General features: G+C 64.6%; 52 protein-coding genes and 1 tRNA gene (2 of these 53 cut by a window edge). 24 read left to right on the top strand and 29 right to left on the bottom strand.

Translation table 11 applies throughout. From position 1 onward, the window contains the following. The 6 genes from JY451_05560 to JY451_05535 all read right to left on the bottom strand — a co-directional run. Positions 1-332 carry the start of a DUF58 domain-containing protein gene (locus tag JY451_05560; GenBank protein ID QZH76582.1) on the bottom strand. 1,009 nt of this gene lie to the left of the window's left edge, so only the first 332 of its 1,341 coding nucleotides appear in the window; its start codon is at positions 330-332; its stop codon lies off the left edge, out of view. 36 nt (positions 333-368) lie between these two features. Next, complete coding sequence (locus JY451_05555) at positions 369-1,325, bottom strand: MoxR family ATPase (protein QZH76581.1); 957 nt, start codon at positions 1,323-1,325, stop codon at positions 369-371. A gap of 2 nt (positions 1,326-1,327) precedes the next feature. Further along, entirely contained in the window at positions 1,328-2,596 is a 1,269-nt protein-coding gene (locus JY451_05550) for a DUF4350 domain-containing protein (protein QZH76033.1), read from the bottom strand. A gap of 10 nt (positions 2,597-2,606) precedes the next feature. Beyond that, positions 2,607-3,257: a hypothetical protein gene (locus JY451_05545; protein ID QZH76580.1), complete on the bottom strand. Its 651-nt coding sequence runs from the start codon at positions 3,255-3,257 to the stop codon at positions 2,607-2,609. A gap of 98 nt (positions 3,258-3,355) precedes the next feature. After that, complete coding sequence (locus tag JY451_05540) at positions 3,356-3,745, bottom strand: GNAT family N-acetyltransferase (protein ID QZH76579.1); 390 nt, start codon at positions 3,743-3,745, stop codon at positions 3,356-3,358. 88 nt (positions 3,746-3,833) lie between these two features. Then, positions 3,834-4,730 (bottom strand): prephenate dehydratase, encoded by an 897-nt coding sequence (locus JY451_05535; GenBank protein QZH76032.1) that lies wholly within the window; start codon positions 4,728-4,730, stop codon positions 3,834-3,836. Positions 4,731-4,882: 152 nt separating this feature from the next. Between JY451_05535 and JY451_05530 the strand changes: the two genes are divergently transcribed. Next, the gene (locus tag JY451_05530; GenBank protein QZH76031.1) at positions 4,883-5,557 is read left to right on the top strand and encodes a cytochrome c family protein; all 675 of its coding nucleotides are present in this window, start codon (positions 4,883-4,885) and stop codon (positions 5,555-5,557) included. Positions 5,558-5,617: 60 nt separating this feature from the next. Here JY451_05530 and JY451_05525 read toward each other — a convergent pair whose 3' ends face one another. Then, complete coding sequence (locus JY451_05525) at positions 5,618-6,289, bottom strand: RlmE family RNA methyltransferase (protein QZH76030.1); 672 nt, start codon at positions 6,287-6,289, stop codon at positions 5,618-5,620. Then, the gene (locus JY451_05520) at positions 6,286-7,476 is read right to left on the bottom strand and encodes a Ppx/GppA family phosphatase (GenBank protein QZH76029.1); all 1,191 of its coding nucleotides are present in this window, start codon (positions 7,474-7,476) and stop codon (positions 6,286-6,288) included. Before JY451_05520 ends, JY451_05525 begins: the two co-directional genes overlap by 4 nt. A 140-nt stretch (positions 7,477-7,616) precedes the next feature. Here JY451_05520 and JY451_05515 point away from each other — a divergent pair, with 140 nt between their 5' ends. Together JY451_05515 and JY451_05510 are read left to right on the top strand one after the other, a co-directional pair. Continuing rightward, complete coding sequence (locus tag JY451_05515; GenBank protein ID QZH76028.1) at positions 7,617-8,198, top strand: TIGR04282 family arsenosugar biosynthesis glycosyltransferase; 582 nt, start codon at positions 7,617-7,619, stop codon at positions 8,196-8,198. 23 nt (positions 8,199-8,221) lie between these two features. Continuing rightward, positions 8,222-8,920 (top strand): glycosyltransferase, encoded by a 699-nt coding sequence (locus JY451_05510; protein ID QZH76578.1) that lies wholly within the window; start codon positions 8,222-8,224, stop codon positions 8,918-8,920. Here JY451_05510 and JY451_05505 read toward each other — a convergent pair. Together JY451_05505 and JY451_05500 are read right to left on the bottom strand one after the other, a co-directional pair. Further along, positions 8,850-9,908, bottom strand: a complete 1,059-nt coding sequence (locus tag JY451_05505; GenBank protein ID QZH76027.1) for an SDR family oxidoreductase — start codon at positions 9,906-9,908, stop codon at positions 8,850-8,852. The genes JY451_05510 and JY451_05505 overlap by 71 nt on opposite strands. After that, complete coding sequence (locus JY451_05500) at positions 9,902-10,951, bottom strand: methyltransferase domain-containing protein (protein ID QZH76026.1); 1,050 nt, start codon at positions 10,949-10,951, stop codon at positions 9,902-9,904. Before JY451_05500 ends, JY451_05505 begins: the two co-directional genes overlap by 7 nt. Positions 10,952-11,038: 87 nt before the next feature. Here JY451_05500 and JY451_05495 point away from each other — a divergent pair, with 87 nt between their 5' ends. Genes JY451_05495 through JY451_05485 form a run of 3 tightly spaced genes read left to right on the top strand, consistent with a single transcriptional unit; the run spans position 11,039 to position 13,913 of the window. Next, a complete protein-coding gene (locus JY451_05495) occupies positions 11,039-12,454 on the top strand; it encodes an FAD-dependent oxidoreductase (GenBank protein QZH76025.1) in 1,416 nt (471 codons plus the stop codon). After that, positions 12,454-13,440 (top strand): radical SAM protein, encoded by a 987-nt coding sequence (locus JY451_05490; protein QZH76024.1) that lies wholly within the window; start codon positions 12,454-12,456, stop codon positions 13,438-13,440. Before JY451_05495 ends, JY451_05490 begins: the two co-directional genes overlap by 1 nt. A 47-nt stretch (positions 13,441-13,487) precedes the next feature. Next, positions 13,488-13,913, top strand: coding sequence for a DUF2147 domain-containing protein (locus tag JY451_05485; protein ID QZH76023.1), 426 nt, complete (start codon positions 13,488-13,490; stop codon positions 13,911-13,913). Here the strand turns inward: JY451_05485 and glgX are convergent. The 5 genes from glgX to glgB are packed head-to-tail and all read right to left on the bottom strand — an operon-like array spanning position 13,910 to position 22,247. Next, entirely contained in the window at positions 13,910-15,712 is a 1,803-nt protein-coding gene (gene glgX / locus JY451_05480; protein ID QZH76022.1) for a glycogen debranching protein GlgX, read from the bottom strand. The genes JY451_05485 and glgX overlap by 4 nt on opposite strands. Beyond that, positions 15,709-17,340 carry an alpha-D-glucose phosphate-specific phosphoglucomutase gene (locus JY451_05475; GenBank protein ID QZH76021.1) on the bottom strand — a complete coding sequence of 544 codons (1,632 nt, stop codon included), beginning with the start codon at positions 17,338-17,340 and terminating at the stop codon, positions 15,709-15,711. The genes glgX and JY451_05475 overlap by 4 nt, the downstream gene beginning before the upstream one ends. Beyond that, positions 17,337-18,785, bottom strand: coding sequence for a glycogen synthase GlgA (gene glgA / locus JY451_05470; protein QZH76020.1), 1,449 nt, complete (start codon positions 18,783-18,785; stop codon positions 17,337-17,339). Before glgA ends, JY451_05475 begins: the two co-directional genes overlap by 4 nt. A 5-nt stretch (positions 18,786-18,790) precedes the next feature. Further along, the gene (glgC, locus tag JY451_05465; protein QZH76019.1) at positions 18,791-20,053 is read right to left on the bottom strand and encodes a glucose-1-phosphate adenylyltransferase; all 1,263 of its coding nucleotides are present in this window, start codon (positions 20,051-20,053) and stop codon (positions 18,791-18,793) included. Between the two features lie 28 nt (positions 20,054-20,081). Continuing rightward, positions 20,082-22,247 carry a 1,4-alpha-glucan branching protein GlgB gene (gene glgB, locus JY451_05460; GenBank protein QZH76018.1) on the bottom strand — a complete coding sequence of 722 codons (2,166 nt, stop codon included), beginning with the start codon at positions 22,245-22,247 and terminating at the stop codon, positions 20,082-20,084. Positions 22,248-22,588: 341 nt separating this feature from the next. Here glgB and JY451_05455 point away from each other — a divergent pair, with 341 nt between their 5' ends. Further along, positions 22,589-23,107, top strand: coding sequence for a hypothetical protein (locus tag JY451_05455; protein QZH76017.1), 519 nt, complete (start codon positions 22,589-22,591; stop codon positions 23,105-23,107). A gap of 40 nt (positions 23,108-23,147) precedes the next feature. Here JY451_05455 and JY451_05450 read toward each other — a convergent pair whose 3' ends face one another. After that, complete coding sequence (locus tag JY451_05450) at positions 23,148-25,571, bottom strand: glycogen/starch/alpha-glucan phosphorylase (GenBank protein ID QZH76016.1); 2,424 nt, start codon at positions 25,569-25,571, stop codon at positions 23,148-23,150. Positions 25,572-25,820: 249 nt separating this feature from the next. Here JY451_05450 and malQ point away from each other — a divergent pair, with 249 nt between their 5' ends. Further along, positions 25,821-27,788, top strand: a complete 1,968-nt coding sequence (gene malQ / locus JY451_05445) for a 4-alpha-glucanotransferase (GenBank protein QZH76577.1) — start codon at positions 25,821-25,823, stop codon at positions 27,786-27,788. Between the two features lie 43 nt (positions 27,789-27,831). Then, positions 27,832-27,905: transfer RNA gene (locus JY451_05440), tRNA-Gln, on the top strand. An 82-nt stretch (positions 27,906-27,987) separates the two neighbouring features. Here JY451_05440 and JY451_05435 read toward each other — a convergent pair. The 3 genes from JY451_05435 to JY451_05425 are packed head-to-tail and all read right to left on the bottom strand — an operon-like array spanning position 27,988 to position 29,882. Continuing rightward, positions 27,988-28,554, bottom strand: coding sequence for an OstA family protein (locus JY451_05435; GenBank protein QZH76576.1), 567 nt, complete (start codon positions 28,552-28,554; stop codon positions 27,988-27,990). 31 nt (positions 28,555-28,585) lie between these two features. After that, a complete protein-coding gene (locus JY451_05430; GenBank protein QZH76015.1) occupies positions 28,586-29,239 on the bottom strand; it encodes an LPS export ABC transporter periplasmic protein LptC in 654 nt (217 codons plus the stop codon). A 25-nt stretch (positions 29,240-29,264) separates the two neighbouring features. Then, complete coding sequence (locus tag JY451_05425) at positions 29,265-29,882, bottom strand: ribonuclease D (protein QZH76014.1); 618 nt, start codon at positions 29,880-29,882, stop codon at positions 29,265-29,267. Positions 29,883-29,962: 80 nt separating this feature from the next. Here JY451_05425 and JY451_05420 point away from each other — a divergent pair, with 80 nt between their 5' ends. Together JY451_05420 and JY451_05415 are read left to right on the top strand one after the other, a co-directional pair. Continuing rightward, the gene (locus JY451_05420) at positions 29,963-30,646 is read left to right on the top strand and encodes a uracil-DNA glycosylase (GenBank protein ID QZH76013.1); all 684 of its coding nucleotides are present in this window, start codon (positions 29,963-29,965) and stop codon (positions 30,644-30,646) included. A 266-nt stretch (positions 30,647-30,912) separates the two neighbouring features. Then, entirely contained in the window at positions 30,913-31,404 is a 492-nt protein-coding gene (locus tag JY451_05415) for a hypothetical protein (protein QZH76012.1), read from the top strand. Between the two features lie 21 nt (positions 31,405-31,425). On the opposite strand, the gene JY451_05410 is transcribed toward JY451_05415, so the two are convergent. From JY451_05410 to JY451_05390, 5 genes are all read right to left on the bottom strand, one after another. Then, positions 31,426-31,659 (bottom strand): hypothetical protein, encoded by a 234-nt coding sequence (locus tag JY451_05410; protein QZH76011.1) that lies wholly within the window; start codon positions 31,657-31,659, stop codon positions 31,426-31,428. 61 nt (positions 31,660-31,720) lie between these two features. Next, positions 31,721-33,157 carry a glutamate synthase subunit beta gene (locus JY451_05405; GenBank protein ID QZH76010.1) on the bottom strand — a complete coding sequence of 479 codons (1,437 nt, stop codon included), beginning with the start codon at positions 33,155-33,157 and terminating at the stop codon, positions 31,721-31,723. A gap of 11 nt (positions 33,158-33,168) precedes the next feature. Continuing rightward, positions 33,169-37,749: a glutamate synthase large subunit gene (gene gltB, locus JY451_05400; protein ID QZH76575.1), complete on the bottom strand. Its 4,581-nt coding sequence runs from the start codon at positions 37,747-37,749 to the stop codon at positions 33,169-33,171. Positions 37,750-38,011: 262 nt separating this feature from the next. Then, positions 38,012-39,763: a hypothetical protein gene (locus JY451_05395; protein ID QZH76009.1), complete on the bottom strand. Its 1,752-nt coding sequence runs from the start codon at positions 39,761-39,763 to the stop codon at positions 38,012-38,014. A 42-nt stretch (positions 39,764-39,805) separates the two neighbouring features. Then, positions 39,806-41,047 carry a glycosyltransferase, exosortase A system-associated gene (locus JY451_05390; protein QZH76008.1) on the bottom strand — a complete coding sequence of 414 codons (1,242 nt, stop codon included), beginning with the start codon at positions 41,045-41,047 and terminating at the stop codon, positions 39,806-39,808. Between the two features lie 88 nt (positions 41,048-41,135). Between JY451_05390 and JY451_05385 the strand changes: the two genes are divergently transcribed. Next, complete coding sequence (locus tag JY451_05385; GenBank protein QZH76770.1) at positions 41,136-41,312, top strand: hypothetical protein; 177 nt, start codon at positions 41,136-41,138, stop codon at positions 41,310-41,312. Further along, on the top strand, positions 41,305-42,675 hold the full coding sequence (locus JY451_05380) for a putative O-glycosylation ligase, exosortase A system-associated (GenBank protein QZH76007.1): 1,371 nt from the start codon (positions 41,305-41,307) through the stop codon (positions 42,673-42,675). The genes JY451_05385 and JY451_05380 overlap by 8 nt, the downstream gene beginning before the upstream one ends. 81 nt (positions 42,676-42,756) lie before the next feature. Here the strand turns inward: JY451_05380 and JY451_05375 are convergent, their stop codons facing one another. After that, positions 42,757-43,977 carry a polyhydroxyalkanoate depolymerase gene (locus JY451_05375; protein ID QZH76006.1) on the bottom strand — a complete coding sequence of 407 codons (1,221 nt, stop codon included), beginning with the start codon at positions 43,975-43,977 and terminating at the stop codon, positions 42,757-42,759. A 210-nt stretch (positions 43,978-44,187) separates the two neighbouring features. Between JY451_05375 and JY451_05370 the strand changes: the two genes are divergently transcribed. The 5 genes from JY451_05370 to JY451_05350 all read left to right on the top strand — a co-directional run bounded on the left by JY451_05370 (position 44,188) and on the right by JY451_05350 (position 49,941). Beyond that, a complete protein-coding gene (locus JY451_05370; protein QZH76005.1) occupies positions 44,188-45,993 on the top strand; it encodes an ATP-binding cassette domain-containing protein in 1,806 nt (601 codons plus the stop codon). Positions 45,994-46,127: 134 nt separating this feature from the next. Further along, positions 46,128-48,260, top strand: coding sequence for a M13 family metallopeptidase (locus tag JY451_05365; protein ID QZH76004.1), 2,133 nt, complete (start codon positions 46,128-46,130; stop codon positions 48,258-48,260). 122 nt (positions 48,261-48,382) lie between these two features. Continuing rightward, positions 48,383-49,228 (top strand): undecaprenyl-diphosphate phosphatase, encoded by an 846-nt coding sequence (locus tag JY451_05360; protein QZH76003.1) that lies wholly within the window; start codon positions 48,383-48,385, stop codon positions 49,226-49,228. Between the two features lie 96 nt (positions 49,229-49,324). Next, a complete protein-coding gene (locus tag JY451_05355; protein QZH76002.1) occupies positions 49,325-49,597 on the top strand; it encodes a hypothetical protein in 273 nt (90 codons plus the stop codon). 74 nt (positions 49,598-49,671) lie between these two features. Continuing rightward, positions 49,672-49,941, top strand: a complete 270-nt coding sequence (locus JY451_05350; protein ID QZH76001.1) for a hypothetical protein — start codon at positions 49,672-49,674, stop codon at positions 49,939-49,941. 78 nt (positions 49,942-50,019) lie between these two features. Here JY451_05350 and JY451_05345 read toward each other — a convergent pair whose 3' ends face one another. From JY451_05345 to JY451_05335, 3 genes are all read right to left on the bottom strand, one after another. Further along, complete coding sequence (locus JY451_05345; protein ID QZH76574.1) at positions 50,020-50,940, bottom strand: phenylalanine 4-monooxygenase; 921 nt, start codon at positions 50,938-50,940, stop codon at positions 50,020-50,022. 78 nt (positions 50,941-51,018) lie between these two features. Next, the gene (locus JY451_05340) at positions 51,019-51,201 is read right to left on the bottom strand and encodes a hypothetical protein (GenBank protein QZH76000.1); all 183 of its coding nucleotides are present in this window, start codon (positions 51,199-51,201) and stop codon (positions 51,019-51,021) included. Positions 51,202-51,212: 11 nt separating this feature from the next. Next, positions 51,213-51,521 carry a hypothetical protein gene (locus JY451_05335; GenBank protein QZH75999.1) on the bottom strand — a complete coding sequence of 103 codons (309 nt, stop codon included), beginning with the start codon at positions 51,519-51,521 and terminating at the stop codon, positions 51,213-51,215. A gap of 120 nt (positions 51,522-51,641) precedes the next feature. Here JY451_05335 and recQ point away from each other — a divergent pair, with 120 nt between their 5' ends. The 6 genes from recQ (at position 51,642) to psd (ending at position 56,850) form a co-directional block, all read left to right on the top strand. Further along, positions 51,642-53,450: a DNA helicase RecQ gene (recQ, locus tag JY451_05330; GenBank protein ID QZH75998.1), complete on the top strand. Its 1,809-nt coding sequence runs from the start codon at positions 51,642-51,644 to the stop codon at positions 53,448-53,450. 75 nt (positions 53,451-53,525) lie between these two features. Then, positions 53,526-54,434: an SPFH domain-containing protein gene (locus tag JY451_05325; GenBank protein QZH75997.1), complete on the top strand. Its 909-nt coding sequence runs from the start codon at positions 53,526-53,528 to the stop codon at positions 54,432-54,434. A gap of 6 nt (positions 54,435-54,440) precedes the next feature. Then, positions 54,441-54,662 (top strand): toxin-antitoxin system HicB family antitoxin, encoded by a 222-nt coding sequence (locus JY451_05320; protein ID QZH75996.1) that lies wholly within the window; start codon positions 54,441-54,443, stop codon positions 54,660-54,662. Between the two features lie 38 nt (positions 54,663-54,700). Beyond that, on the top strand, positions 54,701-55,684 hold the full coding sequence (locus tag JY451_05315) for a right-handed parallel beta-helix repeat-containing protein (protein ID QZH75995.1): 984 nt from the start codon (positions 54,701-54,703) through the stop codon (positions 55,682-55,684). Between the two features lie 45 nt (positions 55,685-55,729). Then, the gene (locus JY451_05310; protein ID QZH75994.1) at positions 55,730-55,993 is read left to right on the top strand and encodes a DksA/TraR family C4-type zinc finger protein; all 264 of its coding nucleotides are present in this window, start codon (positions 55,730-55,732) and stop codon (positions 55,991-55,993) included. 14 nt (positions 55,994-56,007) lie between these two features. After that, positions 56,008-56,850 carry a phosphatidylserine decarboxylase gene (psd, locus tag JY451_05305; protein ID QZH75993.1) on the top strand — a complete coding sequence of 281 codons (843 nt, stop codon included), beginning with the start codon at positions 56,008-56,010 and terminating at the stop codon, positions 56,848-56,850. 152 nt (positions 56,851-57,002) lie between these two features. Here the strand turns inward: psd and ribA are convergent, their stop codons facing one another. After that, positions 57,003-57,105, bottom strand: the final stretch of a protein-coding gene (gene ribA, locus JY451_05300; protein QZH75992.1) for a GTP cyclohydrolase II. The gene runs 935 nt beyond the window's last position; the window shows 103 of its 1,038 coding nt (coding positions 936-1,038); the start codon falls outside the window, past its right edge — the gene reads right to left on this strand; its stop codon occupies positions 57,003-57,005.

The raw sequence follows: 57,105 nt of genomic DNA, 5'->3' as shown, positions 1-57,105 counted from the left end.
GTCACGCCCCGGTCCCCCAGCCGTGGTTCGAACCCGATCGACACCTCGGGCGGCGCGGCATCGCTGTCCCGCTCGATCACGACATCGACCCGGAGCTTGGCGGGCTGGCCGACTTCGACATCGGCAGGCACGTAATAGGCGAAACTCACCTTCTTTCCCGCCAGCCAGCCGTCCAGCACCGCCACCGCCAGTAAGGCCAGCGCCGCAGCAGGGGCGACGATCCACGCACCCGGCGCGGTTGCCGCCACCACCACCGCCAGCGGGGCGAGCAGGGTCAGCAGCACCAGCGTGCGCCCGGTGGGCACAATTGGGATGGGAGGCAGCTTTGCCAGCAAGGCGCGCAAGCGGTTCACGCGGTCAGCACCATGTCATCGGGGCGCCTCGGTCTCGTCGATCATCGCGCTGACGAGGTCCTCGACCAGCTTGCCTTCGATCTCGGCGGCGGGGGATAGCAGCAGGCGGTGGCGCAGTGTGGCAGTGGCGAGTGCCTTGACGTCGTCCGGAATCACATAGCCGCGCCCGTGCAGCGCGGCGCGAGCGCGCGCGGCATTGGCGAGCAGCACGGCAGCGCGAGGGGAAGCGCCGCTGGCGATATCGGCGCTGGTCCGCGTGGCGCGCACCAGCCGCACGCAATATTCGATCACTTCCTGTGACAGCGTCACGCTTTTCACCGCCGCCTGCGCCGCACCGAGCATTTCGTGCGAGGCGACCTGCGCAATCCCGAAATCGGCGGGCTTCTGCGGCCCGCTGCGGTCGCCGAAGCGCTGCACGATGCGCGCCTCTTCCTCGGAGCTGGGGTATGGCACCAGTAGCTTGAACGCGAAGCGATCAAGCTGTGCTTCGGGCAGGGGATAGACACCCTGGTTCTCGATCGGGTTCTGCGTGGCAACCACCATGAAGGTATCGCCCAGCGTGTGCGTTTCCCCGTCGAGCGTCACCCGGCGTTCCTGCATCGCTTCGAGCAGCGCCGCCTGGGTCTTGGGCGGAGTGCGGTTAATCTCGTCCGCCAGCAGCAGTTCGCAGAAGATCGGTCCGCGCGTCAGGGTGAACTGGCTGGTCTGGAAGTTGAACAGGTTGGAACCGAGAATGTCGCCCGGCAGCAGGTCCGGCGTGAACTGGATCCGCCCGAAATCGAGGCCCGTGGCATGGGCGAAGCAGTTGGCGAGGAACGTCTTGGCGGTGCCCGGCGGGCCTTCGAGCAGCACGTGGCCCTGCGCCATCAGCGCGATCAGCAGGTGCTCGATGGTCTGGTCCATGCCGACAATCGCCTTGCTGACTTCCAGCCGGATCGTGCCCGCCAGTTGCGCGGTCTGTTCCAGGGTCATGCTCATGACTTCAGCGTCCTTTCGATGGATTTGAGGGCGCCAGCGGCGCGGATAATGTCGCGCGGGCGCGTGGCGCTGCGCAGGATTGTGGCGCGCTCGGTAAAGCCTGCGCCTTCGTAGCCGCGCCTTATAAGAGCCGCGTCGATGGCTGCGGCACGCGCTTCGGGCTGTACGTCGCGCACGCCCAGTGCATCGCCGATGCGCTTGCCCATCAGCGCCGCATAGGGATCGGCAAGCAGGTTGAACCGCTTGACCCGCGCCACCAGCGCCGCGCCATTTCGGGCCAGTTGCCGCTTCCCGCGCGCCATCGCCTCTGCCTCGGCCACCGGCGGGCCGAAGCGGCGGAAGGCGCGCCAGCCGATCACCAGCGCGGCGAGCAGCAGGCACAGGGTTGCGGCGAGGAACGGCGGAGTAAAGGCGAGAGTGAGGAGGTTCTCGCTAGTGCCAAGCCCGGCAAGCGTCAGATCGAAGATCACCGGCATTGCCTCATCGCCTTCCATCATCGTCTCGACCAGCGAAAGCGCGAGGCGGGCGCGATCTTCGTCCGCCATGCCGTAATTGTTCATCAGATCGGGCTCAAACACTACCAGCGTCGGCCAGGGTTCGTAATCGTAATCGCTGCCCGCCCAGGCGGCATTGACCTCGGCGGCGAGCACGTCGCCTTCGCTGTCGAGCACCAGCGGATACATTTCCAGATCGGGCTGATCGGCCAGCGCCTGCACCCGCGCGGGATCGGGCAAAGGCCCGCTAATGCCGAGCCCGTTCCATCCCTTGGTCGCACCGATTGCCAGCCCGCCACCCTCGGCAAATTCCAGTCCGTTGAACCAGAACGGCGAATTGACATCCGTCAGGTAGACCCAACCGTCCTCGGCCTCCGACTCTTCCTGCAACTGGGGCGGCACCGGCATGGCTACCCATTTCGGCAGTACCACCAATGTCGGTCCGTAGCCGTTGGTGCGCCGATCCTCGATGATCGTGGTCAGTTCTTCCGGATCGCCGAACAGTGGCGGGGTGAGCACGAGCAGGCCGTAATCGTCATGGCTGCCCCGGCTGCGCGACAGTTCGACCGAGTAACCGCTGTCCTCCACCAGCCGGGCGAGCGCGGCAAAGCCGTTGAGGCTGGTCGATCCGGCATGTTCACCGCCATTGCGTTCCTCGTCACCGGTCCAGCCCTGGCCGATGGCATAGAGCATCAGCAGGAACGCCAGCGCGCCTACCGCCAGCACTGCCAGCACCATGCCGGGTCGGAACGGATTGCCTGCTTTGCTCATAACGCGCGGCTCATGCTGCCAGCGCCCGGTTGCCCAGCGATTTCTGCGCCAGGGCAAATTCCGCATAGGCATCGCGCGCCGCCTGCCAGTCCTCGCGCGACAGGTGGGTAAGCGCGAACAGGCTGCGCTCCACTCGAACGGCGATCACCGCAAACGCGGAACGCGCGGCTTCGGGAAGGCGTGGTTCGGCGGACAACTCGCGCGCAGTGCTGGACGGTTCGACCAGATCGGGGCGCGCTTGGGCGATCTGCCCGACCGAGCGCTTGAGGAGCAAGTGGGTCGCCTCGTCATATTCGCCCGCAGCGGCCAGCCGATCCGCTTCCTCCAGCAAGGCGAGTGCCTCCTGCTGATCGGGCACCCAGTCATCGGGATGCGCCACCTTGCTGTGCTTGCGGGTAAGGAAATCAGGCCCGAAAATGCGCAGCAGCGCATAGCCGAGCAGCGCCACGCCGAGCGCGATCAGCACCCATTGCAGCACCGGCCAGGCTGCCACCAGCGCATTGCCCACCGGGGCGAACAGGTCGGAAAGCCATTCCATGAAGTTCTGCAACCAGTCGGGCGGGGGCGGCTGGTCGGGCTGGGCGACTTCGCCATACTGGATCGCCTCGTCGGCACGGATGTCCCGCCACGCCTGCGCGAAAGTTTCGCCCTGCGCCGGCAGCGCATTATTCCCCTTGCCCGTGGTCACAGGCATTAGGTGGCATGGCGCAAGTTACGAAGCAATGACTTGCGGGGAGAGAACAGCGCGATTTTACGCGCTCAGGCGAGATCGCGCCCCAGGCAGAGACTGAAATCGTCGCTGACATAGTCGCCAAACGGCGGGCATTCACAAAATCCGTGGCCCGCATAAAGCCGCTGCGCCGGTTCGAACACCGGATGCCGACCGGTTTCGAGGCCAATCCATCGGTATCCCCGCGCCCGCGCCTCGGCCAGCAAGTAGCCCACCATTGCTTTGCCCGCCCCCTTGCCACGCCATGCATCGGCCGCGCGCATCGATTTGATCTCGCCACGCTTGGCATCGATTTCCCGCAAGGCGCCTATGGCCGCCAGTTCGCCATCGACGCGGACGGTGAAGAAGGTGACGTGCGCATCGGCCAGCCGCGCGGCGGGCAGGGCGTGGACCTTGCAGGCGGGCGAGCAGCGGTGCATTTCCTCCAGGTGCCGGTCTAGCAGGGTGAGGACGTCCACGCTGGTCGGCGCCTCCGCCGCAATGACGAACTCCGGCTCACCCACGCTCCTATCCCCTGGGCCGCGCCAGCGGATATGTGCCGAACATCGACACGCCCTTGCAGTGGAACGCCAGTTCTTCCAGCGCCCGGTCCACCGCCGGATCGCCGGGCGCGCCGATGATATCGGCATAGAACATGGTCGCGGCAAAGCTGGCTCCCCGCTGGTAGCTTTCCAGCTTGGTCATGTTGACGCCGTTGGTCGCGAACCCGCCCATCGCCTTGAACAGCGCGGCGGGGATGTTCTTCACTTCGAACACGAAGGTCGTCATCGCCTGTTGGCCATCGAGGCTGGCGGGATCAAGGGGCTCGCGCGCGAGCACAACGAAGCGGGTGGTGTTGTCGGCGCTGTCTTCGACATTTTCCTCGACGATCTGGAGGCCGTATAGATCGGCGGCAAGCTTTGGCGCGATGGCCGCCATCCTGGGATCGCCCAGTTCCGCCACATGCGCCGCCGCACCCGCTGTATCGGCGTGGCTGAGCGGCACCATGCCCCGCTCGCGCAGGTAATGGCGGCTCTGGCTGAGTGCGTGCGGGTGGCTGAAGGCAGCCTTGAAAGGACCCGCCGTATCCAGCGCCATCAGTGCATGATGGATGGCGAGGAAATGTTCGCCCACAATGTAGAGCCCGCTCTCGGGCAGCAGGAAGTGGATATCGGCCACGCGGCCCGCCTGCGAATTCTCGATCGGGATCATCGCGCAGGCGGCATCTCCCCTTTTCACCGCGTCAATCGCGTCGGCGAAGCTGAAGCACGGCAGAGGCAGCGCTTCAGGGTCCCATTCCAGCAAAGCGCGGTGCGAATTCGCGCCGGGAGCGCCCTGGAAAGCGATGGCGCGCGCGGGGTCGAGCGCAGCGGCGGCGCGCATTTTTTCGACCAGAGCGAGCGCGGGGGCGGGGAAGCTGTCCATAGGGGGCCAGCGCCTAGCTGGGGACAGGCGGGCGGACAAGCGGCAACAGGGCCAGCAGCAGCCCAAAGGCCTCTTGCGCGCAAGCCCCGCCACCCCTAGAGCGCGACGCAGATTCACCCCGCAGTTCAACTACGCAGCAGAACGCCAGAACCATGAACGATCGCATGAACACCATTTTCGGCTGGGTCCTTGCCAGCTGCGGCATCGCATTGGGCGGAGCCATCGTGGCGGACACCTATTTCGGCGGCGGTAACGCAGAGATCGAAGAGGGTGGCGCGTTCGGCTATGTGATCGATGCCCCGGAAGAGGGAGCGGCTGCCGATGCCGGTCCTTCGCTCGCCACGCTGCTCGCCAGCGGTTCTGCCGAAGCGGGCGAAGCGGTGTTCGCAAAGTGCAGCGCCTGTCACACGATCACGCAGGGCGGGGCGAACGGCATTGGCCCGAATCTTTACGGAGTAATGGGTACGGCGATTGGTGCTCATGCAGCAGGTTACGATTATTCCAGCGCCTTGGCTGGCAAGGGCGGCAACTGGGATTTCGAGAACATGTCCGCCTGGCTCGCCAGCCCGCGCGCCTTTGCCGACGGCACCAAGATGAGCTTCGCTGGTCTGGGCAGTGCGGAAGATCGCGCCAACGTCATCCTGTACATGCTCGCCAACGGCGGTGGCCCGGCCCTGCCGACTCCCGAAGCCGAAGCGCCCACCGAAGATGGTATGGAAGGCGCGGGCGAAGGACCGGGAGAGGTTTCCGGCGAACCCGCCACGGCAGTTGAAGCCGTCGGCGCCATGGGTGACGACCAGCCGGTGGCGGAAAACCCCGGCACCTGACCTTACGCATATTACGAAACAAGAAGCCCCGGTTCGCGCCGGGGTTTTTTGTTGGTGCGCTCAGGCGGCGCTGCGCCCCTTGAAGCCTTGCGCCACCACGTACCATTCGCTCGATCCCTTGCGGCTGGCAGGTGGCTTGGCGTGTTTGACGGTGCGGAAATGCTTCTTGAGCAGGTCGAGCAGGTCCTTGTCGGTTCCCCCGGCAAAGCCCTTGGCGATGAAGGTGCCGCCCTCGGTCATGTTCTCGACGGCAAAGTAGGCCGCGGCTTCCACCAGTCCCATTGTGCGCAGGTGATCGGTCTGCTTGTGGCCGACGGTGTTGGCCGCCATGTCAGACATGATGAGATCGGCAGGGCCGCCCAGCGCCGCTTCCAGCGCAGCGGGCGCGGCATCGCTCATAAAGTCCATCTGCAGGATGGTCACCCCTTCGATCGGCTCGGTTTCGAGCAGGTCGATGCCCACGATCGCCGCGCCCGGCGCGCGCTTGCGCACCACCTGGCTCCACCCGCCGGGAGCGATGCCCAGATCGATTACCCGCTTCGCGCCTTTCACCAGCCCGAACCGGTCATCCAGCTCGATCAGCTTGAACGCCGCCCGGCTGCGCCAGCCTTCGTCCTTGGCGCGCTTGACGTAAGGATCGTTCAATTGCCGTTCGAGCCAGCGCCTCGAACTTTCCTTGCGTTTCTTGCCGCTGGTGAGTCGGCGCTGCGCATCTGGGCCCTGCCGGCTCATCTTGTGTTCCCTGATTTCAGTTGCCGCAGGGCCGCCTGCGCTTCGAAGCCTTCGACATCGGCGGCCATCAGGCTGCGCAGGATGCCTTCGCGAATTCCCCGGTCGGCCACGCCAAGTCGCGGCGCCGGCCAAATCTCGAGAATCGCTTCCAGAATCGCGCAGCCCGCCACCACAAGTTCCGCCCGGTCGCTGCCGATGCAATCGAGCGCGCGCCGCTCGGCGGGAGACATGGCAGAAAGCTGCTGCGAAATCAGCCGCATCCGCTCGCTCGGCACGATCAGCCCGTCCACCTGCTTGCGATCGTATTGCGGCAGGCCGAGATGCACGCTGGCGAGTGTTGTCACCGTGCCGCTGGTGCCGAGCAGCCGCTGGTCGTGCGCCTTGTGGCTTTCGATCCGCGCGGCGAACTCGGCGAAGCTGTCGAGCACCAGCTGCTTCATGTGGGCATAGCGGGCCAGCCGCTCTGTCAGCCCGCCGCTTTCCTTGCCCACCGTTTCGGTAAGCGAGACCACGCCCCATGGCACGCTTTGCCAGTCGAGAATGCGCGGAACCGGGGCACCGGGTTCGATCAGCACCAGCTCGGTCGAGCCACCGCCGATATCGAAGATCACCGCCGGTCCGCGTCCGTCTTCCAGCAGGATGTGGCAGCCCAGTACGGCCAGACGCGCTTCTTCCTGCGCGCTGATGATATCGAGCACGATGCCGGTCTCATCATGTACGCGGCTGATGAAATCGCCACCGTTGCTGGCGCGGCGGCAAGCCTCGGTGGCGACCGAGCGGGCGAGGTGGACATTGCGCTTCCTCAGCTTGTCGGCACAAATCCGCAGCGCGCCCATCGCCCGCTCCATCGCCGCGTCGGATAGCTTCCCCGATTGCGCCAGCCCTTCACCCAGCCGCACGACGCGCGAGAAGGCGTCGATCACGACGAAGTTCTCTTCTGCAGGGCGGGCGATCAGCAGGCGGCAATTGTTGGTGCCGAGGTCGATGGCGGCATAGGCTTGCCGCAGCGAGGTGTGGGGCGGACGCCGCCAGCTCGCATCGTCCCGCGCGCTCCCCGTCCTGCCGCTCTCCTGCTCACTGCCGGGAGCGCGATTTCGACCGGGTGGTGGATTGCCCTGACGGCTCTTGTTGCCGCCGCCTGTGTCCCTGGTCTTCTCGCGTCCATCCGGCGGAGAATGATCCGCCATGATCGTAACTTTCAAATCGCCTGTACCCGCCACCGATGAGCGGAACCTGGTTTCAGGCTATACCAAGCCGCGCAAAGGCACAAGCAGGGGCACAAGGAGGGGTCTCGCCAGCAAGGGGGTGGAGGTCTAGGGCAAAGGGAATGTCCGTTCTTCCGACCATCGCCCTGTTCGCCCGCTATCCCCGCGCCGGAGCGGCAAAGACGCGGCTGGTGCCCTTGCTGGGGGAAGCAGGCGCGGCGCGGGTGCATCGCCGACTGGTGGAGCGGACGCTCGGAGTCGTGCAGGAAAGCGGGCTGCCCTTCGTTGTGTGGACGACTGGGGCGGACCATGGCGAATTCGGCGACTGGCTGGGGAGCGGTGTGCCGTTGGTAGAGCAGGGCGATGGCGATCTCGGCGCGCGGCTGGCGCGGGTTCCGGCTCCGGGGATCGTGCTGGGCGCGGATGTGCCGGACCTGACTCCGGCGTACCTGTTGGCCGCAGCCTCGGCCCTGGAGGCTGCCCCGGTGGTGATCGGTCCGGCAGAGGATGGCGGATACTATCTGCTCGGCTTTCGCACGCACCTGTCGTTCCTGTGGCAGAATATGCCGTGGGGCACTGATGGCGTGCTGGCCGAAACCCTGGCGCGACTGGCCGAGCACGATGTCGCCTATCGCCTGCTGGAACCGCTCGCAGATTGTGACCGCCCCGAAGACCTGGATCGCTGGCCCGAGCTGTTGCCGTGAGCAGCGTCACTATCGTAATCCCGATGCTAAACGAGGAGCACGCCTTGCCCGCGCTGATCGCCCATGTGGCAAGGCTCGATCCGCCGCCACGGGAAGTGCTGGCGGTCGACGGCGGCAGTGCGGATGCCTCGGTGGCACTGGCGCAAGGTGCGGGCTGGCGTGTGGTGTGCACGGCGGTGGGGCGCGGGCGGCAGATCAATGCGGGGGTCGAAGCGGCGCGGGGCGAGTTCGTCGTGGTGCTCCACGCCGATACCGTTCCGCCCGCCGATATGGTGGCGCTGGTGCAGGCCACGCTGGCCGATCCGGCCATTTCGCTCGCAGGTTTCACCCCAATCATTCGCGGTCCGGTCAAGACCCGCTGGGGCACTACGCTGCACAACTGGGCCAAGACCTGGTACGCCCCGCTGCTGTTCCGTCCGGACCTGTTCGTCAAAGGTGCCCGGCTGCTGTTCGGCGATCACGCGATGTTCTTCCGCCGCGCCCAGTTCCTCGAATGTGGCGGTTGCGATCCGGCTGCCAAGGTGATGGAGGAAGCCGACCTGTGCATTCGCCTGACCCGCTTTGGCCGGGTGAAACTGCTTCGCCGCACGGTTGAAACGTCAGACCGCCGGATCGCCGAATGGGGCGCTCTGAAGGCGAACTGGATCTATCTCAAGGTCGGACTACTATGGGCTCTGGGAGCGAGGGAACGGCTTGAGCGGTTCTATCCGGACGTGCGTTAGGGAGATACCCGCGCGCGATTCCGTAGGCGATCAGCCGGTCGAGCCATGCCGCGTCAGTTGATGGGCAAGCGAGGCCGGTGAGGGCGCGGAACTGGCTGTCATCAAAGCGGGGCGAGCGGGTGAAGTAGGCGCCGAAGGTCGCGAGCATCCGCTCCGCCAGCATCCGCTCGGCGGGGCGCAGCGCGGCGAGATCGTAGTCCGCCGGAGCCACCACGCGCGGCGCTGGAAAATGCGCCACCCGCGCCACCCCTTCGGCCAACGCTGCGGCGGGAAGCGGGCGATCAGCGACGAGGTGGAAATAGCCACCCTGCGCCGCATCCATCGCCTCCGCCAGCGCGACGATCCCAGTTGCGACATGGTCGATCGGCACGAGATCGAGCGTTGCCTCAGACGAAACCGGAAACTGCGTCACCTTGCCGCGCGCCATCAGCCGGAAGACATTGCACAGCGAGGGAAAGTCGCGGATCGCGCCGCTGCCGCTCTCGCCCAGCACGATCGAAGGCCGCGCCACCGCGAAAGGCACGCCGCTCATGGCCACCACGGCTTCCCCCGCTGCCTTGCTTGCTTCGTAGCGGTTGGTGAACACCGTCCCGCCCGGCACCGGTGCTTCGGCAATCGTGCCCTGCCGGTCGCCGCAGACATAAGCGGTGCTGACATGCAGAAACCGTGCCCCAGCCGCCCTTGCATAGTCCAGCGCATTGCGCGTGCCCTCGACATTCACGGCGGTGAGTTCGGCTTCCGGCGCGTCGAATTCGAGATGCGCGGCGCAGTGGATCACCACGTCGCACGGCTGCGGCACAAGGCCGAGCAGCGGCAGGGTGACATCGCCTACAATTACCTTGATGCCCGGCACCAGAGCACCGTCATTCCCGCGCACCTCGCGCGTCCGCCGCACCAATGCGGTCACGCCATGCCCCCGTGCCGCGAGCCGCGCGCAGACTTCGCCGCCGATCAGTCCGGCAGCTCCTGTAACCAGAATTCTCAGCAACAGGGTGCCTCGCTCTTGCCCGGATTGGCATCCGATTGCCCGAAGGGGACGGCAGTGCCGCAGCCGGGAAACACCCCGTAATGCCGTGCAAAGTCACCGATGAATTCAAAATGCGGGGCGAACCGCGTTTCCGCCAGCATCAGCCAGGAATTGCCGCAAACGGGAAACACCCGTCCCTTCTCGATCGCATGATGCGCGTCGAGGTGAAACATGGTGGCGTGTTCGGGAACGGTGCCGAGGTAACGCACCGCTTGCCCGTAGTCCTCGCACTGCGGCTCCAGCCCCGCCAGCTTGAACAGACGGTAGGTCGCTGAGACGAAAGAAAACCCTGCCAGTTTGGCGGCAATCGCGGCATCGTTGATCGCCAGCGGCCGGTCGGTCACGAGGCGCGGATCGGCAAACCCGGCGTCCTTCGCCAGCCGGTCGAAATCGCCCCAGTAGAGCGCACCCGACAGGCATTCGCCGTGCAGCACCGGATCGGCAAGCAGCTCGGCAGGCACCCGGCGATCGGCATAAACGTCCGAAAAATACAGCTCCCCGCCCGGCTTCAGCAGCCGATGGGCGGCGCGGAACACCGCCAGCTTGTCCGCCACCAGATTGATGACGCAGTTGGACACGATGACATCGAAACTATCCGGCTCCAGCCCCAGTTCGTCCAGCTTCTCGATATCGCCTTCGACGAACTCGACATTGGCATAGCCGAACCGCCCGGCGTGCCAGCCCATGTGTTCGCGCGCCACGGCGAGCTGTTCGGGAGTGGCATCCACCCCGGTGACGCTGCCCTCCGGCCCCACCAGTTGCGCCAGCAGGTAGGCATCCTGCCCGCTGCCCGATCCCAGATCGAGCACCCGGCACCCCGTCAACGCCTGCGGCACCACCAGCCCGCAGCCGTAATAGCGCGCCTTCACGTCCGGATGGACGTTGGCCAGCGCCGCCAGAATGTCCGGCGCAGGCATGGCAAGCGTACAGCAGGCATCGGTGCGAAGGTCGGCCGAGCGGGAGAGAACCTTGCCGTAATAATCCTGCGAATTCTGGAGATTCATGAAACTGTGGGTCCTCGATGAGCGAAAGGGGGCATGGACAGGAGCCTGTTCGTCCCCCACGCTAGCCAAGTTACTTCCCGGAGGCACATGGAATATTCGCACGATGTGATTGTGATCGGCGGCGGCGCGGCGGGGCTGACGGCGGCAGGCGGCTGCGGACTGTTCGGCCTCAAGACCGCACTGATCGAAGGCCACAAGATGGGCGGCGAATGCCTCAACAACGGCTGCGTGCCGAGCAAGGCACTGATCGCCAGCGCCCGCCGCGCCGCCGAAGCGCGTGAGGAAAAGCGCGCAGGTGTTCAACTGGCCACGCCGGTGGTCGACTGGGCGGGGGTCCACGCGCATGTCCACGGGGCGATTGCCGCGATCGCGCCGCACGATTCGGAAGAAACCTTCGAAGGCATGGGCTGCGAGGTGATCCGCGACTGGGCGCGGCTGACGGGGCCGCATTCGGTGGAGGTCGGCGGGCGGACTTTGACGGCACCCCGCATCGTCATTGCCACCGGCTCCGGGCCGATGGTGCCGCCGGTTCCGGGGCTGTCCGAGGTGCCCTATCTCACCAACGAAAACCTGTTCGACCTGACCGAGCAGCCCGAACACCTGGTGATTATCGGCGGCGGCGTGATCGGCATGGAAATGGCGCAGAGCTTCCGGCGGCTTGGCTCTGCGGTGACGGTGATCGAGCCGGGCGAGATCATGGCGCGCGATGACCGCGATTCGGTGGCGCTGGTGGTGGCGACGATGGAAGCCGAAGGTGTGCGCTTCGTGCGCGGCAAGGCGGAAAAGGTGGAGCGTGCGGGTGAGGGAGTGGTCGTCAGCACCGATAGCGGGGAGCAGGTCACCGGTTCGCACCTGCTGGTTGCTGTGGGACGCAAGGCGCGCGTGGCGGGTTACGGGCTGGAGGAACTGGGCATTGCCTTGGGCCAGAACGGTATCCAGGTGGACGCCCGCCGTCGCACCAGCCTCAAACATATTTACGCCATCGGCGATTGCCGCGAGGGGCCGCGCCTCACCCAAGTTTCGGGCTACGAGGGTTCAAACGTGGTGATGGAAGTGGCGCTCGGCCTGCCTGCCAAGGCGGATTTTCGGGCGCTGCCGTGGTGCACCTATACCGAGCCCGAAGTGGCGCAGATCGGCCTGACCGAAAGCGAGGCGCGGGAGAAGCATGGCGACGGACTGACTGTCATCACCGAGCATTTCGACCACAACGACCGCGCGATTGCCGAGGGTCGCCCTGAGGGGCATCTCAAGGTCATGCTCAAGGGCCGCAAGGTGGTCGGCGCCAGCATTTGCGGGGTCAATGCGGGCGAACTGCTGCTGCCGTTCACGCAGTTGATTACGGGCAAGGACGGGACTTTCAACATGGGCGGGGCGGTGATTGCCTATCCCACCCGTGCCGAGATCGTGAAGGCGGCAGCGTTCAAGGCGTGGGAGCCGCTGGTGTTCGGCAAATGGGCCAAGCGCTGGGTCGCGCTGCTGGCGAAACTGCGGCGCACGTTCTGATGGCGACGCGTTCTGTCAGCAGCAATGCGCCTGCTGGCGCTTCGCCCTTCGCGGTCGAGGCAGCGCCGTTGCCGCGCGGCAAGTTCGTCGATCCGCTGGTGACGGCGGACGGTTCGCCGCGCGCCTCGGTGGCGCTGGAACGGCTCGATACGCTGTGGTTCGCCACCGGCACCCTGTGCAATCTCGCCTGCGCCAACTGCTACATCGAAAGCAGTCCGACCAACGATGCGCTGGCCTATCTGGCGGCGGCGGATGTGGCGCGGTTCCTTGACGAGATCGCAGATCGGGGCGGGCGCGAGATCGGGTTCACCGGCGGCGAGCCGTTCATGAACCCCGAAATCATCGTGATGGTCGAGGATGCGCTGGCGCGCGGGCATGAAGTGCTGGTGCTGTCCAATGCAATGAAGCCGATGCGGCGGCATGAGGCTGAACTGCTGCGATTGCGCGAGAAGTATGGTGCACGGCTGACGATCCGCGTCTCGATCGATCACCATACGCAGCTTGTGCATGAGGCGGAGCGCGGTGCCAATTCGTGGGTACCGATGCTCGATGGCCTGCGCTGGCTTTCCGCCAACGGCTTCTCCCTTGCCGCTGCCGGAAGGCGCATGGCGGGGGAGAGTGAGTCCCAAGCCCGCAAGGCCTATGGCGCGCTGTTCGGGCGCGAAGACATAGCTATCGATGCGGAGGATCCGGCCCGGTTGGTGCTGTTCCCGGAAATGGACGCCCAAGCCGACGTTCCCGAAATTACCGAGGCGTGCTGGGGAATACTGGGCAAGTCGCCCTCTGACATCATGTGCGCGAAAAGCCGCATGGTCGTCCACCGCAAGGGCGAGCCCGCCCCGCGCGTGGTCGCCTGCACCCTGCTGCCCTACGATCCGCAATTCGATCTGGGCGCGAGCGTGGCCGAGGCGGATCGCCCGGTGCCGCTGAACCACCCCCACTGCGCGCGCTTCTGCGTGCTCGGCGGGGCGAGCTGTTCAGCCTGACAGCACTTTTCCTGCATCCTTTTGCCGGGCGCCTGCGTATATCCGGCATGATGACCCGCAAAACCGCCGCTGCTCTCGCCTTCGCCAGCCTGCTCGCCCTGCCCGCCAGCGCCCCGGCGCAGCGCAGCATCGACGGGCGTTACCTCGATCAGGGCGGTTATGTCGAAATCACCGTCGCCCCCTGCGGCAACATGCGCTGCGGCACGATTACCCGCATCGTCCGCAACAAGCCGGGGGAAACCAACCGCGATAGGCACAACGACGATCCGGAGCTGCGGAGCCGCCCGATCACCGGAATCCGGGTGTTGCAGAACCTGCGCTGGAGCGACGATGCCTGGCGCGGGCAGGTGTACAATCCGGAGGACGGCGGCACCTACCGCGCGGTGGTGCGCCCCGGCCGCAACGGCGCGCTGGAAGTGCAGGGCTGCGTCACACTGATCTGCCGCACGGTGACATGGAGCGCCGTCAGCTAGGCGAACCCCGCCCAGCGTCCCTGCCGGTCGACACGGATCGCGGGATGTCCGCTGCCCTCGGGCGGCTGCCACATGAAGCCGGGCGTGTCATCGTGCTCCCATGCGTGGTCCGCCATCGGCGTGCCGTCGAGGTGCGCCCATGTGCCGCCTTCGGGAAACTGCTCCATCGCCGCGCCATAGTCCCGGCGCCGCGCCGATAGCTCCGCCACGTAATCCTCCAGCGCCACGTCGCGGCTTTCCCAGTCGACCGGGATCGATTGGCAGTAGGCATTGTTGTTGCCCCCCTGCGTGCGCCCGAACTCGTCCCCGGCGGTGAGCATGATCGTTCCGGTGGAGACGAACAGCGTGCCGAGCATTGCCCGCATGGTGGCACCGCGCGCTTCGATGATCGCGGGATCGTCGGTCGGCCCTTCTGTGCCGTGGTTGTTGCTATGGTTAGCCGAATGCCCGTCGCGATTGTCCTCACCGTTGGCCTCGTTGTGGCGCTGTTCGTACATGACGCTGTCGGCCAGGGTGAAGCCATCGTGTGCGGCGAGGAAGTTGACGCTGCGGCAGTCCTTGCCGAACAGGTCTTCCGATCCGGCCATCCGGTGCGCCAGTGCGCCGTGGCCAGCATCGCCCCTATTCCCTTTGGCATTCCAGTACTGGCGCACATCGTCGCGGTAGCGGTCGTTCCATTCGAGCCAGTTCGCCGGGAATTCCCCCAACTGGTAGCCCCCCGGCCCGATATCCCACGGCTCGGCAATCAGCACCCGGTCGTGCAGCCACTCGTCCTCGGCCATGGCGGCGAAGATCGGGGCTTCGGGATCGAAGCCGGGGGAACGCGCCATGATCGGCGCAAGATCGAAGCGGAACCCGTCGATCCCGCAGCGGGCGACGAAGTGGCGCATGGTGTCGAGCGCCAGTTCGCGGATCCATTCCTGCCCGAAATCCACCGTGTTGCCGCAGCCCGAATCGTTGAGCAGCGTGCCGTCCTCGGCGCGGGCATAGGCGCTGTCGTCCAGCCCGCGCAGGCAGATCACGTTGCCGCCTGCGTCGCCTTCGCCGGTGTGGTTGAACACGAGGTCGAGCAGCACGCCGATCCCCGCATCGTGCAGCGCTTCCACCGTCTTGCGCAGTTCGCGCACGCCGCCGGGGCACAGGCCCGGATCGAGCGCCATCGGCGCAACCGGGTTGTAGCCCCATTCGTTGGCGAGGCCGAGGGGGCCGAGATGCGGTTCGTCCATCCACGCGATCACGGGCATCAGTTCCACCGCACTGACGCCGATCTTCTGCAAGTGCGCGATCACGGAAGGATGCGCCAGCGCCGCAATCGTGCCGCGCTCCTCTTCCGGCACATCGGGATGCAGCAGCGTGAAGCCGCGCACGTTGAGTTCGTAAACCAGCCCCGCCCGGTCGAACACCGGCGCGGCCTTGGGAAAGCCCTCGTATTCGCGCATCACGATTGCGCGCGGCACCAGATGCGCGGTATCCGCGCCGCGCTCGGTCAGCGCCTTGTCGGCCTTGAAGCGGCGATCGAGCTGGGTAGCGTGCGGATCGACCAGCAGCTTCGCCTCATCGAACCACAGGCCTTTGTCGGGATTCCATTCGCCCCCTGCGCGGTAGCCATAGGCGCATCCGGTCAGGTCCTCGGGCAGTTCGACCACCCAGTGTTCGCCGCCGTCGTCGCGCGCCATCGGCACGCGCTGTTCGCCGCCCGCGTCGTCGAAAAGGCACAGGGTCACATTTTCCGCCCGGGGAGAGCGGACCCGGAAGCGGGTGGTGCCATCGGCAATGATGGCGCCCATCTCTGAGCTCATGTGATGACGTCCGGCGCGGCGCGCCCGGTCCGCGCGGCAATGCCCGCAATGCCTTCGGCAGCGGCAACCAGGGGTTGCAGCATTTCGGTAGTATCTCCGTCGATGAACCCGTCCGCCGGCTCGTAGCGTTCGAGATAGAGGCGGATCGTGGCCCCTTGCGTGCCCGTGCCCGAAAGGCGCAGGACCAGCCGCGATCCCCCTGCAAACGCCACGCGCAGTCCCTGGTTCCGGCAGATCGAGCCATCGACCGGATCGGTATAGGCGAAACTGTCCGCGCTGCTCACGGTCAATTCGCCCCATTGCGTCCCCGGCAGGGTGGCAAGCTGATCGCCCACCCGCGCCATCACCGCTTCGGCCTGCGCGCTATCGACGGCTTCGTAATCGTGCCGCGCGTAGTAATTACGCCCAAACCGCGCCCAGTGTTCGCGGGCGACCTGGTCCACGCTCTTGCCCGTTACGGCAAGGATGTTGAGCCAGAGCAGCACTGCCCAAAGCCCGTCCTTTTCGCGCACGTGATCGCTGCCGGTGCCCGCGCTTTCCTCGCCGCAGATCGTCGCCATTCCGGCATCGAGCAGGTTGCCGAAGAACTTCCACCCGGTCGGCGTTTCGAAAGCGGGAATGCCGAGCGCCTCGGCCACCCGGTCCGCCGCCGCGCTGGTGGGCATCGATCGGGCGATGCCCTTAAGCCCCTGCCCGTAGCCGGGAGCGAGGTGCGCATTGGCCGCCAGCATCGCCAGCGAATCCGATGGGGTGATGAAGCGCCCCTTGCCGATCACGAGATTGCGATCCCCGTCCCCGTCCGAAGCCGCGCCGAAGGCCGGGGCGAACTCGTGGTCCATCATCAGGTCGTAGAGAACCCTTGCGTGAACCAGATTGGGATCGGGGTGATGGCCACCGAAATCCTCCAGCGGAGTGCCGTTGCGGACCGTTCCGGGAGCGAAGCCGAGGCGCTTTTCGAGGATTTCGTGCGCGTAAGGGCCGGTGACGGCGTGCATCGCGTCGAAAGCCATCGTCAGGCCATCCGCGACCGCTGCGCGGATGGCGGGGAAATCGAACAGCTCCTCCATCAGCACGGCATAGTCGGCGACCGGATCGATCACTTCGACAGTCAGATCGCCCACCTGCGTGGTGCCGATGGTATCGAGATTGACCTCCGGCGCGTCGACATCCATCCAGCGGTCGATGGTGAGAGTCCGCGCATAAATCGCATCGGTCACGCCCTCGGTCGCGGGGCCGCCGTTGGCGACATTGTACTTGATGCCGAAATCCTCGTCCGGCCCGCCGGGATTGTGGCTGGCGGAAAGCACCAACCCGCCGCTCGCGCCGTACTTGCGGATCACGTGGCTCGCCGCCGGGGTGGAAAGTATGCCGCCTTGCCCGACCAGCACCCGCGCGTAGCCGTTGGCCGCTGCCATGCGGATCGCCTGCTGGATGACCGTGCGGTTGTGATAGCGACCATCGCCGCCGATCACCAATGTCGCGTTCGCGGGCCGCTCAACCACATCGAACACCGACTGGATGAAATTCTCGGCATAATTGGCTTGCGCGAAATGCCGCACCTTCTTGCGCAGGCCCGAAGTACCGGGCTTCTGGTCGGTGAACGGCGTGGTCTGGTGCGTGCGGATCATGCGGGGTCTTCCGTCAGTTCGCGGTAAAGATCGGCATAGGCGCGGCCGCTGGCGGCCCACGAGAAATCGGCCTTCATGCCGTTTTGCTGCAAGCGCCGCCATTGCTTCGGCTGGCGATAGAGCGTCACCGCCCGGTCAATGGCAGAGCGGAGGGCATGGTAATGCACCCCATCAAATTGAATGCCAGTAGCGACCCCGGCAGCCAGTGCGGCAGGATTGGCGTCGATCACCGTATCCGCCAGCCCGCCGGTGCGCGCCACCACCGGCACACAGCCATAGGCCAAGCCGTACATCTGGGTCAGCCCGCAAGGCTCGAACCTACTGGGGACGAGGATCGCGTCTGCACCGGCCTGCAAGCGGTGCGAAAGCCCTTCGTCATAGCCTATCCGAATGCCAATCTTGCCCGGATGGCGGGCCATTGCCTTGTGCAATTCGCCCTCGATGGCCTTGTCGCCCGAACCGAGCAGCGCCAGCCTTCCGCCGACGCCCACCAGATGGTCGAGCACTTCGCCCAGCACGTCCATGCCCTTCTGCCAGGTCAGGCGGCTGACCACCGTGAACAGCGGCCCGTCGCCCTTCTCCAGCCCGAATTCCCTTTCCACGTCGCGCTTGTTGGTAAGGCGCTTGCCGAGCTTGTGGTGCGAATAGGTGGCGGCAATGTCGGGATCGTGCGCCGGGTTCCACACCGCCGGATCGATGCCGTTGAGGATGCCGCGCACCCGGTCCCCGCGCGTGGTCACCAGCCCCTCCAATCCCATGCCGAATTCGGGCTGGCGGATCTCGGCGGCATAGCTGGGGCTGACGGTAGTGATCACGCTCGCGGCCTGCATCCCGGCCTTGAGGAACCCGACCCCGCCGTAGCTTTCCACCCCGTCCATTGACCATGCCGACTGGGGCAGACCGAGGCGCGGGAATATCTTGGCATCGTAATAGCCCTGGAAAGCCATGTTGTGGATCGTCATCACCGCCGGGAGGTGCGGCGTGTCGCTGGCATGGCGCAGGTAGGCGAGCGCCATCCCCGCCTGCCAGTCGTGCGCATGGAGCAGATCGAAGCTGCGGCCTTTCACCATTCCCGAAGCCAGGTCGCCGGCGGCACGACCGAAGGCGGCGAAGCGGTGCCAGTTGTCGGGCCAGTCCTTGCCGCTTGCATCGCCGTAGGGTCCGCCTTCACGCGCGAAGAAGGCCGGGGCATCGAGCACCAGCAGCTTGTGATCGCCGATCTTGCCGGCCAGCAGCCGCGCAGGCTTGCCGAGCAGCGACTCCCACTTATGCACGCTGCGCGCCTTGCCCAGCGCGGCCATGACCGCCGGATAGCCCGGCAGCAGGGTGGTCATTTCCACCCCGTGCGGCGCGACGGCGGCGGGCAGCGCGCCCGCCACGTCGGCAAGCCCGCCGGTCTTGACGAGCGGTACCGCTTCGGAGGCGACCGACAATACCCGGATCATGAGATTCAGCTCTCCAGCCGGTCGATCATTGCCTTGGTAATCAGGCAGACGCCCTTTTCGCTGCGGCGGAAGCGCTGTTCGTCCAGCACCGGGTCTTCGCCGACCACCAGCCCTTCAGGAATGCGCACGCCCGAATCGAGGATCACCTTGGTCAGGCGCGCCCCGCGCCCGATGTTGCAATAGGGTAGGATCACAGCTTCATCGACGCTGGAGAAGCTGCCCATCTTCACGCCCGTAAACAGCAGGCTTTTCTTCGCCAGTGCGCCCGAAACGATGCAGTCCTGGCTGATCAGCGAGGAAATCGCGTGGCCGCGCCGCCCGTCCTCGTCGTGGACGAATTTGGCCGGGGCGGCGACGATCTGGTCGGTCCAGATCGGCCAGTCACGATCGTAGAGGTTCAGCTTGGGCACCACGTCGGTCAGATCAAGGTTGGCTTCGAAATAGGCATCCACCGTGCCGACATCGCGCCAGTATTCCTCGATCTCGTCCGCCGCACGAATGCAGCTGGCGGTAAAGCGGTGCGCCTGCGCCTTGCCGTGCTTGACGATGTAGGGGATGATATCGCCGCCGAAATCGCGCTTCGAAGCGGGATCGGCGGCATCGCGGCGCAGCTGGTCGAACAGGAACTGCGTCTCGAACACGTAGATGCCCATGCTGGCGAGGGCCATGTGTTCCTGCCCCGGAATGCCGGGGGGATCCTTGGGCTTTTCGATGAAATCGGTAATCGCGTCCTTCGCATCGACATGCATCACCCCGAAGCCCGTGGCTTCCATGCGCGGCACCACGAGGCAGCCGACGGTTACGTCCGCGCCGCTTTCGACGTGCTGGCGCAGCATCAGTTCGTAATCCATCTTGTACACGTGATCGCCCGCGAGGATGACCATGTACTTGGGCGCGTGGGCCTGGATGATGTCGATGTTCTGGTACACCGCATCGGCGGTGCCTTCGTACCACTGGCTTTCGGACACGCGCTGGCTCGCGGGGAGGATGTCGAAGCTTTCGTTCCGCTCGGGCCGCATGAAGTTCCACGCGCGCTGCATGTGGCGGATCAGGCTGTGCGCCTTGTACTGCGTCGCCACCCCGATGCGGCGGATGCCGGAATTGATCGCGTTCGACAGCGCGAAATCGACGATGCGGGAGACACCGCCGAAATAGACCGCCGGCTTGGCCCGCCGGTCGGTCAGTTCGAGCAGGCGGCTGCCGCGCCCCCCGGCCAGCACATAGGCCATGGCATCACGCGCCAGCGGTTGCGAATACTTCTCTCTCATCGGCCTCTCCTGCCCCAAGTTTGTTTTTCTAACCCCGGTATTCCAGCATGATTGTGGCAAGTGGCGGTAGCGTGACAGTGGTCCACCCTCCGCTCACTTGCACCGCGCCCATATTCCCCTGCCCGCTGCCGCCATAATGCATCGCATCGGTGTTGAGCACTTCGGCCCATTCGCCGTCATGCGGCAGGTTGAGGCCGTAGCAGCCGTGCGTCATCGGCGTCATATTACTCAGCACCGCCACCGGCGGCTGGCCGGGGCACTTGCGCAGCCAGGCGAAGACCGAGGCATCGGCATCGTCCGCCACCAGCCATTCGAACCCTTCGCCCTCGCAATCGCGCGCGTGGAGTGCGGGCTTCTCGCGATACAAAAGGTTGAGATCGCGCACCAGCGCCTGCACCCCCTTGTGCGCGGGCGCATCGAGCAGGTCCCAATCGAGCGCGCGAGCCTCGCTCCATTCGCGGCGCTGGGCGAATTCCTGCCCCATGAACAGCAACTTCTTGCCCGGATAGCCCCACATCAGCCCGTAATAGGCGCGTAAGCTGGCGAATTTCTGCCAGTCGTCGCCGCTCATCTTGGTGAGCAGGCTGCCTTTGCCGTGGACCACTTCGTCATGGCTCAGCGGCAGGACGAAATTCTCGCTGAAGGCATAGACGAGGCCGAAGGTGATCTCGTCATGGTGGTGCTTCCGGTGCACCGGATCGCGGGCCATATATTGCAGCGTGTCGTGCATGAAGCCCATGTTCCACTTGAACCCGAAGCCCAGGCTGGTGCGCGGGCCTTCGTCCCAGGCGGGCTGCGAGACGCCGGGCCAGCTGGTCGATTCTTCGGCGATCGTGAGGATGCCGGGATGGCTGGCGTGGACCGCGCGGTTCATCGCGCGCAGGAAATCGACCGCTTCCCAGTTCTCCCGCCCGCCCTCGGCATTGGGGATCCATTCCCCGGCCTCGCGCGAGTAATCGCGGTAGAGCATCGAGGCGACCGCATCGACCCGCAGCCCGTCGACATGATACTGCTCGGCCCAGAACAGCGCGTTGTTGACAAGAAAACTTGCCACCTCGCGCCGCCCGAAATTGTAGATCGCGGTGTTCCAGTCGGGGTGGAAGCCGAGCTTCGGATCGGCGTGTTCGTAGAGCGCGGTGCCGTCGAAATTGGCCAGCCCGTGATCGTCGGTGGGGAAATGCGCGGGCACCCAGTCGAGCAGCACCCCGATGCCCGCGCGGTGCGCGCCATCGACAAACCGCGCGAACCCGTCCGGCCCGCCGAACCGCGCGGTGGGCGCGTAAAGCCCGGTGGTCTGGTAGCCCCAGCTCGGATCGTAGGGATGCTCGCTCACCGGCATGAACTCGATATGGGTGAAGCCCATTTCGGCCACATAGGGGATCAGCCGCTCGGCCATCGCATCCCAGCTCAGGAACCAGTCGTGCTCATCCCGTTGCCACGATCCGGGGTGGACCTCGTAGATCGAGATCGCCTGCCGCCGCGGATCGACGGCGGACCAGTGCGCGCGGTGCGCCGCGTCACCCCAATCGGGCTTGGCCGGGCGCGCGGTGATCGAGGCGGTCTTGGGCCGCAACTCGCTGGCGAAGGCGAAGGGATCGGCCTTCAATGGCTGCTCGACCCCGTCCGGGCCGATGATGCGGTACTTGTAGGCGCGGCCTTCGCCCAGATCGGGGAGGAAAATCTCCCACACCCCGATGCCCAGCCGGCCGCGCATCGGGTGCCGTGCGCCGTCCCAGTCGTTGAAATCGCCGACTACGCTGACGGCCTGCGCATTGGGCGCCCAGACCGCGAAATGCACGCCGCCGCAGCCTTCGTGGGTAATCAGGTGCGCGCCGAACTTGTCGAACAGCCGCAGGTGCGTGCCCTCGGCGATCAGGAAATCGTCGAGCGGGCCGAGCACCGGGCCAAAGCTGTAGGGATCGGTCACCCACCATTCCGCCCCGCCGCCCTGGCAGCGATACTTCACCGGTTTGGGTTTGCCGCGCAGCTTGCCTTCGAACAGCCCGCGGAGATCGACGCGAGCGAGCTTGCCCAGCTTTGCGCCGTTCAGCGAGTAGGCCTCTGCCGTCTCCGCACCGGGCAGGATCGCGCGGACGAAAGTGCCTTCCGGCCCGTCATGCGGCCCCAGCAGCGCGAAGGGATCGGCGTGGCGACCTGCGAAGAGGGCATCAATGGCGGATGGTGGCGGCTGCACGCATTCTCCCGTTCGCGGGACCTTGGCGGCCCCTGATGGCCTTGTGGCGCACAAGCCGGGATTCGGGAAACTGAAAACGTATGCGGTGGGATTCCGACACCCTCAATTTATCGTCACCCCGGCCCCACCTTCGTCACCCCGGCCCCCGAGCCGGGGTCTCGCTTGTTTCTGAGTGCTTGAGGTGAGGTAGCGGGACCCCGGATCAAGTCCGGGGTGACGTCTTCGATCACACTGGAATTTTGCTTTTCGAACAACCAAAGGTGACTTTTGGTAGCCATTGTGTGATCGATGTTTCGATGCGGAAATCGATTTTTGCGTTCGTTGGAGCGGCCCTGTCTATCTTGGCCATCACGGTGACCCCCATCGGGCCGGTTCTTGTTTATGGATGGTTAGTTCCAATCATCGACCCACTTATCCCGAAGCCCGAAGGTGTGCCTGCGCACGCAGAAGCTGAGTATCAATGGAAAGGCTTTGGTCTTGTTTGGATTTGGGAAGATTCAGTGGAAGCTGGATGTGCTCGCTGGATGGCTGCTGAAGGTTACGGAGGTCCGGTTCGGACCATTAGCGTGTTTGCCGGTAATAACGATTGCGACGTAGGACTGAAAACCATGGGCCGGATGTCGTTCATGGACACCTCTACTTACGGCTCCGAGCCAAACGACTGGCCATACCAAGAATGCCCCTTCACTCTCAGCGAAGAAACAATCCGGCTTTATCGAAGCCAAATTCAGGAACTGAGCGATATCAATAGAGGCGAACTTGAAACGAATCTGCTTGCGGCGATGCGTTCTGAACTCGACCAAATCGACGGCATGAATTTGCGTGCCCAGCAGTTTGGTTGTCGCACTGGCCAATCCTAGCTGCGGGCGAAAAAGGTTCGCAGTCTGAGGCCCAACCCCCCTAAACCCCCCAAATCTCCCCCGCATACTCCGCAATCGTCCGGTCCGACGAAAACCACCCCACATTCGCAATATTCAGGATTGCCGCCTTCCGCCACCCCGCCGGATCGCGCCAGCGCGCGTCCACTTCGCGCTGGGCGCTGGCGTAGGCGTCGAAATCGGCGGCGAGCATGAACCAGTCGCTGGCGTAGAGCCCGCCCATCAGGTCCTTGTAGCGGTCCTTGTCGTCAGGCGAGAACACCCCGCCGGCAATCGCTTCCACCGCCTGGTGCAGTTCGGGCGATTGTTCGATCACTTCGCGCGGGTTGTATCCGTTGGCGCGTTTCGCGGCGACTTCCTCGGCGGTCATGCCGAAGATCACGATGTTCTCGATCCCGACCCGGTCCATGATCTCGATATTCGCCCCGTCGAGCGTGCCGATGGTGAGCGCGCCGTTGAGCGCGAACTTCATATTGCCGGTGCCGCTCGCTTCCATCCCCGCGGTGCTGATCTGTTCGGAGAGGTCGGCAGCGGGGATGATCCGCTCCGCCAGCGTGACGTTGTAATTGGGGACGAACACCACCTTCAAGAGTTCGCCCACCGCCGGATCGCAATTGACCCGCCGGGCAATGTCGTTCGCCAGTTTGATGATCAGCTTGGCATTGTGATAGCTCGGCGCAGCCTTGCCGCCGAAGATCTTGACGCGCGGCACCCAGTCGCGTTCGGGATGGCTGCGGATCTGGTCATAGAGCGCCACCGTCTCGACCAGATTGAGCAGTTGCCGCTTGTATTCGTGGATGCGCTTGATCTGCACATCGAACAGCGCATCGGGGTTCAGGCGGATGCCCGTCAGTTCGCGCAGATGGCCCGATAGCGCCACCTTGTTGGCGCGCTTCACCGTGGCGATCCGTTCGCCCAGCGCCGCGTCGCCCGCCAAGGGGGCGAGCATGGCCAGTTGCTCGGCATCGTCCATGAAGGCATCGCTGATGGCTTCGCGGATCACGCCGGTGAGGCCGGGATTGCACTGCATCAGCCAGCGGCGCGGGGTGACGCCGTTGGTCTTGTTGTTGATACGGTCCGGGTAGAGGCTGTGGAGGTCGGCAAACACCGTTTGCTTCATCAGTTCGGTGTGCAGCGCCGCCACCCCGTTGACGCTGTGCGCCCCGGTGAAAGCGAGATTGGCCATCCGCACCCGCCGGTCTCCGCCTTCGTCGATCAGGCTGATCGCGGCGATCGCGGCATCGCCCACGCCCGCCTTGCCCGCTTCGCGCAGCACCCGGCTGTTGATCGCGTAGATGATCTGCATGTGGCGCGGCAGCAGCCGTTCGAACAGCGGCAGCGGCCACGATTCGAGCGCTTCGGGCAGCAGCGTGTGGTTGGTGTAGCCCATCGTCCGGCGGGTGATGTCCAGCGCCTTGTCGAATTCCAGGTGGTGCTCATCCACCAGCAGCCGGATCAGTTCGGCGACGGCCACCGCCGGGTGGGTATCGTTCAATTGGATCGCCGCCTTGTCCGGCAGGGTGGAAATGTCGCCGTGGTGTTGCAGGTGGCGGCGGACGATGTCCTGGATGCTGGCGGCGGAGAAGAAATACTCCTGCCGCAGCCGCAGTTCCTGCCCGGCCTGATGCGAATCCGCCGGGTAAAGCACACGAACGAGGCTCGCGGCGCGGGCTTCCCCGGCCAGCGCGCCGATATGGTCACCCGCGTTGAAGGCATCGAGCTTGATCGGATCGAGCGCGTGCGCGGTCCACAGCCGCAGCGTGTTGACCCGCTTGCCGCGCCAGCCGACCATCGGGGTATCGACGGCGGAGGCCTCGACCCATTCGGACGGTTGCCAGGTAACGCCCGAACCCTTGCTGACCACTTCGCCGCCAAAGCCGACGCGGTAGGCGCTTTCGCGCCGGTCGAATTCCCACGGATTGCCGTGGCTGAGCCAGGTTTCGGGCAGTTCGACCTGCCAGCCCTCGTCGATCCGCTGGCGGAACATGCCGTTCACGTAGCGGATGCCGTAGCCGTAGGCAGGGATGTCGAGGCTCGCGAGGCTTTCCATGAAGCAGGCCGCCAGCCGCCCCAGTCCGCCATTGCCGAGCGCGGCGTCGGGTTCGAGTTCTTCCAGGCTCGACAGTTCGAAGCCATGCTTGCGCAGCGCCCGTTCGAGCGCGCCGGTGAGATCGAGATTGTGCATCGTATCGCGCAGCAGCCGCCCGATCAGGAATTCGAGGCTGAGGTAATAGACCCGCTTCGCGCCCTCGGCATAAGTGCGGCGGGTGGATTCCATCCACCGGTCGATCACCTTGTCGCGCAGGGCATAGACGGTGGCCACGTACCAGTCGTGCGGCTTGGCGGCGCGCTCGTCCTTGCCAACGCGGTGGTTCAGCGCGGTGAGGATCAGCGCATCGATTTCGTCGTCGGGAGTGGGTGCTGCTATGGGCGAAAGGCTGTTCACGGAAAAGAAGGCTCCTGATTTGGCTGCTTGTCAGGGTGGAGCCCGGCCTGCGCCGAAACAACCCCTGTGGCAGCCCCCCGAAAACTCGTCTCCCGCCTGCTTCTAGGCATCATTCGCGGGAGGGCGCAATCGGCAATGGGCCGTGCATAGCTATTTTCTGGTGCATTGCAGCATTTTGGGCAGCATCGGGGCAGCATCCGGCTTGCGCAATCGGACGGCACGGGCGAGGGAGCAGCGATGGATCACCAGATCGAACCGCTCCACGCCCTCGCTGCCGCCGCCGGATTGCAGCGCCACTGGCGCGATGTCGACGGGCGCGAGCACGTGGTGGCCGATGCGACTCTGGTCTCTGTGCTCGGGGCGCTGGGGTTTAAGGCTGCAAACAAGCGGCAGATCGCCCGCAGCCTCGCGCTGATCGAGGCCGAGCATTATCGCTTGGCCGCGCTGGTGGTCGCCGAAGCAGGCGAAGCCATCGCGCTGCCTTTCACCTGCGGCGAAGCGCTGGTGCGCCGCTGGGACGGGGCGGAAAAGACGCTCGATTGCCAGGACGGAGTGCCGATTGCTCCTTCAGAGCCGGGCTATTACGATTGCCGTATCGACGGCGTGGAAACCCGGCTCGCGGTCGCACCGCAGGGCTTTCCGCAACCCCCTTCAGAACCGCGCCCCTGGGGCGTCTCCCTGCAAATCCCCTCGCTGCGCGGATCGCGACCATCACCGTTCGGCACATTCGGCGAACTGGCCGAAAATATCGAAGCGCTGGCAGCGGCAGGTGCGGACATGGTCGCGATCAATCCGGTCCACGCGCTGGCTCCCGGCCACGGCGAACGGTTCAGCCCCTACTTCCCGTCCAGCCGCCGATTCGTGAACGGCGCGATGGCCGATCCGGCGCTTTTGGGCCTGTCGCCATTGCCGGAAGAGGACGGACCGGAGCTGATCGGCTGGGAGAGGGCACTTCCGGCACGATTGCACCAATTGCGCACGCTGTATGAGGATCTGGACGCGGAAAAGCGCGCCGAAATCACCGGGATTCCCGATGGTGGAATGCTTCGCCACGCAATTTTCGATGCGCTCGACTGTCATTTTCGTGCACGATCCGGAGCGTGGAGCTGGCGCGAATGGCCGAGCCGCTATCACAAGCCGGAGGGCAGGGCGGTCGCTTCGTTCGCGGCCAAACATGCGGCGGAAGTCGATTTTCACCTGTTCGTACAAGGGCTTGCACAGAAGTGCCTCGCCGAAGTGCAGGCCCGTGCCAAGGCCGCAGGAATGCGCGTGGGCCTGGTCAGTGATCTCGCCGTGGGAGTCGACCCCGGCGGCGCCGACTGCTGGGCACTGGGCGCCGACATGCTCCACGGATTGACCATCGGCGCGCCCCCCGACCCGCTCGGTCCGCAGGGACAAAACTGGGGAATTACAGGGTTTTCGCCCTCGGGGCTGCGCCGCAACGGCTATGCCCCGTGGATCGCGATGATCCGTTCGGCACTGGCGCACGGCGGCGGCCTGCGGGTCGATCACGCCTTCGGTCTCGCCCGGCTGTGGGTGATTCCCGAAGGCGGCGGCGCGGCGGACGGGGTCTATCTCGCATACCCGTTCGACGATCTGGCCCGCCTCCTGGCACTCGAAGCGCACCTTGCCGACGCTTTCGTGATCGCCGAGGATCTCGGCACCAGCCCGCACGGATTTGCCGACACGATCGGCGAACGCGGCATCCTGGGAATGCGGGTACTGTGGTTCGAACGTGCGGAAGACCAAGGGTTTATCGGCGCGGCGGACTACGACCCGCAGGCCGTGGCAATGACGGGCACCCACGACACGCCCACGCTTGCGGGCTGGTGGAGCGGGCACGATCTCGACTGGGCAGAGCAGCTGGGCCGCCTTCCCCTCGGCATGGACCGCGCCCAGGCCGAAGCGATCCGCGACTGGGACCGCGGCCTGCTGTGGTCCACAATAGCCGGGCAAATCCCTCGCCCCGCGCCGCATGAGCCCTCAGCCGTCGTGACTGCTGCCATTGCCCATATCGCCCGCACTCCTTGCGCCCTCGCCGTTGTCCCGGCTGAAGACCTGCTGGGCGTGATCGAGCAGCCCAATATCCCAGGCACCGTCACCGAGCACCCCAACTGGCGTCGTCGGCTCGCCGCACCCTTGGGCGAGTTGCTGGCGAGCGACGAGGTGCGCCAGCGGATCGACGCACTGCATGGCGAACCGCCGCTCTCCCCTTGACCCCTGCTTGGTCGCGGGATAAAGGCGCGCGCTCCATTGGTATTGCCCTGTCCTCTAATGGTAAGAGAGCGGACTCTGACTCCGTCAATCAAGGTTCGAGTCCTTGCGGGGCATCCACTTTTTTCGCTGACGGAAGCTGCACAGCGGAGTTGGCTCGCCTGTGCAGCCCTAGAGATCACCGGCAAGTATCCAGCGTGATCTAATCGCTCTCGGGCACAGCGAACGTGCCCGACACCCGCCCTGCATTTTCCCCGTTAGCCGGCCGCGATCCCGCTCCGTCGACGCTCGACAGGCCCGAATTGAGATCGATCACCAGCCGCCCGCCGTTGAGCGTATCGGAGCCGCGACTGATCCCCACGCCGCCGGACATGGTGATGATGCGGCGGTTGAAATCGTATACCGCCACATCGCCGCGAGCGCGTTCGCTGCCGCGGGTCACTACCACGCCGCCGGTCGCGTCGATACGCTGGATGCGGAGAGTGCCCGCGTCGGTATAGGCGACCGTCGTGCGTTCGGCGGTCATCCGCAGGTCGCCCTGCTGGATCACCACGTCACCCGACAGGATCACGCGGTTCTGCCGGTCCTGCAATTCGATCCGGTCCGCTGCGTAGGAGACCGGCTGATTCGAATTGAAGCCGGCAATGTTCTGCGCGCCCGCTACCGAGCCAAAGCCCAAAGCTACCGCACCGCCTGCGAGCAGGCCTGCTGCCAGTCCGCGCAAGGCAAGGCGGCTCAGCGGGGTGCGGGCTTCAGCGGCTTCCAGCATAGTCGTCTGCTCCATCGTTACATTCCGCCCATCACATTCCGCTCGGCATTCGCAGCCGCCCCGGCACCATTACCAGCCGGGCGTTTCCGTCGAGAACGATCGTCCGCTCCACCAGATCGACGCGCATAGAATCGGCCTCGAAGGTACCCGCCGGAATCACGCCTGCAACGCGCCCTTGTCCCATCAGCACCCGCTCGACCAGGTCGAAGGTCACATTGCGCGCAGACATTTCGTAGCCGTCGGCAGCGGTAAAGCGGACCACGCCAGGAACGCCCACCTGTTCGTCATCGATGGCATAGGTGCCCTGCTCGGCGGAGAGGATCGCCGGGCCGTCGGGCAACAGGATGCGCGCCATCAGGTCCTGCAATTCCACTACCGGTACGGCATTGCTGCGCTGCACCGCTTCGCCCGCCATAAGCGAGAACGGGCGGCCCTGCCGGTCCTCTCCGCGATACATGGCGTCGTCCACCCGCAGCCGGTCATCGGCAATTGCCACCCGGTTGCGATCGAGCAGGAAGCTGACTTCCCCGCGCGGTGACAGCGGGGTTATCAGCATCATCGCCGCCACTACCCCTACCAGCGCGGGCAGGCCCACCGCGAGCAGGCGCACGATCCTGTCGAGCGAGGAGCCCGGTGCGGCGAAGGCCTGGCGCTTGGTGCGCATCCGGTCTGCGGCGATGGTCATGCGTTCTGCCTATGCGGCGTGTCCCTTACTCGTGGCTGAAGATATCTTTCTCAGCCCAGCCGGCCAGATCGAGCTGGGCGCGTGCGGGGAGGAAGTGGAAACAGGCCTGCGCCATTTCCAGCCGCCCCTCGCGCTCCAGCCGCTCGATCATGATCGTGCGCAGCCGGTGGAGATAGCGCACGTCCGAGGCGGCATATTCGCGTTGCGCATCGTTGAGCACCGGCGCTCCCCAGTCGCTCGACTGCTGCACCTTGGACAGGCTTTCGCCGAGCAGTTCCTCGACGATCATCTTCAGTCCGTGGCGATCGGTATAGGTGCGGGTCATCTTGCTGGCGATCTTGGTGCAGAACACCGGCGCGGCAATTACGCCGAGATAATGCTCGATCGCGGCGAGATCGAAGCGGGCGAAATGGTAGATCTTCACCCGCGCCGGATCGGCCAGCACAGCCTTGAGATTGGGCGCATCGTAGGCGCTCCCCTTGGCGAAGCGGACGAGGTGTTCGTCGCCATTGCCATCGCTGATCTGCACCACGCACAGCCGGTCACGCGCGGTGACGAGGCCCATGGTTTCGGTATCGACGGCGACAGGGCCATCGGCGAGCACGCCTGCAGGCAGGTCTTCTTCGTGGAAATGGACAGTCATCGGCCACGCCTTAGGCGGAATGGGGATAGGAGGGAAGGGCGCCTTTGCTCTGTGCCGACATCGCGCCTAACCTCTGGCTGATGAGCGAAACTGTACCCCCGGGCTGGGCCGATGTGCTCGATCCAGTGCTGGCCACGCCCGCAGCGCGCCAGCTGGGCGGCTGGCTGCGCGGGGAGGAAGCGGCGGGCAAGGCGATCTACCCGCCGCGCGGATGCCGCCTGCGAGCGCTGGAACTGACCCCGCTCGATGCGGTGAAGGTCGTGATCCTGGGGCAGGATCCGTACCACGGGCCGGGGCAGGCGCACGGGCTGTGCTTTTCGGTGGCCGAAAGGGTGCCGCTGCCGCCTTCGCTGCGCAACATTTACAAGGAATTGCAAGCCGATCTTGGCATCGCGCCACCATCGAGCGGCAATCTGGAAGGCTGGGCGCGGCAGGGGGTGCTGCTGCTCAACAACACGCTGACGGTGGAAGACGGCAAGGCGGGCAGCCACGCGGGGCGCGGCTGGGAGGCCATCACCGATGCCTGCGTGGCGGCGGTGGCGGAACGGGCGGAGCCGAGCGTGTTCGTGCTCTGGGGCAGTCACGCACAGGGCAAAGCGGCGCGGATTGCCGCTTTGCAGGAAGGGGGGCGGCATTGCCTGATCAGGAGCCCGCACCCCAGCCCGCTTTCCGCCCATCGCGGTTTCTTCGGTTCAAGGCCGTTCAGCCGAGCCAATGCCTTCCTCGACGCGAACGGGCGCGAAAGGATCGACTGGCGATTATAGAGCAATTGTGGAGCTCCGACCTACCCCTTTCCGAAAACTCTGGCTTCGGATTTTGCGCTTGTTTCGCAGGTGTTTGCGAGCCTTTTCGTAGTTCGAAGTGTCACCTTCCGGATTCTTGGTTTCCAACGAGATAAAAGATGCACGCGGCAGTATCATGTCTCGTATCACCTGTCCTTAACCAGCGTAGGAAAGCAGTCGCGCGAAAGAACACTTGCCATCACATCTTCGCAGCCGCATTGTCAGAGGAGCTATTGGGGGCGGCGATCATGACAAAATGCGCAATCTGCAACAAGGACATCGGTGAATACGATTCCGACAACGGAATGCATTTTACATGCGTTAAGCAGCGTCACTCCAGTTCGCCTCCTGCACCAACCGGCGGCGCCACTTTTGTGACGGACCCATCCTCGGCGGGGGCGATCGGTTATCGGCTCGTCGGCAAGTTGTCGACGACGCAGTTAACCCAGGCGGACAGTGCCTTCCTGTGGGGTATTGCCAGCGCCGCCCACAGCGGTTTGCAGCACTGCGGGACCAAGGGGAAGTATTGCCATGCAAGCGACGGGGCGAGCCGGATGGCCAAGAAAGGCCGGACGATCATGACTGTGTTCTATACCAGCGAAGGCACTGGCAAGATCGCCATTTGCGGCATCGGCGAGCATATCGACGGTAAGGGCAAGGACAAGGATTCCAGCTATAAGGCGGTCTGGCAGGATGGCACCAAGACCAGCTTCGCGCTGGGAAAAACTACCGACTTGTAAAGTCTGAACTTGGTTGAACAGCTACTCGACGCAGAGGAAATCGGCGAGCGGGTAGCGCGCCACCACCGCATCGGTGCAATCCAGTACAGTCACTTCCTGCGCCAGATTGAGGTGGCCTGTCCCGATTTCCCGCGCCGCATGCTGGCGGGCGAATTGCTTCGCCACATGCCCTACAACCGATAGATCGGGCAGGTCGAAACTGACCTCGCGGCTGCGCATGTTGCCGCGTTCGAGAAAGAATCGGAAATCAGGCATGCGTCCCCTTTTTGTGGAGACTCACAGCATTGATGTTACAGTTTGATGACTCCGGCGGGTCCTATCGCGGCAGTTCGGTCACTCCCATCAGCGCTTCGTCCACGCTGGCGGCGCACTGGCGGCCTTCGCGGATGGCCCAGACCACCAGCGATTGCCCGCGCCGCATATCGCCGCAGGCGTAGACCCGTTCGTCAGTGGTACGGTAGCTACGGGTATCGGCATCGACATTGCCGCGCGCGGTCAGCGCCACGCCGCTCTGTTCGATCATCCCCTTCTTGCGCGGGCCGAGGAAGCCCATTGCCAGCAGGATCAGGTCTGCCTTCAGGGTGAATTCGCTGCCGGGAACTTCCTTCAAGCGGCCCTCCGACCAGTCGGCGCGCACGCAGCGCAGGCCGGTGACGGCGCCGTCCTCGCCGACCACTTCCTTGGTCAGTACGGCCCAGTCACGCTCCACGCCTTCTTCGTGGCTGGTGGAAGTGCGCAGCTTCATCGGCCAGTCGGGCCAGGTCATCAGCTTGTTTTCGTGCGCAGGGGGCTGCGGCATGATCTCGATCTGGGTGACGCTGGCCGCGCCTTGCCGGTTGCTGGTGCCCACGCAATCGCTGCCGGTATCGCCGCCCCCGATCACGATCACGTGCTTGCCGGTGGCCGTCAGGCTGCCGCGCGGGGCGGCGCGGGTTTCGTCGTCGCCCGCGTTGCGCTTGTTCTGCTGGGTGAGGAATTCCATCGCCTGGCGCACGCCGGGCAATTCCGCCCCGGGGATTTCCAGCGGGCGCGGATGCTCCGCCCCGCCCGCCAGTACCACCGCGTCGAAGTTTTCCTTGAGGCTTTTCATCGAGATGTCGACGCCAACTTCGGTGCTGGTGCGGAAAGTCACGCCTTCGGCTTCCATCTGCACCGCGCGGCGGTTGATCTGGCTCTTCTCCATCTTGAAGTCGGGAATGCCATACCGCAGCAGCCCGCCGACCCGGTCCCCCTTTTCGAACACGGTGACCGAATGCCCGGCGCGCGCCAGTTGCTGGGCGCAGGCGAGCCCTGCCGGGCCGGAGCCGACCACGGCGACACTCTTGCCGGTCTGCCGGGCAGGAGCCTGCGGCTTGATCCAGCCTTCCTTCCACCCGCGATCGACAATCGCGCACTCGATGCTCTTGATCGTTACCGGCGCGTCGGTGAGGTTGAGCGTGCAGCTCGCCTCGCACGGGGCGGGGCAGACGCGGCCGGTGAATTCGGGGAAGTTGTTGGTGCTGTGCAGCACTTCCAATGCGTTCTGCCAGTCACCCTCGTAAACCAGGTGGTTCCAGTCCGGGATGATATTGTTCACCGGGCAGCCGTTGTGACAGTAGGGAATGCCGCAATTCATGCACCGCGCGGCCTGGTTCCGCAGCCCGTCCTCGCTGTGCGGGATCACGAACTCCTTGTAGTGCCGGATGCGTTCCTTGGGATCGGCATAGGTGCGATCCTTGCGGTCGATTTCGAGGAAACCCGTCTCTTTACCCATTGTCTACTATCCTACTCGGCCGCAACGCTGGCGGCCTGGTCGCGTTCGGCTTCGAGCTGTTCGAGCGCGCGGCGGTAATCCTTCGGCATCACCTTGACGAATTTGCCCAACGATGCCGGCCAGTCGCGAAGCAGCGCCTCGGCGCGCGCCGATCCGGTGTGCAGCTTGTGCCGTTCGAGCAGGATCTTCAACCGTGCGGCATCGTGATAAAGCGGATCGCCCATGCCGAAATCATGGACCGAGGCACCGCGCTGCTGCGGTCTGCCCATGCCGTCCGGATCACTGGCATTGGCCGCAATCGGTTCGAGATCGACCTGCGCCATGTTGCAGCGGCTGGCAAAGCTGCCGTCCGGATCATAGACATAGGCGACCCCGCCACTCATCCCGGCAGCGAAATTGCGTCCGGTCTGGCCGAGCACCGCGACCACGCCGCCGGTCATATACTCGCAGCCATGATCGCCGGTGCCCTCGACCACCGCAATCGCGCCCGAATTGCGCACCGCGAAGCGTTCTCCGGCAACGCCGCCAAAATAGGCTTCGCCCGCAATCGCGCCGTAGAGAACGGTATTGCCGACAATGATGTTCTCGCCGGGCACGCGCGGCACCCCGGCGGGCGGGCGGACGATCACGCGGCCGCCGGAAAGCCCCTTGCCGACATAGTCGTTGGCGTCCCCGACCAGATCGAGCGTCACCCCGTGAACCAGCCAGGCGCCAAAGCTCTGCCCGGCGGTACCGGTGAAGTTCACGCGAATGCTCTCGGCGGGCAGCCCCTTGTGGCCGTGCGACTTGGCAATTACGCCTGACAGCATGGCCCCGGTGGTGCGGTTGAGATTGCGGATCGGGCGGTCGATTTGCACCGGCTCGCCGCGTTCGAGCGCTGGTTTGCAGGCTTCGATCAGCTCATTGTCCAGCGCCGGGCCGAGCCCATGGTCCTGCACTTCGGTATGGAACAGCGTCTTGCCTTCCCAGGGTTCGACCTGATGCAGCAGCCGCGACAGGTCGATCCCGTCGGTCTTCCAGTGGTGGATCGCGCGGTTCATGTCGATCCGTTCGACCCTGCCGATCATTTCCTCCACCGTGCGGAAGCCCATTTCGGCCATGATGCTGCGGAGTTCCTCGGCGACGAAGAAGAAGTAGTTGATGACGTGTTCGGGCTGGCCGACGAACAGCTTGCGCAGTTCGGGGTTCTGCGTCGCCACGCCCACCGGGCAGGTGTTGAGGTGGCACTTGCGCATCATGATGCAGCCCGCGGCGATCAGCGGAGCGGTGGCAAAGCCGAATTCGTCCGCGCCGAGCAGCGCGCCGATGGCGACATCGCGCCCGGTGCGCAGGCCGCCGTCCACCTGCACCGCGATGCGGCTGCGCAGGCCGTTCAGGAGCAGCGTCTGCTGGGTTTCGGCCAGGCCGATTTCCCAAGGAGATCCCGCGTGGGTCAGGCTGGTGAGCGGCGAAGCGCCGGTGCCGCCTTCGTAGCCCGAAATGGTGACATGGTCCGCCTTGCACTTGGCGACACCTGCGGCGACCGTGCCGACGCCCACTTCTGCCACCAGCTTGACCGATATGCGCGCCACCGGATTGACGTTCTTGAGATCGTGGATCAGCTGCGCGAGGTCTTCGATCGAATAGATATCGTGATGCGGCGGCGGCGAAATCAGGCCCACGCCGGGTGTCGCGTGGCGCACCGCGCCGATGCGCTTGTCCACCTTGTGGCCCGGCAATTGCCCGCCCTCGCCGGGCTTGGCGCCCTGCGCCATCTTGATCTGGATATCGTCCGAATTGGCGAGATATTCGGTGGTGACGCCAAAGCGCCCGCTGGCCACCTGCTTGATCTTGCTGCGCATCGAATCGCCATTGGGCAGCGGCACGAAGCGCTCCGGCTCTTCCCCGCCTTCGCCGGTGTTCGAACGCCCGCCGATCCGGTTCATCGCGATGGCGAGCGTGGAATGGGCTTCGTGGCTGATCGAACCGAAGCTCATCGCCCCGGTGCTGAACCGTTTGACGATTTCGGCGGCGGGTTCGACCTCGTCGAGTGGCACCGGCTTGTCCGCCTTCTTCAGCTCCATCAGCCCGCGGATCGTCAGCAGCCGTTCGGACTGCTCGTTGATCGACTTTGCGAATTCCTCGTACTGGTCCCACTTGTCGCCGCGCACCGCGTGCTGGAGCTGGGCGATATTGGCCGGGGTCCAGGCGTGCTCCTCGCCGCGCAGGCGGTACTGGTACATCCCGCCGACATCGAGCATGTTGCGGTAGATCGGATTGTCGCCATAGGCGGCGGAGTGGCGGCGCACCGTCTCCTGCGCCACTTCGGCTAGGCCGATGCCTTCGATGGTGGTGGCGGTGCGGGTGAAATAGCTTTCGACGAATTCCGAGGAAAGCCCCACCGCGTCGAAAATCTGCGCCCCGCAATAGGACTGGTAGGTGGAAATGCCCATCTTGGACATGACCTTCTGGATGCCCTTGCCCACCGCTTTGATGTAGTTCTTCTCGACCGCTTCGGGTGTCAGTTCCGGAGCCTTGCGGCGGCGGATATCTTCCAGCGTCTCGAAGGCGAGGTAGGGATTGATCGCTTCTGCGCCGTATCCCGCCAGCACGCAGAAGTGGTGCACCTCGCGCGCTTCGCCCGTCTCGACGACGATCCCGGTCTGCATCCGCAAGCCCTGCCGCACCAGCTGGTGGTGCACGGCAGCCGTGGCGAGCAACGCGGGCATCGGGATCCGGTCAGGCCCTTGGGCGCGGTCCGAGAGGATCAGGATGTTGCGATCCTGCAGCACCGCTTCGGTGGCGGCCCAGCACATTTCCTTGATCGCCATTTCGAGACCATCGGCCCCGGTGCTGGCATCCCAGGTAATGTCGATGGTGCCGGTGCGGAACGCGCCGTCAAGGCTTGCTTCAACCGAGCGGATTTTCTCCATACCCTTGCTGGTGAGGATCGGCTGGCTGATTTCGAGCCGCTTGTGCGTGCCTGCCTCGTGCCCCAGCAGGTTCGGGCGCGGGCCCACCATGGTCAGCAGGCTCATCACCAGCTCCTCGCGGATCGGATCGATCGGCGGATTGGTGACTTGCGCGAAGTTCTGCTTGAAATAGTCGTAGAGCAGGCGGCTGCGCTTCGACAGCACCGCAATCGGGGTGTCGGTGCCCATCGAACCGATAGGATCGTCTCCCAGAACGGCCATCGGTTCGAGGAACTTGGCGATATCTTCCTGCGTGTAGCCGAAGGCCTGCTGGCGATCGAGCAGGCTCACCTCGTGCTCGAGCACCGCTTCGTCATGCGTTTCGATGGTTTCGAGATCGGCCAGCTTGTATTGCGCCTTCTCCAGCCATTCCTCATAGGGTTCGGCATTGGCGAGCTGGGCCTTGAGCTCCTCGTCCTCGATGATGCGACCCTGTTCGAGATCGATCAGCAGCATCCGGCCGGGCTGGAGCCGCCACTTGCGCACGATGTCTTCCTCGGCGAACGGCAGCACGCCGCTTTCGGAAGCGAGGCAGACGAGGTCATCCTTGGTCACGCAATAGCGCGCGGGGCGCAGGCCGTTGCGGTCCAAGGTGGCGGCGATCTGCCGGCCATCGGTGAAGGCGACCGAAGCGGGGCCATCCCATGGCTCCATCAGCGCGGCGTGGTATTCATAGAACGCGCGCCGCTTGGGATCCATCAGCGGATTGCCGGCCCAGGCTTCGGGAATCAGCATCATCATCGCATGGGCGAGGCTGTAGCCGCCGAGCAGCAGCAGTTCGAGCGCATTGTCGAGACAGGCGGTGTCCGACTGGCCGTGCGGGATGATCGGCCACAATTTGTCCAGATCGGCGCCGAGCAGGTCCGATTCCATCGTCCGGCGGCGCGCGTTCATCCAGTTAACGTTGCCGCGCACGGTGTTGATTTCGCCATTGTGGCAGATCATCCGGAATGGCTGCGCCAGCCGCCAGCTGGGGAAGGTATTGGTGCTGAAACGCTGGTGCACGAGGCCGAGCGCACTCTCGCAATCGGGATCGCGCAGGTCGTCGTAAAAGCTGCCCACCTGCGTTGCCAGCAGCAGCCCCTTGTAGACCACCGTGCGGCTGGAGAAGCTGGGCATGTAGAGCTTTTCAAGGCCCGGCATGGCGTGCTTCTTCGCCAATTCCGCCAGCGGGTTCTGGGTCTGTTTGCGGATCACGATCAGCTTGCGCTCGAAAGCGTCCTGATCGGCGCAGTTTTCGCCCCGCGCGATGAAGCACTGGCGGATCACCGGCATCGATTCGAGTACGGCCTTGCCAAGACCCTCCTGCGTGGTCGGTACGTCGCGCCAGCCGATCAGGCGCTGTCCCTCCTTGGCAACGAATTTTTCGAACTGCGCGGTGATGAAATCGCGCGCCGGAGCATCCTGCGGCAGGAAGCACATCGCCACCGCGTAATCGCCCGGCTGGGGTAGTGCGAGACCTTCATTTGTCGCCCAGCGGCGATAGAGCTTGTCCGGGATCTGGATCAGGATTCCCGCGCCGTCGCCCAGCAACGGGTCCGCGCCCACCGCACCGCGATGATCGAGATTGGCCAGAATCTCGAGGCCCTGGATAATGATGCCATGCGATTTGACGCCCTTGATATGGGCGACAAAGCCCATGCCGCAGTTGTCGTGCTCGTTTACGCTGTCATACAGGCCTTGGGCGGCGGGATACTCGGTCAAACGTCAACTCTTCCTGTTGCTCGCGCAGGTTCGGGGCGGGCCGAAGGCGCGTCCCGGAACCGGTTTCAACGGTAACGAAACGCGAATCAACAGCCCTGGGCTGCACGAAAATTTCGCGAATGGCCCTCATGGCGACAGGAAAGGCATTTTGCAAGTTTTGTTGCGCCGCACAAGCGCCTGCATGGCGCGGCGCAAATGCTTATTTGCCCATGCGTTGCAGGTTCATCAGCGCCTCGCGCAGCGCTCGCTCGCTGTCATCATTGGATGCCGGGCGACCGGAAAGCGGGTTCGGTTGGGCGTGCGGGTTGATCTGCGCCACTTTCGGTGACGCCGGGGGGCACAGTTCGGAGGGACGGTCGAAAGGTCGCGCAGCGGTGAGGGGGCCGCCAGCCGTCGCGGGGCGGGTTGTTTCCTCGTGCGGGAAGACCACCGCGGGCCGGACCAGGCCTGCTTTGGACTCGGGCTCTTCGATCCGGACAAATTCGTCGACCGGCCGGCGAAACGGGTTGTCGGCGGAGAGCGAAACGTAGCTGGCGTCGCGCAACCGGGCCGGTGCCGGTTGCGGCTGCGAGCCGACGCTGGCGCTCAGGGGCAGGCTGAACGAGGCAGCAAGCTCTTCGATATCGTCTTCGTCGTCCTCTTCATAACCATGTTCGACCGCCGCAAGGTGCCCCATGCCTGCGAAGGGAGCACAGCCCTGCTCGACGGCTGGCGCGCTGGAAAGACTGGATGCGGGTTCGGGAGCGGGGTTCACGGCGGAGGTGGGTTCGTCCTTCACCTCTTGGGGAAAAGCAGCAGGCTTGCCGAACCATGCGGCCATTGCCTCGGCCGCATCGTCTGCTGGAGCGGGTTCAAATTCCTCGGCGATCTCGGTCCGCGAATGGGCGATTTCGGTGACTGCCTCCGCTTCCGGCTCCGCTCCACTATCGCTTGCTGCACCAGACGCAGTGGCAACGGCACGCTGGGCGGTCCATTCGCGGTGCTTCTCCAGCGTCTGGCCCAGCTTCTGCACAAGTTGGACCAATCCGGTCACTTCGCCGTCCGCATCGGCAGGGGCAGGCTGAAGGGAAGAAGCAAAGGTCTGTCTGTGGCGGACAATTTCCACATCATTCTCCGGGATTGGTTCGGGTTCGGGCGCTTCTGGTGGGAGGATATCCCCCTCGTGCATAGTCGCCTCGGCTTCATCATCGGCGAGCGCCGGTTCGGGAGTGGAGCCTCCGAACCGCGCCATTGAGGGTGGCGAAAACGGCAGCGGCTCGACGGCGGTGGCGGGAACGCTCTTGGAAACTTCGACCGGCGATTCAGGTGCTGCCGCTTCAACTCGGACTGCGGAAGGGACGTATTCCTGCGGCACCGGCTGAGCCACTTCAATTCCGCTCGCCTCAGGCGCATATTCCTGACCGAGCACCAGCGTATCGTCCTCATCTGCGGCGGGGTCACCGGGTAGAGGTACAACGTGGAGGAAATCGCTCGGACGCTCTTCCTCGGCCAAGGCCAGCGGGCGGCGGCGGCCCAGAGTGGGAGAAGGATCGCGCAGCGGCGGGAGATCGGCATCGAGCCCGTCATCGGCGAAATCGTCGAAATCATCGCCGGCATCGTCGGTGTAGGCCTCACGCTCTGCCGTAGGCAGACGGGTGGAAGCCTGTGTCACCTTGCGCGCGGCATAAACGCCAAGCAGCGCCCCGGTCGTGGTAGCGGCCAGCGCGATGGCTGCGCGTGCGGTGAAACCGAGCGGCGGTGCTGCGGAAGGAATCAGCGAGGCAACGCCGGAAGCATTCAACATGCTTTCGAGCAGTTGCACGGGCAGGATCAGGCTGCCTAGCCCGAGAAGAGCGGCAAACCACAGCGAGACAATGGCGGGAAAGGCGGGATGCGCGCTGACCGGGGGACGGTCGGTAGTAATGCCGCCGCTCCTGCTTCTGCGGGATGGGTCCATCGGAACTGAAGCCACGGGTATTTCCTGTCTGCACCTCCCCGACTTCACCCGATGAAATCAGGCGGCAGCGGGAATCCGGCGATTCGACGATTGGCCTAACAGTCTTTGGTAAACGACCTGATAACGCTGTATATTCTGGTGCCAGTCATGGCTCTGGCGGATATGTTCACGGGCCGTGGCGCGGATTGCGGGCCATTCGTCGCGGCGGTCGATGAGGTCGGCCAGCGCTGTGGCGCAGGCGGCAGGATCATCGGGCGCGAACAGCACTCCGGTTTCCCCCTGCGTAACCAGTTCGCGGTGGCCGCCGACATTGCTGGCGGCGACGAGTTGCATCTGCGCCATCGCTTCGAGTGGCTTCAAAGGCGTGACCAGATCGGTCAGGCGGCTGTGCTTGCGCGGGTAAGCCATGATATCGCTGAGCGCGTAGTAACACTCGACTTCGCCGTGCGGCACGCGACCGGCGAAAATGATTGCATCGGCGGCGGATGAGGCGAGAGCCTGCGCCTTGAGCGCCGCTTCCATCGGTCCCCCGCCCACCAGCAGCAGCCTCGCGCTGGGATGGCGCTCCAGCAGCATGGGCATGGCGGCGATCAGGTCGTCCAGCCCTTCGTAATCGTAGAAGCTGCCGATGAAGCCGATCACCGGGCCGCAGGAATCCTTGGCCCCGATCCCCAGTTCCTGCGCCAGCACAGCATCGCGCGCTACCGGTTCGCCGAACAGCGTCAGATCGACACCATTGGGCATGATCCCGATCTTGTCCGGCCCCACCCCGCGCAAAACCAGATCGTCCTTCAGCCCCTGGCAGATCGTCATCACTGCGTCCGCGCCGCTGACGGCCATGTTCTCCAGTTGCCGGGTCAGCCGGTATTTGAGCGAGCCTTCGTGGGTCATCAGATTGCCCACGGCAGCATCTTCCCAGAAGGCGCGGATTTCGTAGACTACCGGAATGCCGAGCTTCTTACCGGCGCGAATCGCCGCCATTCCGTCAAGCGCGGGCGAATGCGCGTGCAGCACGTCGGGCCGCCAGTCCTGTGCCAGCGCGACAATGGCATCGGCGAGCGCGCCGATCTCGCGCCATTCCTTCAGGCCAGCAGGGCCTTGCGCGGTTCCGGGTGTGCGGTGGAAGGTAAGCCCGTCCACCTGCTCCATTGGCGACCCCTCGGCGCTGTGTCGCAAGCCAGTGATCCCGCGCACTTCCAGTCCCTGCGCCTGCTGCGCCGTCAGGATCGCGCGGGTGCGGAAGGTGTAGCCGCTGTGCAGCGGCAGCGAATGGTCGAGGACGTGCAGGATCCGGGTCATCGCCCGTGGCTTTGCCACAGCTTGCTTAACGCCGCGTCAAGACCCTGAGCGTAGGAGGGAGCCAGCAAGCTTTCCGGACCCCTGATCCTTGATCGATATTTTCACCATCCTGCTCAGCCACGGCCTGATCCTGCTCGCCGCGTGGAAGCTGCTGTTCCGGGACGATCTCGATCACGAGGCTCCCGCCAAAGCGCCCGCACCGCGCCCGTGGCTGAAGCCCGCCGCGCCCGCTGCTGCGACAGACGAGCCCGCCGCCGATGCGTGACCTGGTCCTCCTTGCCTTCATCGGCGCGATCCTGCTGCTGGGGTTCAAGCGGCCCTTCATCTGGGTGCTGCTGTATATCTATGTCGACATCGTCTCGCCGCAGCTGATCGGCTGGGGCATCATCACCAGCCTGCAATTGTCGCTCATCACCTTCCTCGCCGCCTTTGCCGGCTACGTCGTACTCGACAGCAAGGAAGGAAGTCGCTTCACTCTAAGGCAGGCGCTGATCGTCGCGCTGCTGGCGTGGTGCGGTTACACCACGCTGGGTGCGGTCTTTCAGGACTCAGCGTGGGAGAAGTGGGACTGGGTGTGGAAGAGCATGTTCTTCGCCGCCTTCCTGCCACTGACCCTGCGCACCCGGCTGCGGCTCGAATCGGCGGTGCTGGTATTTGCGCTGGCGATCGGCGCGATTGCCATCAACGGCGGGATCAAGACGGTATTTGGCGGCGGCGGTTACGGCACGCTGACGCTGCTGGTGGACGACAACGCGGGCATCTACGAAGGCTCGATCATTTCCACCGCCGCGATTGCCACGATACCGCTGATCCTGTTCCTCGCCCGGCGCGGAACCGTGTTTCCGCCTAGCAAGGCCGTGTGGCTGTTCAGCGCCGCGCTGATCTTTTCCTGCCTGCTCATTCCCATTGGCACCAGTGCCCGTACCGGGCTGGTGTGCATCGCCGTGCTCGGACTGGTGCTGATGCGGCAGGTGCGCCACCGCTTCCTGTTCGCTGGTCTCGCCAGCGTGGCGATGCTGGTGGCGCTGCCGTTCCTGCCGCAAACCTTCGTGGAGCGGATGGGGACCATAACCGGCTTCCGTTCGGACGAAAGCGCTTCCACCCGGCTTGAAGTGTGGAAGTGGACCTATCACTATGCGCTGGCCAATCCCAAGGGTGGCGGGTTCGATGCCTATCGCGGAAACAGCTTCACCTACCAGCTTCCCGAAGTGACCGGGGAGGGGAACAACCGCCGGATCACCTATACCGAAGTCACCGACGAAGCGCGCGCCTACCATTCGTCCTACTTCGAAATGCTCGGCGAGCAGGGCTGGTTGGGGTTGGGGCTGTGGTTGCTGCTGCACGGGCTGGGGCTGTGGCAGATGGAACGCATCCGCTGGCGTGAGCGCGCAAAGCACGCGGATCGCGATGTCTGGTTCCACGATCTGGCGACGGCTTTGCAGCATGCACAGATAATCTTCCTGGTCGGTGCGGCTTTTGTGGGGATTGCCTACCAGTCGTTCATGTTCCTGCTGATCGCGATGCAATGCGCGCTGTGGAGCCAGTGGCGGATGCGTCGGAAACCCTTTCGCCCCTCCGAAGTGGCGGAACGGCTGGCAGGACGGAACAAGCAGGCCGCGCCCGCCTGATTGCGTGGCTGGTGAACAAGGTGTTCGGGGAAACCTTATCATGAAGCCGCAGAGACGGCTTCATGAAACCGAAATCACACCTCAGCCATTATCCCGCATCCACTGCTCCACCACCGACGCGATCTTGCCGCGCCACTTGCTGCCGTTGAAAATGCCGTAATGGCCGACATCCTTGGCGAGGTGATACATCTTCTTCTCCGGAGGCAAGTGCTTGGCCAGATCGAGCGCGGCACGCGTCTGGCCAACGCCGGAGATATCGTCCAGCTCGCCTTCGATCGCCAGCAGCGCGGTGTCACGGATGGCATCGGGATCGATCGCCTTGCCGCGATGGACGAATTCGCCCTTGGGCAGCGAATGGCGCTGGAACACGTGCTCGATGGTCTGGAGATAGAATTCCGCCGTCATGTCGCAGACCGAGAGATATTCGTCGTAGAACATCCGGGTGCGCTCAGCGCTGTCGTTGTCGCCCAGCGTCATATGCTTGAACATTTCGTAATGGCTCATCATGTGATCGGCCAGATTCATTGACAAGAAGCCTGCCAATTGCAGGAAACCGGGATAGACCTTCCGCCCCGCACCCGGATAGCTGTAGGGCACGGTGGCGATCACATTGCTTTCGAACCAGGCGAGCGGCTTGTCCATCGCCAGATCGTTCACGCTGGTTGGGCTGGCGCGGGTGTCGATCGGGCCGCCCATCATCATCAGCGATGCCGGGCGGCACGCGTCCTTGTTCGCCGCCATTACGGCCGTGGCGGCAAAGGCGGGGACCGAAGGCTGGCAAACCGCAAGGACATGCGTGTTCGGATCGAGGAATTGCAGGAATTCGATCAGGTAATCGATGTAGTCGTCGAGATCGAAATGCCCGGCCGATAATGGCACCTGCCGCGCGTCGACCCAGTCGGTGATCCAGACCTGCTGGTTTACCACCATCCGCTGCACCGTTCCGCGCAGCAGGGTGGCGAAGTGCCCGCTCATCGGCGCGACGATCAGCAGTTTGGGCGCATCTTCAGGCAGGCCTTCGCGCACGAAACGGCGCAAGCCACCGAACGGCTTTTCGAACACCACGGTTTCGGAAACCGGGCAGGAAACGCCATCGACTTCGACCGGCTGGATATCGAATTCGGGCTTGCCGCGATCTTCGTAGAGGTGTGCGAAAACCTTCAAGGCGCTGGCAGCGGCTGGGCCCATGCCGAAATAGCCCATCGGAAGTGACGGATTGTCAAGCATACGCGCGGCCACTGCAGCCCAGTTGCTGGCCGAGCCGAGCAGCACGCGCTGCATTTCATAAGCGGAATAAAGCAAGTTGGTGCGTCCTTCGCGAAACTGCGGATGACGGTTCTGCCGAATGCGACGTGGGAGGCTTCCCGGCGACCGTTCTTGTGCGTTGCGGCAAATATGGGCGTTTTCGTTGCATGTTGCAACGCGGTATGGCTCGCCGGGATGAGTCAGCGGGAGAACCCGGCCCTCCGGCTGGCTTGACCGCGGCTGCGATTGGGCTAGTGCCGCGCCACAATGGCACGCATGTCCCGATCCATCCAGGCCGACGACTCCAAATCCGCGCGCAATCTCGGCCCGCTCAAGATGGTGGCGCGCGAAGCGGTGAAATATCCGTTCCAGATCGGCATGGCGGCGATTGCGCTGTTCGTCACTGCCGTCATCATGTCCTGGGCGGTGCCCACTGCGCTGCAGCTCATCATTGATCGCGGCTTCGTTGGAGATGGCGATATCGGGCGCTGGTTCCGTTACCTGCTGCTGCTGGTCGGCATTCTCGGTATCGGCACAGCGATGCGGTTCTATTTCGTCAGCTGGCTGGGCGAACGGGTGGTCGCCGACATCCGCAGTCGGGTGTACGACAACCTGCTGCGGCTTTCGCCCGCCTTCTTCGAGGAGAACAGCCCGCGCGAAATATCGTCGCGGATGGTCTCCGACACCGCGATCATCGAACAGATCGTCGGCACGACCATTTCGGTGGCGTTGCGCAACACGATCATGGCGGTGCTGGGGACGGGCTACCTGTTCTGGCTCGCGCCGCAACTGGCCGTCTGGCTGCTGGCGGGGATTCCGCTGGTGATCGGGCCGATTGCCCTGTTCGGGCGGCGGCTGCGCGATATCAGCCGCGCCAGCCAGGACCGGGTGGCCGATGTGGGCGGGATCACCACCGAAATGCTCTCCGCGATGAAGATCGTGCAGGGCTTCAACCAGGAGGAGCGGGAGGCTGCGCGCTTCGGCGAAGCCGTCGAGCGCACCTTCGATGTCGCCAAGTCGCGCATCCTGATCCGCGCGGTGATGACCGCGATGCTGATCACGCTCATTTTCGGATCGATCACCGGACTGATGTGGCGCGGCGCGCTGATGGTGGCCGAAGGATCGATTTCGGGCGGGACGATCCTCGCTTTCATCGTCGGCGGGGTGATTACCGCCGGTGCCTTCGGCGCTCTGACCGAAGTGTTCGGCGATCTGCTGCGCGGGGCCGGCGCTGCGAGCCGGCTCAACGAACTGCTCGAGGAAAAGCCCGATATCACCGTGCCCGCCCGCCCGCAGGCGCTGCCCGTGCCGCCGCGCGGCAGCATTGCCTTTGCCAACGTCACCTTCAGCTATCCCACGCGGCCCGAAGACCAGGCGGTGAGCGATTTCACCCTGACGGTGGAGCCGGGTGAGACGGTGGCGATCGTAGGCCCGTCGGGCGCGGGCAAGTCGACCATCTTCCAACTCGCCGAGCGGTTCTACGATCCGCAGGCGGGCACGATCCGCATGGACGGGGTGCCGTTGACCCAGGCCGATCCTGCCGAAGTCCGACGCCGGATGGCGCTGGTGCCGCAGGAAGGCGTTCTGTTCGCCGCCAGCGCGCGCGACAACCTGCGCTATGGTGCGTGGGAAGCCAGCGAGGAGGCAATCTGGCAGGCGGCGCGCGCTGCCAATGCCGAGGATTTCCTCCGTGAACTGCCGCAGGGGCTCGATACTTTCCTCGGCGACGGCGGGGCGCGGCTTTCGGGCGGGCAGCGCCAGCGGGTGGCAATCGCCCGTGCGCTGCTGCGCGATGCACCGATCCTGCTGCTCGACGAAGCGACTTCTGCGCTCGATGCCGAAAGCGAACGGCTGGTGCAGGACGCGCTTGAGAGGCTGATGGCGAACCGCACTACGCTGGTGATCGCCCATCGCCTCGCCACAGTGCGCGCGGCGGACCGGATCGTGGTGATGGAGGGCGGCCGGATTGTCGAACAGGGCGACCACGCCAGCCTGACCGCGCAGGGCGGGCTCTATGCGCGGCTGGCGGCCTTGCAGTTCGACGAACGCAAAACCGAAGCGATTACCGCCTAAAGGCGGTAGCGCTTTCCGGACTCCCGACCTTGCGTCGAGCGGAATCGACGCTTAGTCGATATGGTAACGACAGAAACGGTTCATCCGGTCTGGACGAACAGCATAGCATTAACGCTACCTTTGGGGACTGCCGCATGATCCGCACACTGCTTGCCACATCCGTATCCGCGCTCGGGCTGGCCTTCGCCATGCCCGCGCTGGCGCAAGACGCGCCCACCGAAACGATCGTCGAACTGCCAACAATGGACTTCGGCACTTGGGGCGTGGGGCTGGACGCGATCGACCCCGCCGTGGACCCGGGCGACGATTTCAACGCCTACGTCAACGGAAAGTGGACCCGCGAGAACGCCATTCCCGCCGATCGCAGCCGTTTCGGTGCCTTCGACCTGCTGGGTGAACAGTCGCGCGAAGACGTGCGTCTCCTGATGGTCGACCTGCTGGCCTCCAACCCCGCCCCCGGCACGCCGGAACGCCGGATCGTCGATGCCTACAACGCCTTCTACGATGTCGAAGCGATCGACGCGGCGGGCCTCGCCCCGGCGCAGCCCTATCTGCAGGAAATCTTTACCGCACCGGATCTGAACCGGCTGGTGGAACTGTTCGAAGAGCCGGGCTATCCCTCACTGGTCAGCGCCGGGGTGGGCATTGATGCGCGCAACCCGACCGAATATGCCGTAAGCATCGGGTTCGACGGCATGGGCCTGCCTGACCGCGACTACTACCTCGTCGATTCGGAAAGCAATCTCGCCATCCGCGAAGCCTATCTGGGCTACCTGGGGACCTTGCTCGAAGCTGCGGGCTATGAAGACCCAGCCGCTGCGGCGCGCGCGATCTATGCCTTCGAGGCGCAGGTCGCCGAACTCGAATGGGCGCGCCAGGTACTGCGGATGCCGCAACTGACCTATAATGTGCTCAGCCGCGAGGAACTCACCGAAATGGCGGGCACCTTCCCCATCGAGACGCTGCTCGAAGCCGGGCAATTTGCCGACCAGACCCGCTTCCTCGCCGGCCAGCTTCCACCAACAGAGGAAGAAATCGCCACGCTCGGCCTTACGCCCGCGCAGCTCGAGATGATCGGTGGCGGCCTGCCGGCAATGATGGAACTGCTGACGCAAACTCCGTTGGAAACGATCAAGGCCTATATGGCTGCGCGCTTCCTCGCCAGCAATGCTGCGGTGCTTTCGAGCGAGCTGGACGCCGCCAATTTCGACTTCTTCGGTCGCACCATTGGTGGGCAGGAACAGCAGGAAGCCCGCTGGAAGCGCGCCATCGGCGCGGTGCAGGGGCAACTGGGCGAACAGCTCGGCGCGCTTTATGTCGAGCGGTACTTCCCGCCCGAAAGCAAGGCGCGGATGGACGAACTGGTGGCCAACCTTTCACGCGCGATGAGCATGGCGCTGGACGAAAACGAATGGATGACGCCGGAAACCATCGCCGAAGCGCGCAACAAGCTTAACGGATTTGTGCCGATGATCGGCTATCCGGACGAATTCGAGACCTATGACGGCCTCGAAATCAGCCCCAACGATCCGCTCGGCAATCGCATGAGCGCGGCGCGCTGGAACCAGCAGGACAACCTGTCGCGGCTTGGCACCCAGGTCGATCCCAGCGAATGGGGCATGCTGCCGCAGACGGTGAACGCCTATTACTCGCCGCTGACCAACCGGATCGTCTTCCCCGCTGCGATCCTGCAGCAGCCGTTCTTCGGTGCGGATAACGATCCGGCGGTGAATTACGGCGGCATCGGCGCGGTGATCGGGCACGAAATCGGCCATGGTTACGACGATCAGGGATCGCAGTTCGATGCCACCGGCACACTGCGCAACTGGTGGCAGGAAGGCGACCGCGAAGCCTTCGAGGAAATCACCACGCAGATGGCTGGTTTCATCGAAAGCTATTGCCCGGTGGACAGCCCCGAAGGCCCGGTCTGCCTGCGCGGGCAGCAATCGATGGGCGAGACGCTGGGCGACGTGGTCGGCCTGCAAATGGCCTATCGCGCCTATCGCCTCTCGCTGAATGGCGAAGAGGCCCCGGTGATCGACGGGCTGACCGGCGACCAGCGGTTCTTCCTTGGTTTCGCGCAGATCTGGCGCGGGATGGAGCGCGAGGAATCGCTCCGCAACCGGGTGATGACCGCCAACCACCCGCCGGGCGAATTCCGCCTGAACAACGCGGTGCGGCATCTCGACGCCTGGTATGACGCTTTCGATGTCAGCCCGGAAGACGATCTCTACCTGCCGCCGGAAGATCGCATCCGCATCTGGTAAGTTCAGTCTGGCAAGCACAAGTTCAAGGCCCGCTCCCGATTTGCACATCGGGAGCGGGTCTTTTGCTTCGGCAGGACTTGGCCGCTTGACTTCATCGGGCGAAAAGCCATGGAGCGGACCCCATGACATTCTTCCAGCTGCTGCTGATCGCCGTGGTGCAGGGGATCACCGAATTCCTGCCGATCTCTTCGTCAGGGCACCTGATCCTGATCCCCTACCTTACCGATTTTCCCGACCAGGGCCCGCTGATCGATGTGGCGGTGCATGTCGGGTCGCTGCTGGCGATCATCGTCTATTTCTTCAAGGACGTGGTGCTGCTGGCACGCGGCGGCTTTGCCAGTGTCGGCATCGTCAAGGCTCCGGCGGAACGACGGCTGTTCTGGTGGATCGTGCTCGGCACCATTCCTGCCGTCGCCTTCGGGCTGGCGATCAAGCTGGGGGTATTCAACGGTCTGGTGGAGAGCGTGTTCGGCATCGAAGTGATCGATGGCGACCTGATGGGATCGATCCGCTTCACCGACCTGATCGCGGTCAACCTGATCTTCTACGGCATTCTGCTCGGCCTGGCGGACCGGTTCGGCAAGGAAACCCGGAAGTTCGAGGACATGACATGGCGGGACGGCCTGCTCGTCGGCATAGCGCAGGCGCTGGCGATCATTCCGGGCACCAGCCGTGCGGGCGCGACGATGACCATGGCGAGAGCGCTGGGATACAATCGCTTCGAATCGGCGCGTTTCTCCTTCCTGCTCTCGATCCCGGCGGTGGCGGGCGCAGGCGTCCTGATCGTGCCGGAGATTTTCGAAGCCGGCGGCGGGCTGGCGATGGAAGCGCTGATCGCCGGCGTGCTGACCTTCATTGCCGCCTTTGCGACAATGGCCTTCCTGATGAATTTCCTCAGGAAAGCATCGATGTTGGTATTCGTGATCTACCGCATCGCGATGGGTGTCGCTTTGCTGGCACTGTTCTGATCCAGAAGAATATTCGTCTTGCGCCAATTATGGCGGAACCAAGGCGAGATTGAGCGGTTTCCCTTCCCGACGATATGTCCGAAGGAAAGCCGCCTCGTGGGTATTGCATTCATGATCGTTACCGGAGCCATCCTTGGATGGTTGATGGCGTTCGTGCTCGGTACCGACAGGACCGTGCGCGGATTGCAGCTCAATATCGGCGTCGGCATTGCTGCCGCGTTGATGGCGGGTCTGGTTATCAGCCCGGTGATCGGGACGGGCGATTTGCTGGGCGATCGTTACTCTGTGCGCGCCATTGCGATCTGCATGATCGCAACGGTGGCACTACTCGTTCCACTTAATCTGTTGCGTTTCAACCATATGCGTTAAGTGGCATCACGGACGATCCGCAAGGTTCGCCCAACCCGGGCAGCATGGCCTGCCCACCTAGAAGGGGAATACCGATGAAGAAGATTATTGCTTTCGCGTCCGCCGCCGTGCTCGGCCTTACGCTCGCCGCCTGTGAAGGTGCCAACGAGAACGCCATGGAAGATGCGGGCGAACAGCGCGCCGAAGATGTGGCTGACGAAGCCGAAGCCATGGAAGATGCCGGCATGATCTCGGATGCTGAAGAAGATGCGATGGTCGATCAGGCCGAAGACCAGGCCGATGCCATGGAGGCAGAAGGCGATGCCATGGATGACGCTGCTGCCGACGATACCGTCGTCGAGTAAGCCCGGCTCGCGCCAAATCGAAGACCGGCTCCGGAAAGTGTTCCGGGGCCGGTTTTTCTTTGCCCCGCAGGAACGCGCTCAAACCGGTGTCGCGCGCGATCCGCGTCCACCGCGCAGGAAATATTCTTGGCTGCCCCGGTGCAACACATTGTCGACGTCGATCACCGCCGAATTGGCATAGGTGAAGCCGGGGCCGAGATTGCGATAGAGCCGGTCGAAATCACGCTCCACCGTCTGCCGGTGGAGATCCTCGAAGCTCTCGATCACGAAATAGGTCGGCTGGAGATCGTCGATTACATAGTCGGTGCGCATTACCCGATCGACATTGAGCATGATCCGGTTGGGCGACTGCCCTTCGAGCGCAAAAATCGCTTCTGTCGGGCCGGACAATATCCCCGCGCCGAAAATGCGCGGTTCTCCATGCTCCAGCATCAGCCCGAATTCGACCGTGTACCAGTAGAGCGCGCCGAGCGCCTTCAGCCGGTTATAGCGCATCGCCTTCCACCCGGCGCGGCCGTATTCCTGCATGTAATCGGCGAACACCGGGTCGGTAAGCAAAGGGACGTGGCCGAACACGTCGTGGAACACGTCGGGTTCCTGAATGTAGTCGAAGGTCTCACGGGTGCGGATGAAGTTGCCTGCGGGAAAACGGCGATTGGCGAGATGCCAGAAGAACACGTGATCGGGAATCAGCATCGGCACGGGGACCACGCTCCACCCCGTCAGCCGCCCCAGTTCCTCGGAAAGCCCGCTGAAATCGGGCACCCCGCCGCGCCCCAGATCGAGCCGTTCGAGACCGTGCAGCATCGCCGAACAGGCGCGGCCGGGCAGCACCTGCATCTGGCGGGCAAACAGATCGTCCCAGATCGCATCTTCTTCGGAGGAGTATTGCGTCTGTGCGGGTTCGAGCCAGTCTTCGCCGACATGGCCGGGGCGCTTCAGCGGGGCGGTGAACACTTCTACGGGAACGACCGGGAGCGCCGAGAAATCCTCGGCCATACTGCTGGATTCGGGTGGCTTCTCGACAGTCTGGCTCATGGCTCAGCCTGTATCACAACCACGCACGGCGTTCCAGTTTCACTTGTTACCATCATCGCGCGCGGGCGCGGATTGCGGCTGGCGCTCCTCCAACATTTCGGCTGCTTCGGCCACAGCGCGCGCTTCGTCGCCCGAGGCGGGGTCGGGAGCGGTTCTCTCCGCTCCCCCGCAGGCGGCAAGCGCCGCGCCGAGGGCCAGCAGCACCCCGGCGCGCGCGCTCACTCGTTTGCGCATTACTCGGCTTCGGCAGCGATATCGCGGGCCTGCCCTGCGGCCTCGGCGGCACTCAGCACGTCATCGACGGTATCCTGCGCAGCGTCAGCGGCTTCCTCGGCAGTCGCTTCGGCAGCTTCGATTTCCTCTTCAGCCGCTTCGTCGTTCATCGCATCGGCATCTTCGACCGGAGCGGGGACATCGGCCATCGCTTCGTCAGCCGGGACTTCAACGGTATCGGCCACTGCATCTTCCGAAGCATCGGTCGAATCCGCGCAGGCGGACAGCGCGAAAAGGGCGGTGGCGGCGGCAAGGGCAATTTTCTTCATGGGTGATTGTGCTTTCGGTTGGGAATGATCCTGTGGCATCTTCTAGCGAAAGCCGATGCGCGTGGAAATGCGCAACTGCACAGGTGGCGGTATCAGGCGCGATCTGCCAAACGGGCGGCGATGCAAGCTCCCGCCACCTTGTCCCCAGAACTCGAGACCACTCTCGATCAGGCGCGCGCCGAATTGCGCCGCATTTTCGGCTTTCCCGACTTTCGCGGGGTGCAGGAGCAGGTGCTGGTGCGGGTGCTCGCGGGGCAGTCGACGCTGGCAGTGATGCCGACGGGCGCGGGCAAGTCGCTGACCTACCAGCTTCCGGCCACCATGCTGGACGGCACCTGCGTCGTGATCTCCCCTCTTATCGCACTGATGCACGACCAGTTGCGCAGCGCGCGGGCGAACGGCATCGCCGCCGCCACGCTCACCAGCGTCGATACCAACTGGCGCGAGACGGTGGATGCGTTCCGCGCGGGGCAGCTCGATCTGCTCTATGTCGCTCCCGAACGGGCGAGCCAGCAGGGCTTCCGCGACCTGCTCAGTGAAGCAAGGATCGCCCTGTTCGCGGTGGACGAGGCCCATTGCGTTTCCGAATGGGGCCACGATTTCCGCCCCGATTATCGCCAGCTCCGCCCCTTGATGGACGCCTTCCCCCAAGTGCCGCGCCTCGCGCTGACGGCAACGGCGGATGCCCATACCCGTACCGATATCCTAACCCAGCTCGGCATTCCGGCAGAGGGCATGGTGCTGGCCGGGTTCGACCGGCCCAATATCCGCTACCAGATCACCCCGCGCGACAATGGCCCGAAGCAATTGGCGCAGCTGCTGGCCGAGGAACCGGGGCCGGGGATCATCTATGCGCCGACGCGGGCCACGGTGGAGAAGCTGGCTGACCAGCTCGGGCGCGCATCGGGCCGCCCGGTGCTGCCCTACCACGCAGGGCTGGACCCGGCAGTGCGGGCGCGCAACCAGGCGGCGTTCGTCGACAGCGAGGACATGGTGATCGTCGCGACGGTCGCCTTCGGCATGGGAATCGACAAGCCCGACGTGCGCTTTGTTGCCCATGCAGGCATCCCCAAGTCGGTCGAGGGATATTATCAGGAAACCGGGCGCGCGGGCCGCGATGGCGATCCGGCGCGGGCAGTGATGCTGTGGGGCGCGACTGATTTCGCCACCGCGCGCCAGCGGCTGGGCGAACTCGATCCGGCACGGCAGGCGAGCGAACGCGCGCGGCTCGATGCGCTGGCGGGGCTGGTGGAGACGCCGGGATGCCGTCGCGCGGTGCTGCTGCGGCACTTCGGCGAGAACCCGCCTCCGCGCTGCGGCAATTGCGACAATTGCCTCAACCCGCCCAAGGTTGCTGACGTGACCGAGCTGTCGCGCAAGCTGCTCAGCGCCGCCTACCGCACCGGGCAGAGCTTCGGGCTGGGCCACCTGGTCAACGTGCTGACCGGCAATGCCGACGAGCGCGTGCTCCAGCGCGGGCATGACAAGCTCTCGGTGTTCGGCATCGTCGGCGGTGACGAAGCCGCGCTGCTGCGCCCGCTCGCGCGCGCCTTGCAGGCGCAGGGCGCACTGCTGGCCAATGCCCATGGCGGGCTGGAACTGGGCGATGCGGCGCGGACGATCCTGAAGGGCGAGCAGCCGGTGGCCATCGTGCATCCGGCGAAAAAGGAACGGCGCGGGCGCCGGGGCGGGGATGGTACACCCAACCCGGTCGGCGACCCGCTGTTCGAAGCATTGCGCGCGCTGCGCCGCGATCTGGCCGCGCAGGCGGGGGTACCGCCTTACGTGGTGTTCCACGATGCGGTGCTGCGCGAAATGGCTTCGCAAAGGCCTGCCTCACTCGCTGATCTGGCGGCGATTCCCGGCGTCGGCGAGAAGAAGCGCGCCGCCTATGGCGCGGCGTTCCTGAAAGCGATCCGCGAGAATTAGCACCGCAATAGCTTGCCAGCTTCTCAGCTTTGATATAAATATGATATCATCATTATATCAAAGAGGGGTAATCCGATGAGCGAAGCACATATTCCGATGGCGCGCAGCCGCGAGGTTCCGGCGAGCGGGTACAGCGGTTACATCATGCTGGGCGTGACGCTGGGACTGACAGCGCTATCCGTCTGGGGGCTGCCCAACGGCATCTGGATCGCGGAAGCCGGAGGATCGGCCATGCTGGTGATCGCTTCCATCATCGGCCTGTTCATCGGCCTGCTTGCCTGGATCGGGTTCTACATGATCCAGCCCAATCAGGGCGCAGTTATCACCCTCTTCGGCGAGTATCGTGGCACAGACCGGACCGAGGGGCTGCGCTGGATATGGCCGTGGATGGGCAAGAAGAAGGTCAATGTCCGCGCGCACAATATCCATTCCGAACGCATCAAGATCAACGACAAGCGCGGCAATCCGATCGATGTCGCCTGCAACGTTGTGTGGCGGGTGAAGGACACCGCGCAGGCGGTGTTCGATGTCGATGACTACAAGGCGTTCGTGAACATCCAGATCGAAGCGGGACTGCGCACCGTGGGCGCGCGGCATCCCTACGACGATTTCGAGGAGAACGAGACGACGCTGCGCGGCAGCCCCGATATCATCAATGTCGAATTGCAGACCGAGTTGAACGAACGGCTTTCGCCTGCGGGCGTGGTGGTGGACGAGGCGAGCCTGACGCACCTCGCCTATGCCAGCGAAATCGCCGGGGCGATGCTCCGCCGCCAGCAGGCCGAAGCGGTGATCGCCGCGCGCGCCAAGCTGGTGATGGGCGCGGTGACGATGGTGCAGATGGCGCTCGAAAAGCTCGCTGCCGACGATGTCGTGCACCTCGACGACGAACGCCGCGCAGCGATGGTTTCCAACCTGATGGTGGTGTTGTGCGGGGAGCGCGACGTGAACCCGGTGGTCAATGCGGGCTCGCTTTACCAGTAAGCCGCCATGCCGCAGGAACCGAAGAAAGCCCCCAAAAAGGCATTTGCCCTGCGCCTCGATCCGGCGCTCCACGATGCGGTGGAGCGCCTCGCGGCGCAGGAATTGCGCTCGGTGAATGCGGAACTGGAAGTGCTGATTCGCGAGGCACTCAAACGGCGCGGGATCGAGGTGCCGCTGGGCACCGGCCCACGGCGGGGGCGACCGCCGCGGGATAGCGCAAGGCCTTGACCGGCGGTTAACCGTTTTGCCTTATGTCTGTGCGGGTGATGACCCAGCCGACCCGCCCGCCCGCTTCCCGCCTTTCCCACAAGGTGATACTTGCCATCGCAGGCCTCGCGATTGCCGCGATTCCGACAGCAACACTCCTCGCTCAGGAGCGCACTGCGCCTTACACCTTTGTCGAAACCGGGCAGGGCTTTGCCAATCTCCAGGACGCGGTGAACGCCATCGGCGACGGGCAGGGCACCATCGCCATCGCGCCGGGCCGTCACGAGCAATGCGCGGTGCAGAGCGCGGGCGCAATTTCCTATCTTGCCACCGAGCCGGGTTCGGCGGTGTTCGACGGCGTCACCTGCGAAGGCAAGGCTGCTTTGGTGTTGCGCGGGCGCAGCGCCGAAGTGGCGGGGCTGATCTTCGAGAACATGCGCGTACCCGATTACAACGGCGCGGGCATAAGGCTGGAACAGGGCGACCTGACCGTGGCGGAATCGTGGTTCCGCGACAGCCAGCAGGGCATCCTCACTGCGCAGGACCCGGGCGCGCGGCTGGTGATCGACCGTTCAACCTTCACCCGGCTGGGCACGTGTGAAGGTGCGGGCGGCTGCGCGCATTCGGTCTATACCGGCGAACTCGCGCATGTGCGGATCACCAACAGCCGCTTCGAACAGGGTCGCGGCGGGCACTATGTCAAATCGCGCGCCATGCGGGTGGACATCGCCGCTTCCAGCTTCGACGATGCAGCGGGCCGTGCGACCAATTACATGATCGACCTGCCCGGCGGCGCGGTGGGTCAGATCAGCAACAACTGGTTCGTGCAAGGGCAGGACAAGGAGAACTACTCCGCCTTCATCGCCGTCGCCGCCGAAGGCCGCGAACACGATTCGAGCGGGCTCAACGTGGTGGGCAACGATGCGCGGCTGGCTCCCGGCGTAGACCGCAACACCGTGTTCGTGGCCGACTGGTCGGGCGACATGGGCGGGATCGGCGAGAACGCGCTGGGCCGTGGCCTGAGCCGCTACGAAGAGCGTTAGGAACACCGCGCCACCTCCGCTCGTTGAGGGCCGAGGAGAATGTCCATGGCCGGTGGCTGGACGCGCGATGGCGCGGTGCAGGATCAGATTGATGACAGCGTGAGCGATGCGGTAGCCGCCGCGCGCGCCCGTATGCCTCACGGCGAGAGCGCCAGGCATTGCGCATTGTGCGGCGAAGACATACCGGAGAAGCGTCGCGCCGCCGTTCCGGGCGTGCGCACCTGCATCGAATGCCAATCGGGGAAAGACCGCGCCGTGAGCCATTCCGTCATCAACCGTCGCGGATCGAAAGACAGCCAGCTCCGCTGAGCGGCTCCTGACCCATGTCAAAGAACTTTATCCGCCTCCAGCACGCGTTGCCCCACCATGCCGTTTCGCGGCTTGCGGGCAAATTCGCGTCGAGCGAGGCAGGGTGGCTCAAGGACCGGCTGATTCGTCGCTTCATCGCTGCCTATGATGTCGACATGACCGAAGCTGCGCGCCCGGTGGAGGCCTACGCCAGCTTCAACGACTTCTTCACCCGCGAACTCAAACCGGGAGCACGGCCGCTGGCGGACGCCGCCGAGTTCGTGCTCTGCCCCGCCGACGGCGCGATCAGCCAGATCGGACGGATCGAGGCAGGGTGCATTTTTCAGGCCAAGGGTCGCCACTTCACCGCTTGCCAGCTGCTTGGCGGCGATGCAGCAGCAGCGGAGCGGTTCGAGGGCGGCAGCTTCGCGACGATCTACCTCAGCCCGAAGGACTATCACCGGGTCCACTTGCCAGCGGCGGGGGACCTGCGCTCGACCACCTACGTTCCCGGCGACCTGTTCTCGGTGAATCAGGTAACGGCGGAGAATGTCGACGGCCTGTTCGCCCGCAACGAACGCCTCGCCTGCCTGTTCGACGGCCAGCACGGCCAGTTCGCCAGCGTGATGGTGGGGGCGATGATCGTCGCCGGGATCGAGACCGTGTGGGGCGGCCGGGTTGAGGCCCACCATCCCACGCTGGTGCATCACGATTTTGCTTCAGGCGAACGAGCATTGGCAGCGGGGGATGAAATGGGCCGTTTCTTCCTCGGCTCTACTGTGGTGCTGCTGTTTGAGCCGGGGCGGGTCGATTGGCTTGATCATTGTACTGCGGGCGATGCGGTGCGGATGGGGAAGGCACTGGGGCGCTGGCTTTAACTCCAACTAACCTGTTCCGACTCACAACCATACTCGCTCATCCTGAGCTCGTCGAAGGGCAGCCACAAATACAGCCCCACTGGGCGGGCATGGTGGCCGTGCTTCGACAAGCTCAGCATGAGCGTGCTTTTGAGTGACGTTCGGTATGGACTCTAACCCAGCAAATGCCCTGCGCGGTCGCGTTTGGTGGCCAGGTAGCGTACATTGTGCGGGTTGGCGGGTAGCTCGTGCGCCACGCGCTCGATCACCTGCACC

It is taken from the genome of Erythrobacter sp., from assembly GCA_019739335.1.
Lineage (GTDB): Bacteria > Pseudomonadota > Alphaproteobacteria > Sphingomonadales > Sphingomonadaceae > Alteraurantiacibacter.
This window is presented reverse-complemented; position numbering and strand designations above follow the sequence as displayed.

What these genes read in the sequence shown, in the direction of transcription:
- JY451_05365 (QZH76004.1), top strand. Translation starts at nt 46,128, where the DNA reads ATGATCCGCACACTGCTTGCCACATCCGTATCCGCGCTCGGGCTGGCC.
- JY451_05405 (QZH76010.1), bottom strand. Translation starts at nt 33,157, where the DNA reads ATGGGTAAAGAGACGGGTTTCCTCGAAATCGACCGCAAGGATCGCACC.
- JY451_05540 (QZH76579.1), bottom strand. Translation starts at nt 3,745, where the DNA reads ATGCACCGCTGCTCGCCCGCCTGCAAGGTCCACGCCCTGCCCGCCGCG.
- JY451_05475 (QZH76021.1), bottom strand. Translation starts at nt 17,340, where the DNA reads ATGATCCGCACGCACCAGACCACGCCGTTCACCGACCAGAAGCCCGGT.
- JY451_05555 (QZH76581.1), bottom strand. Translation starts at nt 1,325, where the DNA reads ATGACCCTGGAACAGACCGCGCAACTGGCGGGCACGATCCGGCTGGAA.
- JY451_05485 (QZH76023.1), top strand. Translation starts at nt 13,488, where the DNA reads ATGATGACCCGCAAAACCGCCGCTGCTCTCGCCTTCGCCAGCCTGCTC.
- psd (QZH75993.1), top strand. Translation starts at nt 56,008, where the DNA reads ATGTCAAAGAACTTTATCCGCCTCCAGCACGCGTTGCCCCACCATGCC.
- JY451_05510 (QZH76578.1), top strand. Translation starts at nt 8,222, where the DNA reads ATGCTAAACGAGGAGCACGCCTTGCCCGCGCTGATCGCCCATGTGGCA.
- JY451_05520 (QZH76029.1), bottom strand. Translation starts at nt 7,476, where the DNA reads ATGGCGGATCATTCTCCGCCGGATGGACGCGAGAAGACCAGGGACACA.
- JY451_05490 (QZH76024.1), top strand. Translation starts at nt 12,454, where the DNA reads ATGGCGACGCGTTCTGTCAGCAGCAATGCGCCTGCTGGCGCTTCGCCC.
- JY451_05425 (QZH76014.1), bottom strand. Translation starts at nt 29,882, where the DNA reads ATGACTGTCCATTTCCACGAAGAAGACCTGCCTGCAGGCGTGCTCGCC.
- JY451_05335 (QZH75999.1), bottom strand. Translation starts at nt 51,521, where the DNA reads ATGAAGAAAATTGCCCTTGCCGCCGCCACCGCCCTTTTCGCGCTGTCC.
- JY451_05360 (QZH76003.1), top strand. Translation starts at nt 48,383, where the DNA reads ATGACATTCTTCCAGCTGCTGCTGATCGCCGTGGTGCAGGGGATCACC.
- recQ (QZH75998.1), top strand. Translation starts at nt 51,642, where the DNA reads ATGCAAGCTCCCGCCACCTTGTCCCCAGAACTCGAGACCACTCTCGAT.
- glgA (QZH76020.1), bottom strand. Translation starts at nt 18,785, where the DNA reads ATGATCCGGGTATTGTCGGTCGCCTCCGAAGCGGTACCGCTCGTCAAG.
- JY451_05325 (QZH75997.1), top strand. Translation starts at nt 53,526, where the DNA reads ATGAGCGAAGCACATATTCCGATGGCGCGCAGCCGCGAGGTTCCGGCG.
- JY451_05530 (QZH76031.1), top strand. Translation starts at nt 4,883, where the DNA reads ATGAACGATCGCATGAACACCATTTTCGGCTGGGTCCTTGCCAGCTGC.
- gltB (QZH76575.1), bottom strand. Translation starts at nt 37,749, where the DNA reads ATGGGCTTTGTCGCCCATATCAAGGGCGTCAAATCGCATGGCATCATT.
- JY451_05320 (QZH75996.1), top strand. Translation starts at nt 54,441, where the DNA reads ATGCCGCAGGAACCGAAGAAAGCCCCCAAAAAGGCATTTGCCCTGCGC.
- JY451_05535 (QZH76032.1), bottom strand. Translation starts at nt 4,730, where the DNA reads ATGGACAGCTTCCCCGCCCCCGCGCTCGCTCTGGTCGAAAAAATGCGC.
- JY451_05525 (QZH76030.1), bottom strand. Translation starts at nt 6,289, where the DNA reads ATGAGCCGGCAGGGCCCAGATGCGCAGCGCCGACTCACCAGCGGCAAG.
- JY451_05310 (QZH75994.1), top strand. Translation starts at nt 55,730, where the DNA reads ATGGCCGGTGGCTGGACGCGCGATGGCGCGGTGCAGGATCAGATTGAT.
- JY451_05515 (QZH76028.1), top strand. Translation starts at nt 7,617, where the DNA reads ATGTCCGTTCTTCCGACCATCGCCCTGTTCGCCCGCTATCCCCGCGCC.
- JY451_05345 (QZH76574.1), bottom strand. Translation starts at nt 50,940, where the DNA reads ATGGCCGAGGATTTCTCGGCGCTCCCGGTCGTTCCCGTAGAAGTGTTC.
- JY451_05390 (QZH76008.1), bottom strand. Translation starts at nt 41,047, where the DNA reads ATGACCCGGATCCTGCACGTCCTCGACCATTCGCTGCCGCTGCACAGC.
- JY451_05420 (QZH76013.1), top strand. Translation starts at nt 29,963, where the DNA reads ATGAGCGAAACTGTACCCCCGGGCTGGGCCGATGTGCTCGATCCAGTG.
- JY451_05350 (QZH76001.1), top strand. Translation starts at nt 49,672, where the DNA reads ATGAAGAAGATTATTGCTTTCGCGTCCGCCGCCGTGCTCGGCCTTACG.
- glgX (QZH76022.1), bottom strand. Translation starts at nt 15,712, where the DNA reads ATGAGCTCAGAGATGGGCGCCATCATTGCCGATGGCACCACCCGCTTC.
- JY451_05435 (QZH76576.1), bottom strand. Translation starts at nt 28,554, where the DNA reads ATGCTGGAAGCCGCTGAAGCCCGCACCCCGCTGAGCCGCCTTGCCTTG.
- JY451_05415 (QZH76012.1), top strand. Translation starts at nt 30,913, where the DNA reads ATGACAAAATGCGCAATCTGCAACAAGGACATCGGTGAATACGATTCC.
- JY451_05410 (QZH76011.1), bottom strand. Translation starts at nt 31,659, where the DNA reads ATGCCTGATTTCCGATTCTTTCTCGAACGCGGCAACATGCGCAGCCGC.
- JY451_05430 (QZH76015.1), bottom strand. Translation starts at nt 29,239, where the DNA reads ATGACCATCGCCGCAGACCGGATGCGCACCAAGCGCCAGGCCTTCGCC.
- JY451_05495 (QZH76025.1), top strand. Translation starts at nt 11,039, where the DNA reads ATGGAATATTCGCACGATGTGATTGTGATCGGCGGCGGCGCGGCGGGG.
- JY451_05370 (QZH76005.1), top strand. Translation starts at nt 44,188, where the DNA reads ATGGCACGCATGTCCCGATCCATCCAGGCCGACGACTCCAAATCCGCG.
- JY451_05500 (QZH76026.1), bottom strand. Translation starts at nt 10,951, where the DNA reads ATGAATCTCCAGAATTCGCAGGATTATTACGGCAAGGTTCTCTCCCGC.
- JY451_05315 (QZH75995.1), top strand. Translation starts at nt 54,701, where the DNA reads ATGACCCAGCCGACCCGCCCGCCCGCTTCCCGCCTTTCCCACAAGGTG.
- JY451_05380 (QZH76007.1), top strand. Translation starts at nt 41,305, where the DNA reads ATGCGTGACCTGGTCCTCCTTGCCTTCATCGGCGCGATCCTGCTGCTG.
- JY451_05550 (QZH76033.1), bottom strand. Translation starts at nt 2,596, where the DNA reads ATGAGCAAAGCAGGCAATCCGTTCCGACCCGGCATGGTGCTGGCAGTG.
- glgC (QZH76019.1), bottom strand. Translation starts at nt 20,053, where the DNA reads ATGAGAGAGAAGTATTCGCAACCGCTGGCGCGTGATGCCATGGCCTAT.